This window comes from Mammaliicoccus sp. Q-M61 (assembly GCF_022386055.1).
Classification (GTDB): Bacteria; Bacillota; Bacilli; order Staphylococcales; family Staphylococcaceae; genus Mammaliicoccus; species Mammaliicoccus sciuri_A.
This window is the reverse complement of sequence record NZ_JAJNJL010000003.1, coordinates 1-57,671: the sequence shown is the minus strand read 5'-3', so window position 1 is coordinate 57,671 and position 57,671 is coordinate 1. Positions and strand designations below refer to the sequence as shown.

Below are 57,671 nucleotides of genomic sequence, written 5' to 3'. Positions count from 1 at the left end.
ACAGCTGAGTCAATATTTTTTGCGATTCCTTTTTTATACTCACCGTATAAAGAGGCATTTACATCTGTTGTAAATGCTACAGGTACGTCGAAATGTTCTTGAACTGCTCCTATAAAATCAAAATTTTGCCACGCAATTTTTGGTGTCGAAGTGATATATCCATATGTATCAGAATCTTTATTGATATCTATCGGTCCAAATGATCCTATACCTATACTACTAATTTGATATTGTTTAAAAAATTCTATAACTTTAGGTAATGTTTCTGACGGCTCAGTTGTTGGTATAGAGATGCGTTCAATTACATTTAAATCTTCATCACCAACTGCACATACAAATTTCGTTCCACCCGCTTCAATCGCACCTAGAAGTTTCACTTATATCACACTCTTTCCCATTTTATTTATTTTCACAAATCATACTCTAAATCATAACGCATACGTTCATTAGAACCATCTCTTCTTCTTGAAGACGATTAACATAATAATTGCTATAACGGCCATAATAACAAGAACAATATAATACCCATCATGCCATTCGAGTTCTGGCATATTCGTAAAGTTCATCCCGTAAATACCTGCAATTAAAGTTAAAGGCATAAACACAACAGAATAAATGGTTAATATTTTCATTATATTGTTCATCTTGAATGAGTTCAAAGAAATATAATTATCTCGTATATCACTCGTCATTTCTCGTGACGAATCTACCATTTCCATTTGTTTCATAAGGTGGTCATTAATATGCGTAATATATAGAAATTGTTGTTCATTAAGATGCAACACTTTACCTTCACGCATTCTATATACTAAATCCTTCATAGGTTGAACAGTTCTTTTAATAATCAACAATTCTTGTCTTAAATCAAATGTGTCATCGATTAACGTCTTAGTTGTAATATCTAAATTATGACGATCTTCGAAATTAAACACCTTGTCTTCAATGTCATAAATAAACGGAAAATAGTTGTCTACTATATCATCTAGAATATGTAATAGTATATCTTTAGGTTCATTTATTTCGATTGTTTCATTAAATAACTTTCTTTTGATCGTATCGATTTCTTCATAACGTTCTCTATGGAATGTCACAATAAAATCATCACCAATAAATATATCCACTTCTTCAGATTCTAAAGTCTTTAGATCCAATGCATGGAATACAATAAATTGATAATCATCATATTGTTTAAACTTCGGTCTTTGTTGTACTTGCGTTGCGTCTTCTACTGATAAAGGATGAAAATTAAAATAATCAACTAATATTTCAGATTCTTCTTTAGTTGGTTCATTTAAATCAACCCATATCCATTTTTTCTCTTCTGAAATATCTTTAGGTGAATTGGTTTCTTTTATTTCATCTTTTAAATTGACATAATAAGTTTTAATCATCTTTTTCACACCATTTTTCGCTTTACTTTATTTCATATTATACAACTAAAAAAGCAGTGAGCAAATATACTCACTACTAAAAATAAATTATGAAAATACTACTGTCTTATTACCATTTACGATAACTTTATGTTCACAATGCCATTGCACCGCTCTCGCTAATACTTGAGATTCAACATGCCTACCTGTATGTTTCATATCTTGTGCAGTATATCTATGATTAACTCTTACAACATCCTGCTCAATAATTGGTCCTGCATCTAAGTCTTCAGTCACATAATGACTCGTCGCCCCAATTAATTTAACACCTCTTGTATAGGCTTGTTTATAAGGGTTCGCACCAATAAATGACGGTAAGAATGAATGGTGAATGTTAATAATTTTCAAGTGATGTCTTTCAACAAATACTGGTGATAATATTTGCATGTATTTCGCAAGTACTAGTAAATCAACATTGTAGCTTTCACAAATGCTTGTAATTTCATCTTCACTTTCACGCTTTGTTTCTTTTGTTACGCTAACATGATGAAAAGGAATGCCCATATCTTCAACAAATTTGCGATTATTCTCGTGATTACTAATGACGCAACTGATTTCAATCGGAAATTCTTGTCGATTCGCACGTAACATAATTTCACTTAACGCATGGTCTTCTTTAGACACAAGTAACGCTGTTTTCACTTTTTCTTCAGCATCAAAGATTTGAAAATTAATCTTTCTATTTGTCAGTTCATTCTCTAAAAGTGATTTAACTTCATCGTTTTTATCAAATTCTATACGTAAATATAAATGATTTTCTTCTTCTTGAATGTCTGTATAGTGATCTAAATGAAATATATTTGAATTTGTATCTTTTATAATAGTGGATATTAATGATGTAATGCCAATTTCATCTTTACAATCAGCCAATAAAATATAATGCTTACTCATGTGCCTCATCCTTTGATTAATTTTGGAAATATTCTTACAATATCAACTATTATAAAATTTAATTTAAAAGAAAACAATAAATTACATCATCAGTTTCAAATGTAAACGTATTCATTTATTATTTTTCCCAATACATGAATTGGTCTAGTTGTAATGATGCTAACGTCTCACGAATTAATCTTTTGCGATCATAGTAATTAAGACCATGTGATTTGAGTTTTGTAATCTTTCCTTCTTGAACATATTCACCTTTATACAAATTTTTATTCTTCGATACTTTAATGGTCGACTTAGCACCTTCTTTAGGAGAAATAAATAATGGATCAAATATTTTATAAACTAAGTTCCCAAATGTTTGATTATATTTTGTTTTTCCTAAATTAGTTGAAACAGCACCTGGATGCACTGCCGTAACATGTAAGCCATCTTTTGAAAATTTTTCATGTAATTCTTGCATAAAATATAAAGTCGCAAGCTTAGATCTTCCATAAGACTTAATCGGATTAAATCTTAATGGATACTTAAAGTTTCGTCTTCCAAGATGTGCAAATAAATATGCGCCAGATGATACGATAATAATTTGTTTGTCATGACTATTCATAATTGAACCAAATAATATATGCGTTAGCATAAAGTGTCCTAAATAGTTCGTACCAAACATTAATTCGTAACCATCTACAGTTTTTTGTCTTGTTAATGACATGACGCCTGCATTATTGATGAGACAGTCGACATAAGGATATCGTTCTAAAACAAGTGTCGCAGCTTTCATAACATTTGCTAAATCTGATAAATTACACTTAATAACATCTACTGTAATATGTTGATGTTCCGCTTCTAAAAGCTTTTTTAAGTCATTACCTTTTTCAACATTTCTACATAACAAAATAATAATGTCATAATCGTGTGCTAATTCAATAACGGTTGATTTTCCTATTCCTGAAGTTGGTCCAGTGATTGCTAGAATTCTATTCGACATTGTTTATCTCCTTATTTTTATTGCTTTTTCACATAATTTTGATGTACATAAATCAGTTCTTTAGCCATTTCTTTAATGACTTCAGTAGAAATAAGTTGATCTTCAGCATGGGACAATAACAAATTTAAAGGAACCGGCTCACCTGAAGCTTCTGCTTGAATCAGATCCTTATGCACTTTATGTCCTTCAACTAAAAATTGATTGCCTTCAGAAACTAAGTTCTCAGCTGTTTCAAAATTGCCTTCTTTTGCTTCTTGAATTGCTTGCATATAATTACTTTTTGCCATTCCTACATTTGTAATAATTTGAAAGGCAATTTGTTCATATTTTTCCATATTCTCACCTTATTCCATTAATCTTTCAGCATGTTTCAATACGCCTTCTCCATCCATCATGCCATATTGTTGCATATCAATTACATCTACTGGTACTTTTCCATTTGCTACTTTTTCTACTTGTGCTTTTTGAAATCTTACTTGTGGTCCTAGTAGAATAACATCTACTTCATCAACTTTTGTTTCTGCTTCTGATAAGGCTAATGCCTCTACTTCGTATTCTTTACCTTCTTTATTTGCAGTATCTTGCATTTTTTTAACTAACATACTTGTAGACATACCCGCTGAGCAAACTAATAATATTTTTTTCATGTTAATCTTTCTCCTTTATATTAAATTTAAAATGTGCCCAAGGTTTTAAATAGTTGAGCAGTGGTAAATCATGTGGCTCAATTCTGCCAATAACATTGACTTTTCCAGTATTGAGCATCGGCTTTAATGCAATTTGTAATTCACCTTTATATTGACCATATTCTTCATTGTCTATTAATATGTCACCACGTTTAATGGCAACTGTATGATGTGCTGGAAATGATTCATTTTTATACTTCACACGACTTTGTGTTGAACGAATCATATACTCACTCACATCACCTCTATAAAAATGTGGCTCTTCGATTGCAATTTTCTTCTCTAAGTCAGATATTTCATCAAATAATTTTGCATCAAATGTAATAGGTTCATTTATCAAACGACTCAAAATCTCTAATTCTGCTTCTGAAGGGTAACAATTGCTGATGATGACATCATCTATCAACCCAGTAGCCCATAAATGTTGTGCTTGGGTTGTAACTGGTAAACCTCTATGATCTTCTAAAGTAGGCAAACCTTCTGTAACTGGCCATGGTCCAAAGTCAGCTACTTTACTTGAAACAAATGCTGCTGTTCTTAACCCATATTTTTTGAATTTTTTACTACCTTCTAAAAAGAATGCCTCGGATATCCCTGCATATCGATGCGGATAAAAATTATGGCATCCTACTAAACAAGCGCGATTCGGCTCAAAATCCATCACATTATCAATATAATGATTCATCACACTCATATTCAGTTCAATCTTTATGCCATAAGGATTATAAGTCATATCACTTGTTTCTTTCGCACCTATCCCTTCATCAAGTCTTATACCGTCTACACCTAAATCATTGAAAAAAGATAAATCATTTGGTTCGATGCCGAGTACTTTGAATGTGCGAGGTGCCACATCTATAAAAATTTCAAAGTTTAAATTTTTAGCATAACGAATCGTTTTTTCAATGACTGGTAACAATGTCGCTTTATTTTCATCGGTAAGTTGCAATAAATTTGTAAATATTCTCGTAAAACCGTATTGATGGGCTTTTTCGATATATTGAATATCTTCATTTTCATTTGATTTTCCTGGATATAAAGAAATTCCTAACCGTTTCATCAAACTTCACTTCCATTCACAATATATTTCTTTTTTTATAATTTTGAATATTTTATCTATTTAGTTTATACTATAACAAAATTGAAGCGCTTACAAACGAAGGGGGATTTTTTTATGAATAACTTTGCGACATGGATAGAAGGCAAACTTTCAGGTCCAATGACCAAGCTTTCTAACCAGCGTCATTTACTCGCCATTCGTGACGGGGTTATTTCAGCACTTCCATTTATTATATTCGGCTCATTCTTCCTAATATTTGCGACACCACCGTTACCAGAGTCGTGGGCAATTACTCAGTGGGCAACAGAACACGCTGAGCAAATTTTAATTCCATATAGAATGACGATGTTTATCATGAGTTTGTATATTGTGTTTGGTATAGGTTACAATCTCGCCAAATCCTATGACTTAGATCCATTGTCAGCAGCACAACTTTCCACTGCTGCATTCTTATTAACAATCGCACCAACTATGGATAAAAAATTAGGTTTCGTATTACCAATGACCAATTTAGGGGGTCACGGACTATTTGTTGCAATGTTTGTTGCGATATTCTCAGTAGAAATATATCGATTATGTAAAAATAAAAATATTACGATCAAGATGCCACCTCAAGTACCGCCATCAGTAAGTCGCTCATTTGAATCTTTAATCCCAGTAGTTTTTGTACTCGGTGCAATGAGTATCATTACAGTAGTATTCCAACTTGATTTACATACACTCGTTGATAAAATCGTAGGTCCGCTTGTCTTTGCAGGTGATACATTGCCTGGTGTACTAGTACCTGTATTCTTAACAACTTTCTTCTGGGCATTTGGTATTCATGGTATGTCAATTGTCGGGACAATCGAGCGTCCTCTATGGGAAGTTTATTTAGCTAAAAATGCAGAAGCACATGCTGCCGGTGAACCATTACCGCATATAGCACCAGAAACATTTTTCCAATGGTTTGTTTGGATAGGTGGCGCAGGTGCTACATTAGGACTTGTCATTTGTATATTATTGTTTGCAAAATCTCAGTTCTTAAAGAAATTCGGTAAAGCTGTATCAATACCATCATTATTTAATATTAATGAACCAGTAATATTTGGATTACCAATTGTATTAAATCCAATCATGGTTATACCATTTATTATCATTCCATTAGTATTAACCGTCATAACCTACTTAGCAACATTATTTGGACTCGTAAATGCCACAAGCGTAATGGCACCATGGACATTACCAGCTCCAATCGGTGCATATTTAGCAACAGGTGGCGATTGGCGAGCAATCGTACTCGTACTATTTAATATCGCCGTTTCAGTCATTATCTATTTCCCATTCTTCAAAATGTACGACCGTAAAATGGTCTTAGAAGAAAGCGGCGAATCAAAAGAACAAATCGAACAAGATATGAAAGAAGGCAAATAGTAAGAAAAGAGGAACCCTCAGGGACACAGTTTCATTTGTCCCTGAGGGTTTTTATTTTTGGTATGTAGGGAATGTCTTGGCTTAAGTTAGGTATTAAGCCATGACTTGGGCTATCTCTTGGCTTAAGTTAGACATTAAACTAAGACTTGGGACATCTCTTGGCTTAAGTTAGACATTAAGCTACGACTTGGACTATCTCTTGGCTTTATTCAGTAGTTAAGCTATGACTTGGATGATCTCTTGGCTTAAGTTAGACATTAAGCCATGACTTGGTTGTTCTCTTGGCTTAAGTTAGTAGTTAAGCTAAGACTTGATTGATCTCTTGGCTTTATTCAGTAGTTAAGCTATGACTTCGGCTATCTCTTGGCTTTATTTGGACATTAAGCTAAGACTTGGACGATCTCTTGGCTTAAGTTAGTAGTTAAGCTATGACTTGGGCTATCTCTTGGCTTAAGTTAGACGTTAAGCCATGACTTGATTGATCTCTTGGCTTAAGTTGGACATTAAGCTAAGACTTGGGACATCTCTTGGCTTTATTCAGTAGTTAAGCTACGACTTGGGACATCTCTTGGCTTTATTCAATAGTTAAGCTAAGACTTGGACGATCTCTTGGCTTAAGTTAGGCGTTAAGCCATGACTTGGGCTATCTCTTGGCTTAAGTTGGTAGTTAAGCTATGACTTGGGGCATCTCTTGGCTTTATTCAGTAGTTAAGCTATGACTTGGGTGATTTCTTGGCTTAAGTTAGACATTAAGCCATGACTTAGGGGATTTCTTGGCTTAAGTTAGTAGTTAAGCTAAGACTTGGACGATCTCTTGGCTTAATTTAGTAGTTAAGCTATGACTTGGACTATCTCTTGGCTTTATTCAGTAGTTAAGCTATGACTTAGGCTATCTCTTGGCTTTATTCAGTAGTTAAGCTATGACTTCGGCTATCTCTTGGCTTTATTCAGTAGTTAAGCTATGACTTAGGCTATCTCTTGGCTTTATTCAGTAGTTAATCTAAGACTTAGGACATCTCTGTTAGCATTCCTAATTTTCATTCAATACAATGTTATGTATTATACTAGTTTAAGAATTTTTATGATAAATCAAATATTCATCAAGATAAGGCACTTCAATAACTTTCGACCAATTTAATATGGACCCAATAAAATCATTAATGTCTAATCCAGGCATATCATATGTATTTTCATCATTTACTGTTCCGCATGCATCTTCAACTACATGAACTTTAAGCCCTAATTCAAAAGCTGAAATTGCTGTAAAAAGGACACAATATTCAATGTTAAATCCGACTATAACTAATTCAGTTACTTTATATTCATCTAATAAGATTTTTAAAGGAGTATTAAAAAATGCACTAGGTGTATCTTTTTTAATAAGAATATCACTTAAATTATTTATATCATTATCTAATTCTCCACAATCATCATGTTTTATTATGAAAATAGGTAAATTATCATTTTTGAATAACTCACTTATAGCTAATATTTTACTTTTAATATCACATCCATTCTCACCTTTTAAAAACTTTTTATGTACATCTATTATCAATAAGCCTTTCATATATTTCACCTCAACAGATTCAAAAATAATTTATTTTATCTATTTAGCTATTTTTAACTTATATTATCATTTGAGGAAAATAATTACAATTTACATTCTGTACATTATTAAAGTCGTGAGTTTATTCCATCTTTAACTCACATCTTTCTTAATCTCGTGGGTTTATTACTTCTTTAACTCACATGTTTTGCGATCTCGTGAGTTTACTACCTCTTTAACTCACATCTTTCCGCACCCATACCCCATACCCAACAAGCCTCCACACCTAAAACAAACTTCCACTCCCCATACTCCTCATTCCAAATAAAAAAGCCTGATACAGCTATTGAACTGTACCAGGCTTTCCCTACTATATTAAATAATAATATCAATAAAGAACCAGATAATCATGACTACCATAATCAATGCTTTTGCTATTGAACTTGTTAAGAAACCAAGTAATGATCCTACGCTTGCATTTGTTGCAGCTGCAATATCACCTTTTTGAATGATTTCTGTTACAAATACTAATACAAATGGAACGATTATAATTCCAAATGGAGGAAATACGAAACAACCGATGATGACACCGACTGCTGCCATTGTTTCTCCTAATTTAGAACCTCCAAATTTCTTAACGAAATAACTATTCATAATGATATCTGACAAGATCATAAATATTGTAAATACAATCATTACTACCCAAAATACCCAAGACAATTTGCTTGAATCAATTGCAAAGTGATAAATGAAATACCCAACCCATATAAATAATACGGATGGAATTATAGGTTTCACTAATCCTATAAATGCAATTACAAACATTAAGATAATTAATATCCAACTTATTGCTGTCATTTTTATATCTCCTAACTTACTTTAGTTTCGTTATGTGTCGTATGTTCTACTGTGAAAATAAGTAATACAAATGCTACTGCTATTGATAAACTTGAAACAAAGAATACATTTCCTAGTCCAACGAGATCACTCATAATACCACCTAATAAATTTCCACCTAACTGACCGATGACCATTGCATTGGCAAATAATGTTGATGCGTATCCTGGAAATTCTGGTAAAATATCTTGAAAATAACTAATACCTAAACCGAGTAAAATAGCTAAGAAGAATGCTAATGCGAGTTGTCCTATCAACATTGCGACGAAACTATCAAACACCCCGATGCTAAAGTAATAACCGAATCCAAAAATAGATCCAACCATTAATAATGTTTTTGTTTTGAACTTACTTGCAATAATACCAAGTATAATCATAAACGGAACTTCTAAGCCCGCACATAAACTTGCTAAATAGCCGACATGTGATTCATTATCTTTAAGATATTCTGTTACATATAATGGCATATTCAGCGTGTACATCCACTGACCGACATGTAACAAAATGAATGCTAGAAATGGTATTAATAATGTCGGTTCTTTCATTAAGTTTGGTGCTTTCTTTTCAGTAAAATTACCGATAGCATTTTTAATAACTTTCTTCGGTTCTTTATAAAATATAATTAATAATACTAAAACTGTTAAAAATAGTGCCACCGTTCCACCAAACAATCCATCATATCCAAAAGCACTTAACAATACAGTCCCAATTAAAGGACCAAATAAAAATCCTAATGAAAATGTAGAACGTAGAACTGTATTAGCAAATATACTTCTATCTTTATAAGCTGATTCATTAATTGATTCACGTGCTGAGGCATACATTTGAGGCATTGCTGGTGCAGCTAGACCTTGGAACATTGCGTAAAGTGCGATGAACACCCAAATAGTATGTATGTAGAAATAAATGGAGAAACATAATGCACCCATAATAAGTGCGGTAATGATAAGATATTTACGATTAATTTTGCCACTATCTGAAAATCTAGCAACAATAGAGTTTACTGTAAATGATGCCCCTGCTGCAAGCGCCATTAACAACCCATATTGTCCTTTCGTCATGCCTAAATGTTGCGTCGCATACAACACTAGGAATGGAACAGTAATCGCAACTGCCATACCAAGTAAACCCATATTTGCGGTAAAGAGTTTATAATTTTTTATTTGAAATAATTTCAAAAACATGAATTCACAACTTCCTATATTTTATTATATGCTTGTACTTTAAAGCTTATCCTCTGTTACGTCAATGCTTTATTGCTATAATTCACATTAACCGGTAAAATCATTATTAAATATTGTAAAAAGGAGTCATTCTAGTGGATTACAAAGTAGATTATATATCAGTCGGAAAAATTGCCAATATCACATTTAGCGATCAAAAATCAAAAAAGACTGCCATTTTCAAAGAACCTTTTAAAGATAAGATGTACTTAACACATACAGGCTTTGTTGAAGACGAACAGCAATACAAAGGACACGGTGGCCCTGAAAAAGCACTCTGCTTTTACAGCAAAGATAATTACGCATATTGGGAAGACATTATTGATTTGTTACCGAAGTATGCAATTTTCGGAGAGAATATAACCGTTTCAGGTTTGACAGAAGAAGATTTAAACATTGGTGATACATACGAACTTGGTGAAGCGATCATTCAAGTTTCATGTCCAAGACAACCTTGCGCTACAATCGCACAACGTTATGGCATTAAAGATTTAGTTAAACGCATGGCTGATAGTTATCGAACAGGCTGTTACTTCAGAGTATTAAAAGAAGGATATGTTTCACAGAATGACAATATGAGATTAATTGAACAAACTGAGCCAAAATTATCGATTTATGAATTGAACGAAACACGATTTAAAGATAGTAAAAATCTACAGCGTATCGACAATATTTTAAATCATGACGCGATTAATGATGAAACCCGCGAAATATTTATGAAGTTGAGAAAACGTCTGTCATAAAAATCAATATAACGAAAGCAGAAAAGAAATCCGTAAAGATTTCTTTTCTGCTTATTTTTTACCTATTTCAAGCTGATTAATATAGTTCTTTAAGACTTCTATGAATGATTTCACTTGTGGTAATTGTAATACGTTATGTTCATAACATATATATGTAGACCTTGTCAGTGGTTTACGCATGACATTCAATTTCTTGATTTCAAATTTATCTGTATCGATATCACCTATAACGAGTTCAGGTAAGACCGTTACACCTACTCCATTTAATAGCAATGCTTTACATGTAGCAATTTGATCGACTTTAATGAGTGCATGATATTCTTGTTGTAAATAATCTGAATACCACTCTTCTATTTGTTTTAAGTAAATTGGTTCTGCTTGAAACTCGATCATTGGTAAAAGGTGTAGATCTTGTTTTCTATTTTTAGGATATATAAAGTAATGCTGCTCATTAAGTAGAAGATCATTTTGAACATTCATGACTTCGTTTCCTCTTACAACCATGATGTGAAAGTCATTCTGATATTGTTTAATGTGTTCACTTGAACCGATTTGTAATTGTATATCCACATTAGGATATAAGTGCGTGTATTCTCCTAATACTTGCGGGAGAATAGTCTGTCCGATTAATGAAGATACACCTATTGAAATGCTACCATTTACTTCGCCTATTTTAGAACTGATTTTATCTAATAATAAACGTTCTTCTTTTAACATTTTTCGAGCGTGTTCAATTACAAGTGAACCTTCATTTGTTGTTATCAATTGCTTCTTTGTTCTTATAAAAATATCTATACCGAAAAAGTTTTCAATTGTTTTCAACCTTTGACTCACTGCCGGCTGAGATATATAGAGAATGTCTGCTGCTTTCCTTAATGTCTTTACGTCTTCTAATGTTACCAGTAACTTATAATCGTCTACTTTCAATTGACACACACTCCTTACTTTCATTATATTATAACACGATTTGCCTACACGACCACGCCTACAACTTTAGACCGAAATATAAATTTTTTTATTTCATAAATTGAAAGTCGATTCATAATTCGTTATAGTTGAGCATGTACATTAAATAGGAAGGATCATATCATGCTTATTATAGAAATTATTAAATATGTTTTTCTTGGGTTACTTCAAGGTATAACTGAACCAATTCCGGTTTCTTCAAGTGGACACCTTGTGATGGCACAAGAATTTTTAGGATTACATACGGACGGTTTAACATTTGAAATTGTTGTGAATACCGCTTCATTAATTGCCGTGCTTATCTTATTTAGAAAAGATATTATCACGCTTATTGTTGATACACTTAAATATATTAAAGGTGACCGTACCGAATCGATTAAGAAAAATTTCCAACTTGCGATGTACTTAGTCATTGCAACGATTCCTGCAGGTGTTCTAGGTATAATCTTTAAAGATATTATTGGGGATACTAAAAGTGTGATTATGGTAGGTATCATGCTTATCGTCACTGGTATCGCATTGTGGTTTATTAAGAATAAACGTGGTCAAAAACTTGAAAAAGATTTGTCTCTTAAAGATGCTATTATCGTCGGTCTATTTCAAGCAGTTGCTTTAGTACCTGGACTAAGTAGAAGTGGTGCAACGATTGTTGGTGCATTAGGTGTAGGTATGAACCAAAAAACAGCATTTAAATTCTCATTCTTACTATATATTCCTGTAAGTTTGGGTACAGCTTTACTTGGTATTAAAGATATTGTTGAAACTCCACCCGATACATCATTGATGATTTCATATGTATTTGCATTTATTGCATCTCTTGTAGCAAGTTATTTCTCACTTAAATGGTTACAAGGCATTATGGAACGTGGTCAATTAGGTATCTTTAGTAAATATTGTTTCATCGTAGGTCCATTAGCAATCATACTTGCGCTAATCTTCCTATAATAAAAAAACGGGGAATTCCATCTTTAAAGGGATTCCTCGTTTTTATATAGAAATATGCCATAACATTGTAGTTCAATCACTTCGCATTCATAATTTCGTGAAAACAATATCTGATTTTCTTTTCAATTCCTTTGAAATCCGTCTCTAATTTAAACATAATTTCATGAGCTGTAACATATGCCTTATGGAATTGGGCTTTGGATATTTTCTTCTCTTTGAGCATTCTTTCTAAATCATCTTCATCAACAAGTTCATATTCACCCGACTTCGGTATCACTAATACATCAAGACATAAATCTAATGTTCTAGCATTGCCAAGTTGTGTGATATTCCTCAAATTCACATCAAAATAGTATTGTACTGGTTTATTCTGTTTATCGTACATTACAGTGATACTATATGGCTTCTTTTCAGGTAAGATTTGCATCCACTTATATCCATTATCCGCAACTGTAATTTCCCTGCCGACCACATTTACTTGTAAAGGCTCTTTTACTTGTACCATTGTTACTAATCCAACTAGCCCTTTAAAATGATTGGTGTCCAATACAACTTCTTTATATTCGCGATTAAGGAGACGTCGCCAATGACGTTTGTCAATATACTTAACTTTCATAAGTTACCAACTCCTTTTTTACATTATATAAAAAACCATGTCTAATTCAAAGCATTCAATATAGAATTTCATAAATTAAATTACTATTCTAAAAAAACACTACAAGAAACTTCACTGTTTCTTGTAGTGTTTAAACAATTAAACATTAATATATAATTTAAAAATACAAAATGAAATTATATTTTTATATCTAGGAGTTCTTACTATTCTTTTGATAAATAATGAGATTTACCTTTCAAGAATAAACTTAAAATTAAAGCAATCACACTGAATAATGTTGCAATCCAGAATGCATCGTTAATACCTTGAACTGTTGCAAGTTTATTGAAGTAAGTAAATAGTGCAGTTGTACCTGCTTCTTGACCGCCAACAGAATCTGATAAAGCTTTAATTTGTTCTTGGATCATAGGATTTGTTGAATCCATATTATCTGACATATTTGCTAAATGTGATGTCGTATTTTGAGTCATTACTGTAACAAGAATGGCTGTACCGATTGACCCTGCTAATTGTCTTACCGTATTACTAATTGCATTACCATGCGGAATTAATCGTTGTGGTAATGAATTCATACCTGCTGTCATAATTGGCATCATGATGAAACTCATACCAAATGAACGGACAATATAAATAACAAGTATTGTTGTATATGGCGTATCCATATTTAACTGTGTCAATTCCCAAGTAGCAAATGTCATAATTGTTAAACCAATTAAAGCGAGTGGTTTAATACCAAATGAGTCTAACATTTTACCAGCTATAGGACCCATGAAGCCCATTATAAGTGAACCTGGTAATAGTAATAACCCTGAATCTAGTGGTGTGAAACCACGTAAATTCTGTAGATAGATTGGTAATAAGATCATACCACCGAATAAACTCATTGTTACGATAACGTTAATGATCGTAGTCAATGTAAAGCCTGAATATTTTAATGCTGACATATCAAGCATTGGATTTTTCATTCTGACTTCACGAATAACAAATAATGCTGTGAAGATTACACCGATAATCAATGATAATAAAACTGTTAATGAAGTCCAACCATCGTTACCCGCTTCACTAAATCCATAAAGCAATAATCCAAATCCTAAAGTACTATAGATAATACCTTGAACGTCTGGTTTTGGATTAGAAGTTTTTTGATAAATTCTAAACCAGAAGAAACTAATAAATATTGCAACTAAACCAATTGCAAACATACCATAGAACATGACATTCCAATGATAGTTTTGTACGATCCAACCTGATAATGTCGGTCCGATTGCTGGTGCAAGAATAAATGCAATACCTAAAGTACCCATTGCCGCACCACGTTTTTCTGGTGGGAATATTGTCATAAATACATTTGAACCTAATGGCATTAACACACCTGCACCAACTGCTTGGATAACACGACCTGTCATCATCATTGGGAAGTTAAATGATAAAGCACATATAATTGATCCAACTGTAAACAACGTCATTGCTATAAGAAATAGTCTTCTGTATGAATATTTACTTATTAGAAATGCACTTATTGGTATTAAGATACCATTCACTAACATAAATCCTGTCATTAACCATTGTCCTGTAGACGCTGAAATACTGAACTCATTGTTAATAACCGGTAAAGCAACATTTAATAATGTTTGGTTTAAAATAGCTATAAACATACCAAACATCATCGCAACTAAAATTTTGTTTCTTGAAATACCTTTGCCATATACGAAATTGACATGATTTTTCTTAATTTGTTCATTAATTGGTTCGTCTTCGTTTAATTCCATACCACGATCAGATAATTCAGTATGCTCATGTGATTCACCTGATTCTTTATCATGCTCTTCAGAAGACATTTTGTTAGAAGTCGTTTCGTTCATCTCTGAGTCAGATGACTTATGTTCAGCTTCCATTTTTTCAATATGTGAACGTTCTGGTTGATGATTGATATTATCATCTTTTGATTTCAATTGTGTTTCTTTGTTCTCTGTTGTTTCATCAGTTACTTGCTTAGAAACTGATTTACTTTTTTTGCGTTTTAAAACAAATGCATTAATTCCAATCCATAATAGGATTGCTACAATTATATAAGCCACCGTAAAGGTTGATGTCATAATACACCCTCCTTAATTCTTGTGGATTCGAACTTCAACATTCATTCCTGGAACAACATTTGTTGATGGCTTAGAATCAAATGTGATTTTCACTGGAACAACTTGTGTCACCTTTGTATAGTTTCCATTACTATTTGATGAAGGCATCAATGAGAAACTTGATGCAGTTGCTAATCCAACTTGAGACACTTTACCTTTAACACTAGCTTCTTGTCCGTCGATATACACGTCAACAGCTTGTCCTTTTTCAACATCTTCTACATCTGTATCGTCAATGTTTGCTGTTACATATAAATCATCAAAGTTATATGCATATGCGATTGGTGATCCAGCTTGAACTAAACTGTTTTCTGTTGCAGAAGTTTTTACGATTGTACTTTTAGATGGTGCTTTAATGTCCATTTCTTGAGACTGTCCATCTTCACCTTTACCAGCTACTTCTCCGATTTTGTCGCCTTTGTCATAAGTTTTACCTTCTTTAGCGTCGAAGCTTGTTAAGTTACCTGATACTGGGCTAGCAATTTTGATTTGCTCACCGTCAACTTTTGCATTTTCTGTTTTTACATAATCTGTTGCTTCACTATAATAATGGAATCCTACTAGGCCGATAGCCACTAAAATTATTATAGTGATAACATTTACAAGCACTATTTTTTTCATTACTTTATTTCCTCCAAATTTCAATGATTTATTCATTATACGGCTCTGGAATCATGATTTAAACCAACAAATTAAATAAGTTTGTCGGGTTAAGATGGCGGAAAAATCAGATAATTATTCATAATATCTACATATTTAAATGGTATATGAATGTATCTTTGAACGGCTTTTTGTTAAAATATTAGGTATGTATTTATTCGAGGTGACCTATGAAAAAACATGCGAGACAACTAATCATAAGTAATATGGTTTACTTATTAGAACATTATCATTTTGATGAAATCACAATAAAAATGTTATGTGCAGAATGTGGTATCAATCGTTCAACATTTTACGCACATTTTAAAGATAAATATGAAACGTATGAAGAAATCAAACAATTTCATATGACGAACTATGAAACATTAATGGATAATATAGAACAATCTATCCTTGAAAACCCTGATAAAAGAAGAAAGTATGTTAAACAGTACTTTACAAATGTCTTTTATTACATATCAAGACATCAGAGATTTTTCACAAGTGTCTTCGTTGTCCATCCAGAAAAAGAACTCATCATCAGCTTTATCAAACTCATTAAACTAAGATTTGAAAAATTGATTACACGAATAGGTACACTTCAAGACGTCAATTTCTTCCTTGACTATACAGTCGGCGGACAAATCGCTACCATTTATAGTTGGCTAAAAAACGGATGTGTAGAAAAACCAGAAAAAATGGCAGATATTATGTATCGGAATATTATTAAGATTAATAGATAATGGCACGATATCTCTCTGTCTTCGTGCGGTACACCATTATTTTGTACCCTAGCGCACGATATCTCCGAGTCTTCGTGCGGTATACCCTTATTTTATGCCCTAGCGCACGATATCTCTCAGTCTTCGTGCGTTATACCCTTATTTTGTGCCCTAGCGCACGATATCTCCGAGTCTTCGTGCGTTACGCCCTTATTTTGTACCCTAGCGCACGATATCTCCGAGTCTTCGTGCGTTACTCCCTAATATTCAGTCTCATCCAAAAAAAGACATTCACCTTCACGATGAATGTCTTTTTTATATACTGTTAAAAACTTGATAAACCTGTACTTTCTTGAATTCTGTATAATACTTTTTTCCATAGTGCTTCGTCTTTGAATTCATCATATTGTGCAGTCATATCGTGTTCACTATTATTCCAAGATTGTTTAAAGTTATTGGATAATTTTTTAAAGGCTGCATCATTTTGTTTACCTTTAATGATAATATCTGATTCTAAATTATAGTCTCCAATATTTCTTCTTGTTAAATTGGATGAACCTAATATCATCGTGGCACGATTGTTTTCATTTTGCTCAAACAACATATATTTAGAATGATATTGTTCGCCATTTGAACGAGCCCATCTTACTTTAATGCTTCCTTTTGAGCGATTGATCAATTCACTTGCAACCGGCTTATTCGGTACGCCTGGCTTTTCTTTACCAAATGCTTCTTTATTAATATCAAGTATAAGTTTGATATCCACATTTCTTTTAGAAGCTTTAATCAATTCGTCAATCACATCTCTGTCTGAAAGATAAAACATACCTATTGAAATATGGTCTTTAGATTGTGCTTTTTTAATATTTTGAATGACTTGATCTTTAATTTTACCTTCAGTCGCTAATTGCACACTATACTTGGCGTTATCATTCCAGCTATTGTTTTTAATTTTGAAATCACTTGGTGAGTATCGACCCCCACTCATATTCGCAACTGCAATTTCTGATTTAATAATTGCATTTTGGATTGGACCTGATACTCTGACACCAACATTTTGATGATAGCCACTTGGATCATGTGGATTACTAGATAAGATCATGCCATGTTTTTCTGTAACTAAAGTCTTTCTATGATTTGCTTTCATATTTAAAATATTCAAATAGCCTCTAACTGTAACGTCTGGTGCTTCAGGGCTTAATGGATTACTTAACTTACCATTTTCACTATTACCAAACCATTGGAAAAATGTACGATACATACCTGAATAAATCGGATTAGAATCTCTTAATTCATTAAGATTTGTGTAGTAGACGTCTATATTATTGGCTTTTAGAGCCTTAATATTGTCTGGCGTGTATGAACCGTAGAATGAATTAATTGGATCTGTAATCACAATAATTCTCATATCTGGGTTTTCTTTTTTCTTATCAATTAATGATTGTGTAAGACGTTGAGATATTTTTGGATAAGTCTTGTCTCCCGTTTGATAATGATTAAATAAGAACATATCCATAATAATAAAATCATCCGCTTCTTTAATCGTCTCATTTACTTTATCAAATATTTCTTGATTGTACTGCATCTTATTCCCGTTTTTATAAGTGACATCTGTTAATAGTTCCACATGGTCTGTCATCGTTTCTGAACTCACTTTTGAAACGCCATGTGGTAAAGGTTTAAACACATGATAAATACTCATAGCTATCACAATTCCAATAATCAATAAAAGGAATCCATAAATATATTTCTTTTTATTTTTACGCTTTGATTTATCATTTTTCTTTTTTCTTTTTACAGACTGACTTTTCTTTTTGATATTTTTCTTTTTATTAGCCAAGTGTTTAATCCCCTCCTTTTTATTTATTATATCAAAACTAAATTGACATCGATGTATTACTTTGGTATTTTTAATTAATATTGAATTTTTCAGAATTTTTAGAGTATATAAACAGGAGTGAAGCAAATTGACAGAACAATTAAGACCTTTCCGTGCTGACCATGTAGGTAGTTTACTAAGAACTGAGCCTTTAAAGAAAGCTCGTCAACAATTTTCAGAAGGTACGATTACACAAGAAGATTTAAAGAAAGTTGAAGATCAAGAAATCGATAAGATTATTGAAAAACAATTAGAAGTCGGATTGAAAAGTATTACAGACGGTGAATTCAGACGTTCTTATTGGCACTTTGATTTCTTAGAAAATTTAACAGGCGTAGAAGATTATGAACCAGAAATTGGTTTAACATTTAATGGCGTAGAGACTAAAAAACATGACGTAAGAGTTGTAGGAAAAGTCCAATACAACCCAGATCACCCTCACTTCGCACATTTTGATTATTTACATAAGCAAGTAAACGGAAGAGCTGTAAGTAAAGTATCTATACCGAGCCCAAACCAGTTATTCCATCCAAACATATTAAACCATGCAATCTATCCAGATATTTATGAATATGCGAAAGATGTTTCAGAAGCTTATCGTCAATCTATTCTTAAATTTTATGAATTAGGTTGTCGCTATTTACAAATTGACGATGTATATTGGGCTGGATTAGCAGCAACAAAACAATTAATTAAAAATAGAGAGCGTTCTGAAGAAGAAAAAGCAGAAGCTATCAAACTAGCAGCAAAAGTTGTCAATGATGCATTAGCTGATTTACCAGAAGACTTATTGATTACAACTCATATTTGTCGTGGTAACTATCAATCATCATGGGCAATTACGGGTGGTTATGAACCAATTGCGAAAGAACTATTCACTGAAAAGCTACAAGGCTTCTTCTTAGAATACGATGACAATCGTTCAGGAGACTTTGAGCCATTAAGACACTTTGATAGAAACGATGCATATATTGTATTAGGTTTATTCACATCAAAAACTGGTGAACTTGAAGACAAACAAAATATTCTTGATCGTTTAGACGAAGCAACAAAATACGTTTCAAAAGATCAATTATGCTTAAGCCCTCAATGTGGTTTCGCTTCAACAGAAGAAGGTAACATCTTATCTGAAGATGAGCAATGGCGTAAATTATCTTATGTCATCGAAACTGCTAAAGAAGTATACGGAGAACTATAATTCCACAAAAAAATCCCAATCCGACTCATTCGGATTGGGATTTTTTTATATTAAACTTTAAATTGTTTCGAAAGCATATTTTTCAATTACTTCTTGATGCTGTGGATACTGTTCAATTAATTGAGCCTGTGTAAACAGTTCAAATTTTTCAAACTGGAATCCTGGTGCACACATACATCCTACAAGTGCATAGTCATTGTCACCTTCAACAGTTGAAGCAAATATCACGCCTTTTGGTACGAGCGCTTGTAATACATCTCCCTCTTCAACATTTGGACCGACTTTAACTTTTTCATAATGTCCATCCGGATAAATCATATGCACAGTCAATGTTTGTCCTGCATGATAATACCATACCTCATCAGATTCTATTCTATGAAAATGCGAAATATTATTTTTTTCTAATAGAAAATAAATACTTGTATATAACGCGTTGCCATCATTTAAAGCATGTTCTGATTTAATCGTTTCATGATAGAAACCACCTTCAGGATGTGGTATTAAATTGAGTGCGCTTATCCATTTCTCTTTATTCATCTAAACACTCCATTACAAGTCAACATTGTGGAATACTTGTTGCACGTCTTCTAAATCCTCAATTGCATCGACTAATTTTTCAAACGTTTGTAAATCTTCTTCTGATAATGTTACTTCTGATTGAGCTAACATTGAAAGTTCAGCAACGTCAAAATCTTCTACGCCATTTGCTTTAAGCACATTTTGAACTTGTGCAAATTGATCTGGTTCTGCGTATACAATTGTTAAATCTTCTTCTTCGATAACATCTCTCACATCTAAATCTTCTTCTAATAATAGTTCGAAAACTTCATCAGCAGATTTACCTTTAAATGCGAATACAGCTGTATGGTTAAACATGTAAGCAACTGAGCCTGATACACCCATATTACCGCCATTTTTACCGAATGCTGCACGTACATCACTTGCTGTACGGTTTACGTTATTTGTTAATGCATCAACTATTAGCATTGAACCACTTGGACCGAAACCTTCATATCTTAATTCATCAAAGTTTTCTTCTGATCCGCCTTTAGCTTTTTCAATTGCTCTATCTATAATATGTTTAGGAACAGAATAAGTTTTAGCTTTTTCTAATACAAATTTAAGATTTTGGTTTGATTCTGGATCAGGTTCACCTGATTTAGCAGCTACATATATTTCTCTACCAAATTTAGCATAGATTCTACTTGTATTTTTGTCTTTTTGGGCTTTTTTATCCTTAATATTATTCCATTTACGTCCCATATTTCCATCTCTCTTTCAAGTGAGTTATTTAACATACTTATTATACAATAATGATTACATCTGGCAAAGTTTACAAATCAAAAAATGTCTGAGACACGATGATTGCCTCAGACTTGTTATGTTTAATCTTTTAAAATACTTGCGAGTCTTAAAATGTGCATGATGATGTTGAGTAAATTAATAAACAAATTAAAGCCCATCTCTCTAGGAGAGAAGTTCCCTAGTTTCATACGGTTAAAATCATACACAGTATAAAGTAGAAACAGTCCAATACCTATTACAGATAACACTGTATGGAAAATAGGATTATGGATGAATATACCTAATAAGCTTGCGAAGATTAATGCGATTAATGTTACAAATAAATATTTTCCTAAACCTGAGGCATCATCAATCATAAAGTAACCGAGTATACCAAAAGCAGCAAATGCACCAATTGCTAAGGCAATATTGCCATAAAACGCTTGTGTACCTAATGTACCTAAATAATACATAAAGGCCGTATATGAAATCACGCCGATAAAGAATGCATATATATTTGAAATTAAACCGCCAAATTTTCTAGACGATTTTACAAATAATGAAATCATAATGAGTACAAACAATCCAATTGTAATTGGTAAATGTAATGCAGGTGGTACGAATTGACCTACATATGTCCCAACTCCAAAGATTACCCAATAATATAAGAAGTATAGCCATGTTTTTCTAATGGCTGAACCATGAGTATCTGTATGTTGATAAGATGCATATTGGTTATCATAATTCATCTTTAATCATTCCTTTTTATAACGTAATACCAACATTTTACATGCTATTTCTCTATATATCAAACGTCATGTCTTCTATAATTTGTAACATTCATCATACATACATAAATTACCATATTCCATATAGATACGCTCACAACGGTTTTAGCACACTTCAATTAATGTAAAAAAGTAAAAATTAATTATTGTGTTTTTATTACAAAGTGATTACATCAGGTACATACAATATTATTTTTGTTACCATTACGTGTATAGAAGAAAGTTCATTTTAGTATTCTGTTTTTATATATTATATATACCTAAGGAGGATAAGCCTTTGAAAAAATTTGCATTCGCAGTAACAGCTGTTTCTGGTGTTGCAGCTATAGCAGCTCATAACGACGCCGAAGCTTCAACTCAACATACTGTAAAAAATGGTGAATCTTTATGGATGATTGCAGACCAATATGGTGTATCTGTTAATCAACTGAAATCAAGTAACAATATTTCAGGAAATATGATTTTCCCAGGGCAAGTCATTACTGTAAACGGAAGTAGTTCAACGGGAGGAAGCGGTTCTCAAGAAACAGCAACTTCAGGATCTACATACACAGTTAAAAGCGGTGACTCATTAGCAGTAATCGCACAACAAAACGGTGTTACAGTTGACCAACTAATGAAATCAAATAATTTACAAGGTTATATTATCTATCCTGGTCAAACTTTAAAAATTGCTGGTGGAAGCGGTAGTGATACTACAACTACTCCTTCAAATAACACACAACCTACTCAAACAGGTGGCAATAAATCATTCAATGACCAAAACTTATATGACTGGGGTCAATGTACATATTACGTATTTGATCGCAGAGCACAAGCTGGTAGTTCAATCAGCACATACTGGGGAGATGCTAAATATTGGGCAGGCGCAGCACAAGCTGACGGTTTCCGAGTAGACGGTACTCCTGAAGTAGGTTCAATTATGCAAACTACAGCTGGACAATATGGTCACGTATCATATGTAGAATCTATTAACGCAGACGGAAGTCTATTAATTTCAGAAATGAACTATAATACGCCTCCAGGTGTTAAAGATTACAGAACAGTCCCAGCATCACAAGTATATAACTATTCATATATTCATTAATAAAAAAACCAGTTCAGAAGACGAACTGGTTTTTTCTATGCAGAAAATTAGTGTGTGGTAGTTTTTATTATCTGGGCGCTAACTATCATTATTCTGAATTGTGGTAATTAGAATGCTCTAACTTCCATTATTCTGAATTCTGGTAATTAGAATGCGCTAACTTCCATTATTTCGAATTGTGGTAATTAGAGTCGGCTAACGTCCATTATTCCTAATTCTGGTAATTAGAGTGCTGTAACTTCCATTATTTCGAATTGTGGTAATTAGAATGCTGTAACTTCCATTATTCCGAATTATGGTAGTTAGAATGCTCTAACTTCCATTATTTCGAATTCTGGTAATTAGAATCCGCTAACTTCCATTATTTCGAATTCTGGTAATTATACGGGCAATTCTTACGGACATTTCTCGGAATTCTGTCCCTAACGACACCTCTTACGGACATTTCTCAGAATTATGTCCTTAACAACACCTCTTACGGACATTTCTCAGAATTCTGTCCCTAACTCAGAACATCTCCCCACAAAAAATTCACCTATCACTAAATTTCTCCTCCTCCTTCTCATTTTTCCCATACAAAAAAACATCCAACGTTACTGAGTTGGATGTTTTGATGATTGATTATACGAATAAAGCACAAATATGATAAATGATGAAAGAAAGGATAATTGATACTGGTAAAGTTATAATCCAAGTAATAATCATTCTTTGTGCTGTTGTCCATTTAACACCTTTAACACGTTGTGATGAACCTACACCTAAAATAGATGAAGATACTACGTGTGTTGTTGATACTGGTAAGTGAATGAATGTAGCACCGAAAATAACGAATGCTGATGATAAGTCAGCTGCTACACCGTTAGCTGGACGGATTTTCATAATGTTTCCACCAACTGTTTTGATAATTTTCCATCCACCTACTGCAGTTCCAAGTCCCATTGCAGTAGCACAACTTATTTTAACCCATAATTCAATATCTGTTGTAGATTGCATATTAGCTGAAATAAGTGCCATTGTAATGATACCCATTGCTTTTTGAGCATCGTTTGTACCGTGTGAGAATGCTTGTAAAGCTGCTGTACCAATTTGGATAAATCTAAAGTTTCTATTTGTTCTTGTTAAATTATTATTTTTAAATACGACTTTGAAAATAGAATATACAATGAAACCAACGATAAACGCTAAAATTGGAGATGCAATTAAAGCTAATATAATTTTTGAAAATCCTTGGTAATGTAATATTCCAAATCCTGCAGAAGCAATAGCTGCACCTGCAATTGACCCTATTAATGCATGTGAAGATGAACTTGGAATCCCGAAATACCAAGTAATAAGATTCCACGCTATAGCAGAAATCAATGCTGCTAAAATAACGACTGAACCATTTTCTAACTTAAACGGATCGACAATATCTTTAGCAATTGTTTGTGCTACACCTGTTGCCATTAATGCCCCGACAAAGTTCATAACCGCTGCTAAAATAATTGCATGTCGTGGTTTAAGTGCTTTTGTAGATACTGCTGTAGCGATTGCATTGGCTGTATCATGGAAACCATTAATAAAGTCAAAAAGTAACGCACACACAACAATAGCTACGGTAATAATGAGTAAACTATCCATTTTTTAAAACTCCTTAGCTATTTTTCATAATAATTTGTTCTAATTTGTTTGCTACTAATTGACATTTATCTGCTACATCTTCAAGAGATTCATAAATATCTTTAATTTTTATTAATGTTACTGGATCTGTTTCACTGTTGAAAATATATTTAATTGATTGTCTTAAAATACCATCACAATTCGTTTCATATTCTTTAATGTTGATAGAATGTACACGAATGTGTGAGAATTTCTTCTCAGCTACTAACGTTACAGCGATTTCAATTTCTTTAATTGCTGCTTGTATATTTTTCACGAATTCTGCCATGTATTCATCTGAATAACTGATAGAGTACATTTCAAACATTGCTGAAGTTTCTTCCATTTCATCTAATACATCATCTAATGCATCACATAATTCTAAAATGTCTTCTCTTTCAATCGGTGTAATGAAAGTTTGATTTAAATCAGTAATCATTTGGTGCATAAGATCATCACCATTAGACTCATAGGCTTTAATTTTATCTGAATAAGCTTTTAAGTCGAAATCTGAATCAAAATCCATTTCTCCAAATTCAACTGATGCGCGACTTAAATTCTCAGCTATAGCTTCTAACTGAATACCAAACTTATCCTTTTTCTTATTAAACATTAGTAATCCTCCCAAAATTTACATCATAATTTATGTAATTACTCTTTCATTGTACTCTTTCAAAATGAATTCGACCACAGTTTATTAATTTATTTTTGAAAATTTATCTTGTCTGTAAACTTTTCGTAAACACAAAGTTCACATTGGTATTTTATAACACAAAAAAAGGCTAATGACAAGCACTAGCCTTTATTTTAAATATTTAATTTTTAAAGTACTCTTTGAATCACACGTTTAGAGTGGATGTATGCTAAGAAGGCAAACAGAATATAGATTAATGAATAAAGTGACATAACGATCAGCACTGGTGTATAGAATGATTGTCCCATAAAGAACCAAGCTGATTTAGCCGCGAAATATCCGTGACATAATCCAATGATTAATGGTAATGCAAAGTTAAAGCCAATTTTTAGTGCAATACCTTTAGACATATCTTTAGATGTATAGCCTAACTTTCTTAAGATATTGTAGTTTGATGTTTCATCTTCCGTTTCATCAATTTGCTTAATGTAAATGATACATCCAGTAGATAGTAAGAATGCGATACCTAAGAATCCAAGAATAAACAGCATAACACCTAGGCTACTTTTAGAGTCATTGTAAATTTCATGATATGACATAGATGACTCGGTTTTACTTTGTACTTTTCCAAAGATTTGCTCTGCTTTCTTAACATCTTTATCATTTGTTAAGTTCACACCAAATTGCTGATTCATGTCGTCATTTCTAGCTTCATGTTTTTTCATTTGGTCGAATGTATGATCTGACACAACATAAACAGGTGCATTATAAGAAACCATTGAAGATAAATAATTTTCTTTACTAATAGATTTCACTTTAAGATGATGTGTTTGATTACCCATTTTGTAAGACATTTTTTCTTCATCATTTACATTAGTGACTCTATCAAGAAGATCATTGAATCCTACAACTGCTACTTCATCGTCTTTCAATTTTATACCTTTAAATTCAGATGCTTTAGCAACTGTTGATGGTGAATTCGGTTCTACTCCTCTAGTTTCATTAGCACCTTCAAGCACTTTTCTATCATCAATAATATAACGTGTCACGTTGTAATTACGTTCTTTATATTGAATGTGCTCAGCATCTAATGCTTTTTTAAATTGTTGATTTGCATCTTTATTTACAAAAATATAATCATCTGGTGATGTACTTCTTGCTGTTTCTTCGGCATTGTAATATTGAACGTAACTCAATGCTAGTAGGCCGACTGACATAGCTGACACTATTGCGATAATTGTCAGCGATAAAGCATTTGTTTTCATTTTGTGCATAATAGATGAAGTTGAAACAACATCTGTTACACTCAGCATGCCTTTTTTATATTTACGAATGGTATTAAATATTAACGAGATTGAACATCTAAAGAGCAAGTATGCACCCACTATTGTTAAGAATAAAATGGTAAGCATTCTTATATATAACGTTGCCATTCCTGCATTACTGAGATTATCGAACATGACACTTGATAAATAATAACCACTTATAATCATGACGATGCCAATTGCACCAAAAATCAATTCATATAGTTTAATTTTCTTAATTTTAGTATCTGTAGCATTGTATTCATGCATAAGTGCTAAAATTGTCTTTCTATTTATAAATATTGCATTTTGAAAAGCGATAATGATATAAATCGCAATCATAAGTACAATCGTTTGAACAAAAGCTTCTATACTAAAATTCAAATGTGCTTCTTGTTGGACGCCGATGATTTTATATAAAATCATCAATAATATTTTAGAAGAGAAAAATCCTAGAATAGATCCAATCACTGCTGTTAATGTGAATAATACAAAATTTTCTAAAGCAAATATTTTAAAGACTTCACGCTTTGTCATACCAATTAATTGGTATAATCCCATTTCTCTCGATCTTCTCTTAATAAAAAGTTTGTTGGCATAAAGTAGAAATATAACGATGATAATCGTCAGTATTGTTACGCCTACTTTAATAGCTGCGCCAACTCTAATACCTGATTGAACACTATTTAAATCTTCAGAGAACCTTAACGTGACAAATCCGAAAAAGAGCATGACACTCATCGTTATTGAAAAGACATACATACTATAATGTCGAATGTTTCGTCTTAAATTCTTAATAACAATTTGATTAAAGCTCATTTACAACACCACCTAACACACTTTGTGTTTTGATGATTTCTTTGTAAAATGTCTCTCTATCATCGTCTCCTTTATAAAGTTCAGAGTAGATCTTTCCATCTTTCAAGAAGATGACTCTGTTTGAATAACTTGCTGCTGATGAATCGTGTGTAACCATAACAATTGTTGATTGTGTCATTTGATTCATTTGATTTAATTTATTCAGTAAATCTGAAGCAGATTTAGAATCTAATGCACCTGTTGGTTCATCAGCAAATATAATAGATGGTTGTGCTATAAACGCTCTTGCAGCTGATGTTCTTTGCTTTTGACCACCAGAGATTTCACTAGGATATTTATTTTGTATATCTAAAATACCTAACGCCTTACTAATTTCTTCAAATCTTACTTGCGCTTCTTTTTTAGAAATTTTTTGAATGGTTAAAGGTAACATGATATTTTCTTGCACGGTAAGCGTATTAAGCAAATTATACTCTTGGAATATAAAGCCCAGCTCTTTTTTTCTGAAATTAGACATTTGTCTATTGTTCATGTTCTGTAGTTGATGACCATTAATTTCAATTTGCCTTGTTGTCGCATAATCAATGGAACTTAATACATTTAACAGTGTCGTCTTTCCTGATCCAGATGGCCCCATAATACTAATGAATTCACCTTTTTCAACAGTCATATCTATTTGTTTCAACACTTCTTGTTGATTTTTTTTAGAACCATAAACTTTAACGAGTTGTTCAGTTTTTAATATACTCATATTCAAAACTCCTTTGTAATTTGTTTATGATTCCATCTTATAGCCTTTTTTACAATTCTTCCTTTGATTCATCGTACATTTTTAAGTTTGAAGTGACATTTTTGTCACTTGATTGTTCTACCGTTGTTAAATCATTTGGTTGTGGGAAAATAAGCAATACTGTCGTTCCTTCACCATAAGTAGATTTCACATTGACTTTAATACTTAGTCCTTCAGTAATTTCTTTAACTAAATAAAGCCCCATTCCTGTGGCTGTTGACTCACGTCTATTTGTCGTTGAAGTAAAGCCTCTTTCAAAAATACGTGGTAAGTCTCGCGCTTTTATACCTCTCCCAAAATCTTGAATTTTCAAGTATGTTTGACCATGCTGTTCATAAGTTGAAATGATAATATCTTTATTCTCCGTATATTTCAGAGCATTACTTATAAGTTGTCTAATGACTGTACGACACCATTTCTCATCTGTATAAACTTTTTCATCTTCAATTTGTATATCATACCCTATGCCTTTAGCCATGCTAATATTACGTGCATGTTGAATTTCTTTTATAACCATCTCTTTTAAAGCATAATGTCCAAAATAAAAATCATTACTTTTAGAGCTTAAACGTCTAATATAAAGTTGCTGATCCAGTAAGTAGTCGATTCTGCTCCACTCATATAATAAATTCTTTTTTAAATCTTGTTCTTCAATTTGGTCTAATAATAATTTCATTGCTGTGATGGGTGTTTTAACTTCATGTATCCAATCTAGCAAATCATTTTTAGTCGCTTGTATTTCTTTATTTTGGTTATGAATGGTACGTCTCGTACGTTCATCATAAAGTTGAATATAATCAAAAACGATCTTTTCATATGTTGATTGATTCAATTCTTTATGTTCAATTTCTTTAATCGGTATATCATTTTTTAATGCACTATAAAATCTTGTTTCTCGCGTGTAAATCAACCATATAAACACGATAAAAATAATCAAATTTATACCTATTAAGTACAAAGCGCTTTTAAAAGAAAAGGCAACATCTAACCAGCTCGTAAGCAGTATAGTAACTTGCATGATTATAAACAGTAATATCCAAATCCATCTTTCTTTCAGAAACGATTTGATCATTTTATCCCTCCGGCTCGTGCGCAATATAGCCTTTACCTACTTTCGTTTCAATTAAATCATTGAAGCCAATTTCAGTAAGTTTCTTTCTTAGGCGATTAACATTAACAGTTAATGTATTGTCACTCACAAATTGTTCATCATCCCATAAAGCAGTAATAATCGTATCTCTACTCACGATTTCATTCTTATGATTCAACAGAATTTCTAAAATAAACATTTCATTTTTAGTTAACGAAATTTCAATATCGTTCTTTTCAATAATATGTTTACCATAATCAACGCGTGCTTTATGCCATAACTTAATTCTAGGCTCATCTTTATTATATTGATAAACCCTTCTATAAATTGCTTGAAGTTTGGCAACTAGCACTTCTGTGTGAAATGGTTTCTGTATAAAGTCATCCGCACCTAGTTCCATACTCATGACTTGGTCCATCGGGTGGTCCCTTGATGATAAGAATACGATCGGTATATTAGACTGTTTTCTAATCGCACGACACCAATAGAATCCATCATATTGAGGTAACTGTATATCTATAATGACCATGTCTGGTTGCAATGCTTTATATTCTTCAAACACTGCACCAAAATCATTTATGCCATGTACTGACCAATCCCATTTCTCTAGTTGTTGCTTCATAGCATTAAATAAAGTTTCATCATCTTCAATTATTAGTAATTCCATACTATCCCTCTACTTTGTATATTTTTTAACTTCGCCTGCTATACTGCGTAGTTGAAAATCTTTAATTCTACAATCAACTTCAAACCCCTTCATCGTTACATTATGAATAGGAGCTTGTGATAAATAATATATACTCCAAGGTAATCTCGGTACGTAATTAAATAAATGAACCATAAATTCATTTGTTAATCTTAACTTTCTAAATTCTAACATGCCATTATCTTCATATAAATCTACAGTAAGTGAACCGCCGATAACTTTGAACTGTATAATATCTTCGTCAATATTTGGATGTACTCTTTTTAATTTTAATAATGGTTTACTGCGATGTTGAAAATAAACATAATAAATATCTCCAATTAATTCTGTTCTCACTAACGTGCCACTTGTTTCTTGTAACCATTGGAAATAGTATTTCACAACATCTTCTAAATCCCATTTATAAGGAATGGGCATTCTATCAACACTTCTAACATCATCTATTTTAGACTTCTGTAATTCTATCGATACAGCTGGTCGCTTAATAGATTGTTCTGTCACTTGAACTTCAATTCCCGTTGAACTTAATATTTCCATCGTTTCTATATCAAAAGGCGAACCTTTAATGTATATAATTTTTTTAACATTATTGACTTTACATGCTTTTGCCATATTATGACTCGCGATAATATTTAAATTACGTGCAGTACTTTGAGTTAACTTCGCTGATTTCTTGTTTGGATCTAAATAATAAATTGCAATATCAATACCTTTTAAAGCTTCAATCATATCTTTAAGTACAAAAATATCGCATTTTCTCCATGTAACTTCATCATCTATCATCATATCTGATTTATACTTTGTAATCGTATATAGATTGCCGACATCTTTTAATGTACTGATTAAATGCTTGCCTATATACCCTGATCCACCTGAGATGAGTACATTCGCTTTCATTTTAAGCACTCCTTTATATTCGGACTTTACATATGTGTTATACTATTTATAACTTATTGTTTAATTACCATAAATATACCACTGATTGTAATTTATAAATAGAAATAGGAGACATTTTATGAAAGAAATCATACGCGAAATTCGAATAAATGATGTTGAAAACTTTAATAAATTGTTAGATAGTGTGATTAATCAATCCGAATATTTACTCTTTAATCCAGGAGAACATCAAATATCTATACAAAACCAAACTTTATTTCTAGAAGAAATGATTACGACAAGTAACTCTACAATCATTGTTGCAGAATTAAATGATACATTAATTGGTTATGTAACGATCCAAGGTGGCAAAACGAATCGAAATCGTCATGCCGCAAAAATTGCTATGGGTCTACTTCCGACATTTAGAAATAAAGGAATTGGATTTAAACTACTTCAAGAAACCGAAGCTTGGGCAGTGAGAAGACAACTGCATAGACTAGAGTTAACAGTCGTTACGGAGAACGAACCAGCATACCGATTATACGAGAAATTCGGTTTTAAAGTAGAAGGAAAGAAAGAACAAACATTGTATTTTAATGATAAATATTACGATGAATTTATGATGGCAAAATTATTATAAAAAAAGGCAAACTCATCACGTATTTCGCGTAGTTTGCCTTTTTTATTATTTATCTTTTTTAATCACTGTTTCAGAATCTTGATTCGCATTGTTTTCATATGGAGACTGTTTCGTATTAGCCCCTAGAAACATCATGACGTTATTATAATTCTTCTTAGATTCTTTCAAGTTCATATGGAATTGATATTGATGACGTAAGCCGTGCGTACCATCAAAGAATGTTGTAGTCGTTTGAACACCTTGCTTTTTAAGGACTTCATCAAACTCTCTATTTTGTGGATCAAATGGGTCAGCATCTCCCACTGTTAAAAATGTAGGTGGATACTCTTTTGTCACTTGATCAACGGTAGATAGTTGATTAATTCTCGCAAAGTTCTTTTCCCATTCTTTAGTACCCGTATAACTTGTCATAAATAAATCAATTCTTGGAAATTCTGTAGATCTCACTGTTTGCATATTATATAACCCACCAAAAAGAATGGCAGCTTTTAAATAATCTTTTTTAATACTTGGCTTCATACGCATTTGCTGTTGCAATTTATCATTTGTTTGTAAAGCCACATATTGACTGGCAATTTGTGCACCTGCAGAATCTCCGCCATATATAATTTGTTTATAGTCGATATTAAATTTATTTCTATGTTTTAATGTATATTTAGTTGCTTGATCTAATTGCTGTATTGGTGTCGGATATTGGTAATCAGGTGCTAAAGCATAATTTACATTTACGATGATATATCCTTTTTCAGCAATTTGTGCTAAGTATGGATTCTTATGTCTTTTGTCTCCCGCTATAAAACCACCACCATGCGTCCAAAATATGACTGGCAGTTTCTCACCTTTTTTCATTCTTGAAGGCATAATAATATCCATTTGACTATTTGGTGCACTATGACCATAAGATACATCACGTATCAATTTTACTTTCTTATTGTTTAGTAATAATTGATTGGCTCTTTGAGCTTGTAATTGTGCTTCCCTTTCTTTATGTTCCTGATATTTGTTATAACCGTAAAATCCACTTACAACAACGATAATCGCTACAATCAAAATAAACAATCGTCGTTTTTTTCTTTTCATATGTTCACTTCCTCATGTAAGAAGATAGTTTAACATATTCAATTATTTTATGCGATATGTTTTTTGTTATCACTTTTACGACTAACATATTTAACAACAATGGCAGCACAAATCACTAAACCTATTACACCCATAGCTGGATATAATTTATCAATCAGTGATGAGAAACCTACAAAGCTTAAGCCATAAGCGATTACCATAGATATCGTCAGTAATACAACGTATTTTTTAGAAAATGGTACAGTAAACCTTGCTGTAAATGAGTACATAAGTCCTAAAATCGTGTTGTACATAACCATAAGCATAATTACTGATAATGCAAATCCAATAATAGGTGAAATTGTTCTAGCGAGTTCTAACGTTGGTATCTCAATATCTTTAATATTAGGATATTCAACTAATAATCCAGCATTGATAAGTGCTAATAATATTAAATATATCACACCGCCGATAATGCCACCTAATCCTGAAATACGACGTTTATCAGCATCGCCACCAATGGCAACTAATGTACTAAATCCTACTGAGAACGCTAAACCACCATAAATAAATCCTTGAACAATTCCCCAGAAAAGACTTGGTGATTCAACCGTATCGTTAATTTCAGAAATTCCTACTTGACCATTTACAAAAAAGTAACCTGCTATTATTAATATGACAATGATTAAAAATGGTGTGACGACACCTAGTGCTTTTACTATTTTATCGAAGTCTAATAAAAGCGTGATATAAATAAAAATACACATAATTAAAGCACCTAACCAAGTTGGCACCCCAAAACTTTCATTAAATGCTGATCCAGCACCAGCTATCATCGTTACTGATATACCAAATAAGAAAAATATTAATACATAATCTATAACGATACCTGCTTTACCAAATAAATAGTTAATCGTTGAGCTATGATCATCTGCATCGAGTGCCGTACCAATCTTAGCTACTTGTCTACCAAAAAACGCCAACATTATACCAGATATAATAACTCCTATATACCCGTATAAACCATAGTGGGTAAAGAATTTCATTACCTCTTGCCCTGTCGAGAACCCTGCACCTACAACGACCCCCACATAAGCAAACCCTATTTTTGTTGCTTCTTTCAAATTTGACACAAACTTTCCTCCTCATAATTTTGTTCAACATAATGATGTATACCCACTATTCACGAAAGTATTCCAAAAATTAAGAGCAAGACTATAAAAGTCCTGCTCTTTTTCATATATATTTATGAATTTTCTTTAATTGATTGACTATAATTCGCTCTTGTAACTGTCAATCCGACAATGATTACTAAAGCGAGTAATACAATACCAAACCAGTATGACTGATGAATACCTTGCGTCATAGCATGATTGATTTGATCAACTGTAGGATTCTTAATACCTTCTAATGCGGCTCTTTGTCCACCGTTCATAATACTTACAAAAATCGCAATCCCTAATGCGCCACCTATTGGCTGTAACATATTGGATACAGCTGTACCATGTGGATACATTTCTTTTGGTAAAGCGTTTAATGCGTTTGTATTAGCCGGCATCAATACTGCAGAAATACTAATCATTAAAATAATATATACAATAACAAATATCCAAACTGAAATACCCGGATGAATGGTTGAATAAAATATTGAAACACATAACAGCACAATTAACCCTGGTACAACTAGTTTTCTTGGACCAACTTTATCAAATATGGCACCCATAAATGGTGATAAGAAACCATTTAATAAAGCACCTGGTAATAAGATCAATCCAGCAACTTTAGCACTGAATCCCATTGGACCTTGCAAGTACATAGGCATCACAATTTCAGAAGCAAACATTGTCATAATTACAACAACGAAAATAATAACACCCTTTGTATAGTTATGGTATTTAAATACTTTCAAATCTAATAAAGGTTCTTCTAATTTAAGTTGTCTAAAGACAAATAGTATCATCGCAATAACACCAATGATAAGCGTGATGTAAATTGAAGGGCTTGAGAAGCCACCTTCAGTAGTACTTACCGATGAAACACTATATATAATAGTTGCAATACCAATTGTTGATAAAATGATTGAGAAGACATCAATTTTCGGTCTCGTAATTTCACCAACATTTTGTAAATATCTATATGCGAATATAAATGTAAATAGCATGAATGGGATAACGATTAAAAATAACCATCTCCATCCTAAATAATCAACAATAACACCTGATAACGTTGGTCCTAATGCAGGTGCAAACATAATGACTAATCCGAATTGACCCATAATTTTCCCGCGTTCGCTCTCATTGTATAGCATGAGCATTGCATTCATGACAGTTGGAATCATAAGTCCCGTTCCAGCTGCTTGAATCATTCTACCTACTAATAACATTGGGAAGTTAACGGCTAACCCGGCAGTTAAAGTCCCGATAGAAAATATTGTTACTAACCCTAAAAATAACCGTCTCGTTGTAAACCATTGATTTACCACTGCTGACAATGGTGTTAGTACACCCATTACTAACATGAAACCAGTTGCCATCCATTGGACAGTTGGTGCATCTACATCAAATACTGACATTAATTCTTTTAATGCAATATTTAAGAGCGTTTCATTTAAAATCATGAAAAATGTACCAACTAAAAAGACAATCATAATTATTTTTCTTTTAAACTGATTCTCCATTTTTTTCTCCTAAATTTTATTTTGTAACTTGTCTATAATGACATAAAAAATAAACCTAGTCAAAAGACTAGGTTTATGCATTTTGAGATTTGGATAGTTGTGAAAAATCTACCACAACTTGGTCCATTCTCTTAGCTGTTTCTTTCATTATATTTCTAGCAACTTTATTTTCAGGGTCTATCTTAAGTATTTGCTTACTTATATCAAAAGCTTGTTTGTCAGAAAGTAAAGGTTCCGGTATAGCATGTAATAGAAGCATTTGTAATAAACTCTTAACTTCTTTATGATCTGTTAAAATCATTGATCTTTCAGCATGATAATAAGCTGAATGAAATGCGCCATCATGTTCACTATATGGATAAACGTGTAACAAGAATGCTAAGTCATGAAGTTCACTCGTTTCTTCCTTCTTAATACAGTCTAATATAAATGTATAAAACATCGTACTTTCTTCTTCGTGAGCTGCTGAAATAAAGTGTTCTTCAAATTCTAAGAAATCCACTTCGGACATCAATCTATATGCAGTATCAAATTCGCCACTTAATATATGACCTTTAATCAAATCCTTCATTCAATGTCCTCCTTTTCTCTCTATGCAACATTCACATTCATTTCAATGTTAAATTTTTAAAGTCAAAAATATTATAACATGTTTTGTAATAAATTACCTTTAAAATAGAAAACCAACTTAAATTTTAAAATATAAATGATGATGATACTTGCATCGGTGATTAAAGCGAGCATCACAATTTGGGCATACCTCTTTTAACATATAATCATTGATGGACATCGTTTCTTTACAAACGCCACATAGTATCGCGTGTTCATCAAATTCAGATTGATCCCATCTCTTAATGTCATGCTTTTCACATTCATTATGGCACTTGTAACAAGGATAGAATTTATCACAACATTTAAATTTAATCGCGATGATATCTAGCGGCGTTTGATAATGTTCACATCTAGATTCATTATCTACAGTTAAGCCATGTATTTTCACCATAGTATCCTCCAAAAAATTTACTTTAAGTGAACATCTCACAATTATAGCTATTTTGTCAATTTATAATGATTTGACAGATACCATAAATTTTAATAAGATTAACATATGAACATATATTCATATGTTAGGAGAATAATATGACTACAAATACTATTTTAGATGATGAAACATTATTACTTGTATCACAAACTTTTAAAGCATTAAGCGATCCAACTCGCGTAAAGATATTACATTTATTATGTACCGGTCGACATTCTGTAGGTTGTATAGCTGAAACACTTTCACTAAGTCAATCTTCCGTATCGCACCAATTAAGATTTTTAAAGAATCTTAGGCTTGTTAAATTTGAACGTGAAGGTAAAAGTATTTATTACTCAATCGATGATGATCACGTTATCTTATTATTAAAACAAGCTATCGAGCATGCCAAACATTAACAATTTAGGAGGTGTTTTCATGGGACATGAACATCATGGACATGACCACAACCATGTTCATACAAACAATAAAAAGATACTACTCATTTCATTTATTATCATTGCTGTATTTATGATAGTTGAAGTGATTGGTGGATATATTACAAATAGTTTAGCTTTACTATCAGATGCTGGACATATGCTAAGCGATGCCATTTCACTCTTTATTGCATTAATGGCATTTAAATTTGGTGAACGTGTTGCCAATAAGAATAAGACATATGGCTACAAGAGATTTGAAATTTTAGCAGCTTTAATTAATGGTGTCTTGTTAATTGCTATTAGTATATATATCTTTTATGAAGCTATTTCTAGATTTATAGATCCACCAGAAGTCGCTTCCACAGGCATGTTAATCATAAGTACAATCGGTTTACTTGTGAATATTTTCATAGCTTGGTTAATGTTTAAAGGGTCTGATACGAAAGACAACTTAAATATGCGTGGTGCTTTCATTCATGTACTCGGAGATTTATTAGGTTCAGTTGGCGCAATCGTAGCAGCACTCATTATGATTGCATTCGGTTGGAAATTAGCTGACCCGATAGCAAGTGTTATTGTGGCACTATTAATTATTAGAAGCGGATATGGTGTTACGAAGTCTGCATTAAATGTACTGATGGAAGGCACACCATCAAATATCGATGTTCATGAAATCTCAGAAACAATCAAGTCACATCCAGATATTATAGAAGTACATGATTTGCATATATGGTCCATTACAAGTGATTTAACAGCCTTAAGTTGCCATGCAGTCGTAGATAAAGATAAGACTGTGGAGGAATGTGACAGTATAATAGAAGAAATCAATCATAAACTAATTCATAAATCTATACATCACGCAACAATACAATTAGAAACACCAGATCATCAGCATGACAGTTCCCTACTCTGTTGCATGGAACAAACAGAACACGTACATTAGAAAAACTAGAACATTTAGGTATATATACCTAATTTGTTCTAGTTTTTTTACTTTATATAATTTGGTATAGGAATCTCTCTCAGTCTTCGTGCGATACACCTTGATTTTGTACCCTAGCGCACGATATCTCTCAGTCTTCGTGCGATACACCTTGATTTTGTACCCAAGCGCACGATATCTCTCAGTCTTCGTGCGCCACACCCCGATTTTGTACCCTAGCGCACGATATCTTTCAGTCTTCGTGCGATACACCCTTATTTTGTACCTTAGCGCACGATATCTTTCAGTCTTCGTGCGCCACACCCTTATTTTGTACCCTAGCGCACGATATCTCTCAGTCTTCGTGCGCCATACCTGGATTCAGTACCCCATCACACTATTCAAACTCAAATTTATGATATGCATTAACTTACTTATAATATACTTTAGTATTTCCTTGTGTAATCATTTTAAAATGTCCTTTCATAATATATGAAAGTGTATTTCTATGTACATCATTACACCACTTCCTTGCTTCTTTCATATTGAATGGTGCTCCTTTCAAATACATTAATTCGTCTAAAGTTTTTAAAATAAGTTCTTTTCTAGGTATCTCATTAAAACAGTTAGAACAAGTGATTATTTTCTTTTTATTTTTCAGTGGTGTATCTATTATATTGTTACATTGTGTACATCTTATACCAGGTTTTAATTTGTTGAATTCATAATTCGGATATTGATGATAATCATCTTCAAAAGGTGTATGGAGATTTTGTAATGTGGTTTTTATTATAGAATTATTTGGAGAGTTATTGTTTTTAAGGAGATGTCTTACTTTATTTAACTGGTTTGGTAAAATAATTGTTTCTTCATCTATTTTACCTTTCATACTAAAATTTCCGTTAATAAATATTATATAGCTTTTTATAGTTCTTTCTATATCTAATTTATCAAGTACTTTATTTAGAATATAGTCATTTCTATCTAATTGAGCTAACGGATATTTAATTACAAAGCCGTTATCACAAATCAAATTACCATTATTAAATTCATATTTACCAAAATAATTTTTGATTTCGAATTGATAGATAATCTTATCAGTAATAACTATAAAATCAAATTGATAATTTTGAGTACTCTGAAGTTGTAAATCATATATAAACTCTAATTGATCAATAGAGTTTAATATTTCCAAAAACTTCCTTTCACCTTCTTTTCCTTTTTTATATGTTTCATATTTTTGAATATCTTGAGGACTTATGTATGTTCTACCTATAAGAGATTCAATCACTGAATAATAGTTCTTTTTCAATGGTTCACCTTCTTTATAAGTTTATTCATTTCCATTTTAATCCATCTCAGTAAAAAAATCAGCCACAACATCAATGTTGTGGCTGTTTTCTTCTATATGAATGACTCAAATATTAATTGTTTGCCTGGTACTTTCTTATCATCGAATCCTTCTAAGAATGGTTGATTATCATAAGGTACTTTGACTCTTTCTACGTTTATGGCACCATCTTTAACTTCTACTATGCCATACACTGCGTATGCACCGTTATTTAACCCTACTGACCCCGGATTAAAATATATTGTTTCTATATCATCAAAGTGATGTAACACGTGATTATGTCCGAATGTAACAAAATCTGCATCTACGCCGTTAAATAGTCCGTGTACATGTTCTAACGAAGGATCTACGATTGGTTCAAATGGATCTTCACTAATATGCTTATCCATATTTTCATCGAGTATTCGATAATGTGTGAAATAAAATTTTAAACCGTCTATTTCTTTTGTAACTTCACGTTTAAGGTCATTTAAAAAGGTATAATATTTACTGTCTAAATGTTCTACTATCCATTGATGATGTTCATAGAACTTACTTTTCAAACTTTCTGGATATGGTTCGTTGTTAACGACTGACATAATCGCTTCGTCATGATTACCTGCAATGTATGTCATATCTTTTCTGCTTGTAACTGCTTCAAGAACTTCGTTTGTACAATGGCCAACACCAATATTATCACCTAAGTTATAAATGTGATCTATATCCGTTCGATTATCGATATCTGAAAGTACCGCGTTTAATGCATCGATATTTCCATGTATATCTGTCAAAATTGCGAATTTAACCATCATAAGACTCCTTCATGATTATTGATTAAATTGATCAACCGCTTCTTTAATTTCAACATCTCCTGAAACGACTTGGAATTCTTGACCAATTTTCTCATCATTGTTTAATACTTCAACCAAGACAGTCGCTACATCTTTACGAGGTATTTTACCACGTTCTACTTCTTCAGCTAATGTAACTGTTCCTATAGCATCATCATTTGTTAATGCACCAGGGTGAACGATTGTATATGGTATATTAGCATTTCTTAAATGTTCATCTGCATAGTGTTTAGCTATTGTGTAAGGTTTTAAATCTCCTTCAAAAGCTGATCTTCTTGTATCAAATGAAGACACGAGTACAAAATGTTTCGTACCTGCTATTTTACTTGCTTCAATAGATTTAACTGCGCCGTCTAAGTCAATAATAATTGTTTGGTCTGCACCGGTATGTCCACCTGAACCTGCTGTAAACACAACTTTATCTGCATCTTTTATTTTTTCAGAAATGTCATTGATATCGTCATATTCAAGATCTAGTGGTGCTGTTGTTGCACCTAAGTCTTCAAAGAAACTTGCTTGACTGTTTTTTCTAATACCTGCAACAACTTCATTGCCTTCTGCTACTAAATCTTTAACTAAATGTCTTCCTATTTGTCCATTAGCACCTATTACGAAAATCTTCATTATAAAACACTCCTTTAAATTTTTTCATGTATAAAACGATAGTTGTGTAATCTATCTGGCGTGATTAACCTTGAAGTCACTTCATATGGCTTTTTATAGTTCATATCAGAAACAACAATTGAACCATCATTTTTTACTTCTTCAACTATTGCGACGTGTCCTAGTTCACCATAATCTGTTTGTAAGATAGAGCCTTCACTAGGTTGTCCGTTCACTTTATAGCCTTCTTCTTTTGCACGGTCATCCCAATGTTTAGCGTCACCCCATGATGAACTAATTTTTTTATCAATTTTCAATCTTTTTTCAAATACATAAAATGTACATTGACCTTCTTGATAGTAATTACCAAGTGAACGGTCATCTGTTTTATCATTTTTTTTAATTTGTTCCGTACGAATCGCTACTTCTTTTTCTTTCATCTGCTTCTTTACGTCTTCAACATAATGATTCAATAAATCGAATCCACCTTGGCTTTTAAAAAGCATAACCATGGTAATAATAGCGACCCACGTTGCAAGGTAAACGATGAAGCGGAATAACTTTTTCATAGCTCACTCCTATAACTAATGTACCTCAAATATATGAGTTAAAACGTAGGATATCAAATAAAGTGCTTATAACTTTTTTGAAAAATTCGCAAATGCAAGAAAGTTTTTGACAATTAAATGACATTTACATAGTTTTTTATGGTACCCTAATGATACAAAAAGACAAGAGGTGAATCATATGTTCAAGTTCCAATTAGATTACTTTAGAAATGGACAGGGATTCCATTTAAAAACTATTCTATTTTCTATTTTAGCATCAATCGTTATGGTTCTTATAATGTTAATACCGGGTGTATTATTCTTAATTGGTGGTGTCTCACTCGCTTCATCACAAGACTTTTCAGGTGAACCTTCTGGCGGAGGACTAGCGATATTCTTTGTCACTATGGTACTCGGCTTTTTATTAACACTTGGTTTATATATCTTTGTTTTAATTCCTTTAGCTTATGGCATGATTAAATACTATAAAGATACAGACTTAGGTATTGGACCAAACTTTAGTGATTTATTTATGTTCTTACGAAAAGGAAACTACGTTAAAACATTAAAACTTACAGTTATTATAGGTGTGATTAGTGTTGCAATGTACATAGCGATTTATATTGTCGTATTAGTTGTTGAACTAATATTCGTTGCAATATTCGGAACATCTATGGCTATTATGCAACCAAGCGGTTCAAGTGAAGCTTTCGGCGCAATGTCTATATCATTTGTAATTATCATGTTATTTATGATTTTAGTTCTATTCGCAGTGTTTATTCCATTATATTATATAGTGATATTTATTATGAACACAGTACTTGTTCATATTGATCAAAGATCGTTACCAACTTTCACTAAATTCTCAATTGGTTGGAATATTACAAGTAAAGGTCCTAATAATGCTTGGAAATTATTATTCAGCAACTTACTCTATGTTGTTGTTGCATATATTGTTTTAGCTATTATTGGTATCGTAGTTGCAGTTGTTGTTTCATTTATGCCAGCAGTATTACAAGTTATATTCGCGGTACTTGGATATATTGTGTACTTTATCTTTATGTTTGCTGTTTCATACTTCATTTACGGAAGTGTGATGAACTTCTATCACAAAAATAAAAATGCACTTTACCCTCCAAATAACCAGTAATCCTAATTGATAACATATTAAGCGCTCAATCTACATTCAAAAGATTGAGCGCTTTTTTTATAATAAATCTTTAATACTATATAAGGATTGTAATTCAAAGTCGGGTTTTACCTCTATATATTCAAAATCACTAAAATTACGATTAATCCATGCCGTTTGAAATCCAAACTTTTGTGCACCAACAATATCCCATTTATTTGATGATACAAATAGTACTTCATCTTTATTATATGGAATATTTTCTTCTAGCAAAGCATATCCATTAGAATCTGGTTTATACACCCCAAACGCTTCAAGAGACAAGATAAACTTAAAGTAACTCGTGATATTTGAATAATCTAATACTTGTTCTATCATGTCTTTATTACCATTACTAAATATGATTTGATCAACTTCGGATAGTTCTTTTAATGTATGCGTAACTTCTGGAAATGGCGTTAACTGATTATATGCTGCCATACATTCGTTAATTTCTTTCAATGAGTAATCAAAATCATTTCTACTGAGTACGTACTCTAGTGAATCACGAATCACGAATCACTTTACTAAATGGTTTATATTCATCCACTAATTGTCTCACATGTGTGTACTCAATTAGTTTATATCGCCATGCTTTAGCAATTCTATCTCCATTTCCCGGAAATAACTTTTCGCATTTTTCTCTCACACTATCTATATCAAAAAGCGTGCCATATAAGTCATATACTACTGTTTTAATCATTTCATCACCCCTAAAAACATCATTCATTATATTATATCCAAATGTATATAAACCAATCACACAAAATATATTGCTAACAACCTTATTGTTCATAAAATAAAACCATGTCACCTTATATCGGACATGGTTTCATATATTGATTTAATTAATTAAAAACTTTTGGCTTAAGAAGTCAGCGACGCCATTTTCTACATTCGTACGTCTCGTAACTTCACTACCTAACGCTTTAATATGATCAGGTGCATTTTTCATAACAATTGGATTATCTACAAATTCGAGCATTTGTCTATCGTTATCACTATCACCAATCGCAAAAGTTTCAGTATCCGCTGCGATACCTAAATACTCTAAAGTCGCTTGAATAGCTGCTGCTTTATTAACACCCGTTGGCATTGTTTCTAAATTACAAGTTGTTGAATGAGAGATTGAAATATCTAATTCTTCTTTCATAGGTACGATAAGTTCTTCCCATTTTTTAATTTCTGACTCGTATTTTTTGAAGAAATAAAATTTAGAATAAGCATCTTCAGGTATTTCATCAACCCAATTGATTTTTTCACTTAAAGCTTCTTGTCGAGATTTCCATTCATTACGTTCTACATCTCCCAATTCATCTGTTTGGATTTCAGAAAGTAATAACGTTTTATCACGTTTTAAGGCGATACGATTTTTATAGTATGGAAATAACTCGTAATAAATTTGATGTTGTTCTGCTAAATCAACAAGTTTACGCACTGTTTCCATAGGTAGTTGGTGTTTAAATATTTCTTCTCCATTAATATATCCTACTGCACCATTTGAAGATAAAATACCATCAACTTCAAAATTCTCAGGTACTAAATATGGAATTTCATCATATGCTCTTCCTGTCGCAATAAATACTTTAATGCCTTTTTGTCTAACTTCTTGAATAACATCATTTGTATGATTCGTTACTCTGTTGTCTTCATTTAAAATTGTCCCGTCCATATCTAAAAAAACTGCTTGAGTCGTCATGTTGAATCCTCCATATCATTTATCAATGTCTATTATTTCATGCTCACAACATAAAGGCAATTTTTTAAAATTTATATTACTTTTTAGATAAAATTGGTCTATTATTTTTAAATGTTACATCCACATCAATGCCAAATAAGTTACTCATATTATCACTATTTAATAGCGAATGAATATCACCTGATTGGAATACTTCTCCATTTTTCAATAAAAGTATGTTTTTAAAGATTGGTAAGACTTCTTCTAAATGATGTGTCACATAAATAATCGTTGGTCCATTACTATCTTGACCGATATACTCAATTCTTTCTAACAGATCTTCACGCGCTACAAAGTCTAATCCATTTGTTGGTTCATCAAGAATAAGCAACCTCGGTTCTGACATTAACGCTCTACCTATTAATACGCGCGTTTGTTCTCCTTGAGATAGCGTTTCAAACCTTCTATTTATATAATGTGTAATACCTAGCGTTTCACAAATATGTTTCGCTTTTTCTTTAATTTCTTCAGTAGGTTCTTCATAAACACCTATTGACGCATAAGCACCACTAATAACAGTTGTATAAGCATTGTCCTGTTGTCTCATTTTCTTAAATAAAGATGACGAAACGTAACCTATTTGCCTTCTAATAGCATCAGCAGAATAACCTGGTCTTCCTTGTTTCATATCTAGTATTTCAAATTCACCAGATGATGGAGCTGTATATGCGTTAATAATATCGAGAATAGTAGATTTACCAGCACCATTTAATCCGTACAAGACCCAATGTTCTCCATCTACTATTTCCCAAGAAATATCTTTTAATATGTATTTGCCTTCTCTAATCCAATTAATATGTTTCAAATCAAGAAGCATACTTACATCCCCTTTAATATAAGAATTTAGAATATTCACTTATTGTACATGAAACAACTCTTATATTAAAGACGATAGGATAGGAAGGCTTAATTTTATGATGATTATTCTGGATTAATATCGAATCTTAATCCATCTGGTGAAATCAATACTTCAGATGCTCTGTTCGGAATTTGCATATCGATATTAGCAAGTCCGTAACTATTGTCTAAATCTTCACGTTTTTTATTTGATTGCCAAGTATTAATCGCAATATGGTGATGATAATCTTTTGTTGACATGAATAATGCATTAGGGAAATTACCTACAACAATTTTTAATCCTAATGTATCAATATAAAAATCTTTGCTTTCATTGATGTTGCTTGTTTTTAAATGTAAGTGGCCAATCTTAGCACCTTCAGACATACCATTCCAACCTTCAGTTGAAGCATGTTGGACTAATGCTTCTGCGTCTACTTCAAGTGTATCCATATTAACGTTACCATCATTCCATACCCAAGTTTCTGGATCTCTATCTCTATAAATTTCTAGACCATTGCCTTCTGGATCATTTAAATACAATGCTTCTGACACGATATGATCCCCAGCACCCAGTCTTACATTTAATCTTGAAGCATGTAATAAAAAGTCAGCTAAATCAGCAGTAGTTGGTAATAATATTGCTAGATGGAATAATCCAGCTTCTCTCATACTTGGTTCTCTACCATCTACTAATAAATTTAATGTAATAGTATGACCTGAGTTACCAATCTCAAATACTGTTTGTTTGTCATCTTTACTTTTTATATTTAATCCTAGAATACTGTCATAAAATACTGTCATTTTTTCTAAATCTTTAACATTTAATGTAATGCCTTTTACTAAATTTGCATCTTTACCATGAAACATAACTTGCACCTCTTCTTATTTATTAATTAACTATAGTATACTTTATATACTATAAAAAGTATACTACTTTGTTTCGAAAAGTAAAAAAACCTATACGGTACAATTTAAAATTGAATCCGTATAGGCTATATTATTACAATTCCAGCTCTAATCTCACCATATCTTTGCATTGAATACCATTCTCAAAGATAGGTTCTTCGTAATACTTTACAAAATAATCAATATCTATTGATTTCATTCTAAATCCAGCTTGTTGATAAAGTTTCAATTGCCCAATACCTGAGTTACCTGTTCCAACAGTTACTGTGTGACAATGTAAGTTTCTCGCTTCATTAATCATATGGTCAATTAATAATCGTCCTATACCTTGATTTTGAAATTGAGGATCAACTGCTAAATTAACTAACTCATATGTATTGGGTCTCGTTAATAACCCAACTGCAATTCCGATATCTTGATGATCTTGCTGATAAACATACACTTGTCCTCTAGCAGCATAATCATTAACTGCATGTTGATTGTCATCTGCTAAAGCTAATAATTCATAATGTCTATCATTTAACTGCTCACATAAAGTTATCATTGTATCACCTTCATTGTTTAAATTATGAAACTTTCTTCTTCCTAATAAACCAAATGACAAATACAATTATACCAATTGCAATAACTGCGTACATAAAGTGAGAATAAACATCCATATAATTAACGATTTGATGCCAATTATCTCCTACTTTAGCACCTACCAGTACTAATACTAAATTCCATATCAATGTACCGATTGTCGTTAATACTAAAAATAACCATTGATTCATACCGCTCATACCAGCTGGAACGGATATTAAACTCCGAATAAGTGGAATAAATCTACAGAAGAATACAGTCCATGGTCCATATTTATCGAACCAAGCATCTGCTTTTCTTACATCTTCTTTCGTTAACCTAAGATATTTACCCCATTTCTCGATAATTCTTTCGATTCTTTCAACATTTAGAATACGACCAATCCAATATAATATGACAGCACCGCCTACAGAACCTATTGTAGATGCAACGACTACACCTAAGACTGTTAAATCTGACTTCGTTGTCATGAAACCTCCAAATGTTAAAATAACCTCTGATGGTATGGGTGGGAAAACATTTTCCAATAATATCAATAAGGCAATACCAAAATAGCCAAATTGTTCCATTACACTTGTAATCCAACTCTCCATTAATTTACTCCTTTAAGTTGATATCTTTCTCATTTTATTACTTTGTAAATAAAAACTCTCAATAATAATAAATAAAACATAATGATGAAACTTAATTATATAATATATAACGCTGAATAAGTGTAAGACTTAAGTATGAACATGACAATTTTTATTTATATGCATTGTCATTACTTTTTATTTTACCTTAAAATGATTCATAAAAAAATTCACACCCATTTATATATGAGTGTGAATGAGTATTTATAATTTAACTTTTTTTAATCTTAATGCATTTGTTACGACACTTACAGAGCTTAATGCCATTGCTGCACCTGCAACCCAAGGCGCTAAGATACCTATTGCTGCAATTGGTATACCTGCCGTATTATAACCGAATGCCCAGAATAAGTTTTGTTTAATATTTTTAATTGTTGCATGACTTATTTTAATTGCTTTAGGGATGAGTAATAATTCTCCACCAAGAATTGTTACATCTGCCGCTTCAATCGCAACTTCAGTACCAGTTCCAATTGCGATACCAATATCTGATATTGCCAATGCTGGTGCATCATTAACACCATCGCCAACCATTGCAACCTTTTTGCCAGTACTTTGAATTTCTTTAATTTTATCAGCTTTTTCATTTGGTAATACTTCAGAAATGACTTTTTGAATACCTACTTGATTTGCGATAGCTTGAGCTGTTCTTTCGTTATCACCAGTAAGCATCACGACTTCTAAGCCTTCATCTTGAAGCATTTTAATCGCTTCTGGTGCACTTTCTTTAATCGTATCCGCAACTGCAACAATACCTTTAAATGTACGATCAACAGCAACTAACATAGCTGTTTTACCTTCTTGTTCTAAATTAGACATGTCTTGTTCAAATGATGTCGTTTCAATGCCATGTCTTGCCATTAATTTTCGATTACCCACTAATATTTCTTTATTCTGTATAGTTGCTTGAATACCATATCCAGGTATTGCATTAAAATCGTCTACATCATTTAATGCGACTTCTTGTTCTGTAGCGTATGCAACAATTGCTTCAGCAAGTGGGTGTTCTGAACCTTTTTCTGCACTTGCTAATAGACTGAGTGTTTCTTGGTCGCCAGTATAATCCGTAACTTCAGGTTTACCTTTTGTAATTGTACCAGTCTTGTCTAGCACGATTGTATCTAATTGGTCTGTACGTTCTAAATGTTCGCCGCCTTTGAATAATATGCCGTTCTCGGCAGCTTTACCCGTACCAACCATAATGGATGTTGGTGTAGCTAATCCAAGCGCACATGGACAAGCAATGACAATCACAGCAATTGCTGCAACTAATGCACGTTCAAACTGACCTGGATCCACTAATGTTATCCATACAATAAATGTTAAGATTGATATCCCAACAACAATCGGAACGAAATACCCAGAAATAACATCAGCCAATCTTTGTATAGGAGCTTTAGATCCTTGCGCTTCTTCTACAATTTTAACAATAGAAGCAAGTGCTGTATCTTTTCCTACTTTAGTTGCTTTTACATGAATTAAACCATTCTTATTAATCGTTGAACCAATGACTTCTTCATTTATTGTTTTTTCAACAGGAATAGATTCACCTGTAATCATAGATTCATCTATTGATGTACGTCCTTTTTCAATAATACCGTCCACCGGTATCTTCTCACCTGGTTTGATGTATAAAATATCTCCGACAACGACATCATCAATAGGTATCATAAGCTCTTTATGATCACGAATAACTCTTGCTTCTTTAGCTTGTAAATTTAATAAAGATGATAAAGAATTCGTTGTTTGACTTTTAGCGCGTTTCTCTAAATATTTACCAAACAAGATTAAAGTAATTAACACTGCACTTGTTTCAAAATATAAATGTGGCATATAAGATGGATTACCAATTGTTTTGATAGCTTCATATAAACTATAAAAATATGCTGCACTTGTTCCTAATGCCACTAATACATCCATATTAGCGCCACCATTTTTCAAGTTCTTATAAGCGCCAACATAGAACTGCCAGCCAATGATAAATTGAACAGGTGTTGCTAATATAAATTGAAACCAAGGATTCATTAAGATATGTGGCATAGGCATATTAAATAAATGCACAAACATCGTTAATAAAAGTGGTAACGATAAAATAGCAGAAATAATCAGTTTAGTTTTCATTTTCTGTACTTCTTGTTCTTTATGCGTTGTTTGATTTTGAACATCACTTTTAGTAGCTGCGTCATATCCTAAATTTTTAATTTTATTAATGATACTTTTAACATCTATTATTTCAGGATTGAATTCGACATTAGCCTGTTCAGTCGTTAAATTAACTGTTGCTTGTGTAATGCCTTCTTGTCGATTGAGTACTTTCTCGATACGATTAGAACATGCTGCACACGTCATACCATAGACATCTAATTCAGCCTTTTCTGTTAAGACACCATAACCGAGATTTTCAATTTTATTTGTAACATCCGATAAATTTGTAGCGTCATTATTGAAAGTGATGGATGCTTTCTCAGTCGATAAATTCACTTGAGCATCAACGCCATCCATTCTATTTAACACTTTTTCAATACGATTGGAACATGCTGCACATGTCATACCCGTTACACCAACAGTAACGTGTTTAGATTCACTCATTTCGTTAACCTCCTTACTTAGAAAATTGTTTAAGCACACTCATTAATTCATCAATTGTTTCTTCGCCTTCGCCATTTTGAATAGCATCCGTCACACAATGTTTAATATGTCTTTCCGTTACCGCAAATCCAACATTTTTTAAAGCAGACTGTATCGCACTAATTTGTACTAATATATCCACACAATATCTATCTTCCTCAACCATACTTTGAATACCACGCACTTGACCCTCAATACGTTTAAGTCTATTGATCACTTTATCTTTTTCCTCTTTCGTTCTAGGTGTTACAGTATGTTCATGTAAATATTCACTCATACAATCACGTCCTCTCTTTAATTTATACTATACCCCCCTATAGTATATTTTTCAATATAAAAGCTCAGAAAAATTATAATGAGATGTTGAATAGAGAAAGTAAGAATAATCAAGAGTATTGTCGTGAGTTACATTTTCTTAGTCATTTGTAAATATGAGCGGCCTTAATTACAATTCCTTGGACTTTTGTTACTATGAGCGGCCTTAATTACAATTCCTTGGACTTTTGTTACTATGGGCGCCCTTAGTTACAATTCTCCGGACTTTTGTTACTATGGGCGTCCTTAGTTACAATTCTCTCGACTTTTGTTACTATGGCCTGCCTTAGTTACACTTTCCCAGACTTTTGTTACTATGGACCTCCTTAGTTACAATTCTCTCGACTTTTGTTACTATGGCCTGCCTTAGTTACAATTCCTCGGACTTTTGTTACTACAGACCTCCTTAGTTACAATTCTCCGGACTTTTGTTACTATGGAACGCCTTAGTTACATTTCCCCAAACTTTTGTTACTACATCCATCATACACACCTATCCATATATAATATATTCAAAATTTACATAAAAAAACACCTGAGCGAGTAGCTCAGGTGTTTAATACCATTCTATTCAACTGTAACTGATTTAGCTAAGTTACGTGGTTTATCTACGTCACAACCTCTGTGTAATGCAGCGTAGTAAGCGATTAATTGTAATGTGATTACTGATACAAGTGGTGATAACATTTCATGAACGTGTGGTATTACATACGTATCTTGATCGTGTTCTAAACCTTCCATTGAAATAATACATGGATTAGCACCACGTGCTACAACTTCTTTAACGTTACCACGAATTGATAAGTTAACTTTTTCTTGTGTAGCTAATGCAATGATTGGTGTACCTTCTTCAATTAATGCAATTGTACCGTGTTTTAATTCTCCTCCAGCAAATCCTTCTGCTTGGATATAAGAAATTTCTTTAAGTTTCAATGCACCTTCAAGACCTACGTAGTAATCCATTGTACGTCCAATAAAGAATGCGTTACGTGTTGTTTCTAAGAAATCTTTAGCGATTTGTTCCATTTTAGGCGCATCGTCAACAATTGCAGTGATTGCAGTTGTTACTTTCGCTAATTCAGGAATAATATCTACACCAGTATTTTTGTTATGTGCATTCGCAACTACTTGAGAAAGAATTGCTAATACTGCGATTTGTGCTGTGTATGCTTTTGTTGATGCAACAGCGATTTCAGGTCCAGCGTGTAAAATTAATGTATGATCCGCTTCACGAGATAAAGTTGATCCTGGTACATTTGTAATTGTTAATGCTTTGTGACCTAAACGTTTTGCTTCTACTAATACTGCACGGCTATCTGCTGTTTCACCTGATTGTGAAATAAAGATGAATAAAGGTTTTTCAGATAATAAAGGCATGTTGTAAACGAACTCTGAAGCTACATGTACTTCAGTAGGAACGCCTGCCCATTTTTCAATGTATTCTTTACCTACTAAACCAGCATGGTAACTTGTACCACATGCAACGATATAAATTCTATCTGCTTGTGCAACATCTTCAATAATTTCTTTATCGATTTTAAGGTTACCCTCTTCATCTTGGTAGTTTTGAATAATGTTACGCATAACACCTGGTTGTTCGTGAATTTCTTTTAACATGTAGTGATCGTAAGTACCTTTTTCAACGTCTGAAGCATCGATTTCAGCTTTATAGCTATCTCTTTCGATTACGTTACCTTCTTGGTCTTTGATGATTACTTCATCGCGTTTTACGATAACAATTTCATTGTCGACTAATTCTTTATAAGTATCTGTTACAGCTAACATAGCAATTGCATCTGAAGCAATTACATTAAATCCATCACCGATACCAACTAATAATGGTGATTTGTTTTTAGCCACATAGATTGTGTCAGCATCTTGTTCATCTAATAAACCTAATGCATATGAACCATGTAATAATGATAATACTTTATTGAAAGCATCTTCTGTAGTTAACCCTTCGTTTGAGAAGTGTTCAATTAATTCAACAATAACTTCAGTATCAGTATCTGATTTAAAAGTGATACCTGATAAAAATTCATTTTTAAGTTGTTCATAGTTTTCAATAACACCGTTGTGTACTAATGTGAAACGACCTGATGTTGATTGATGAGGGTGAGCGTTCTCATAGTTTGGCACACCGTGAGTTGCCCAACGTGTATGTCCAATACCAATATTTCCATCAAAGTCATCAGAAGCTGCTTTACGTAATTCAGCAATTCTTCCTTTTTCTTTAAATACTTTAATTTCTTCTTCATTTCTTACAGCAATACCAGCTGAATCATAACCTCTATATTCTAATTTTTCTAATCCTCTAAGTAATAATTCTTTAGCATTTGCTGTACCTATATATCCTACTATTCCACACATAATCAAAATTCCTCCAATTTTAAATAAGCGGTCAGACTTTTAAAATTTTAGTCTAGTCGCTTTCAATACTCTGTTCAATTTATGGCTATTTCAACGTCTTTGGACATACAGTCACCTATATGCTTTAAACATTGAACTTCGAATGGGCCACATCCGGGATAGCATCCGCCGAAAATTCGATAACTATCCTCCTCGTCAACAAAGGTCATAACACTCATTCAGCATGTATCTGATTATACATGCCTCTACAATCGTGTATGCGCTTTGTTCAGGCGCTATAAGTTTCCTTATTTCGATAAACCTCACAATCCTCCTTAAGCAAGCTCTCTTCATTCTACAATGAAATAGTATGTTGTGCAATTATTATACTATATTCCGTGCAATTATCATTATTTTCTATATAATTACACTTGTTAAATTTTAAAATAAAAAATCTGAGACAGCAGTTGTCTCAGATTTATAATATTATTATTCAATTCCCATTTCTTGTTCTACTACTTCTGCAATACTGTTAACAAATCTTTCAGCATCTTCTTCTGTTTTAGCTTCAACCATTACACGAACTAGTGGTTCAGTTCCTGATGGTCTTACTAATATACGACCTTCGCCATTCATTTCAACTTCAACTTTAGTCATGATTTCAGAAACTTTAGCATTTTCTTCAACACCATATTTATCAGAAACTCTTACATTTACTAATTTTTGTGGATATTTTTTCATATTGCTTGTTAAGTCACTTAAACTTTTACCTGATCTTTTAACGATACTTGCAAGGTGCGCACCAGTAAGTAAACCATCACCAGTCGTATTATAATCCATCATCACGATATGACCTGATTGTTCTCCACCAAGGCTGTAAGAACCACGACGCATTTCTTCTACAACATATCTATCTCCAACTTTTGTTTTGTTAGATTTAATACCTTTTTCTTCTAGTGCTTTATAGAAACCTAAATTACTCATCACAGTTGAAACAACCATGTTATCTTTTAATTCACCATTTTGTGCCATATCTTCAGCTAACACATACATGATTTGGTCACCATCAACAATTTGCCCTTTATCATCTACAGCAATGATTCTATCCCCATCACCATCAAAAGCTAAACCAAGGTCTGCACCATGTTCAATAACAGCTTTTGCTAATTCTTCTGGGTGTGTAGAACCCACATTTAAGTTAATGTTATAACCATCTGGCTTACAACCTATTGTTTCGCTCGTTGCTTCTAAATCACCGAATAAATACGGTGCAAGAGAATAAGTAGCACCATGTGCACCATCTAGGACAATTTTCAATCCATCTAAATCTCCATCAACAGTTGATTTAATATAGCTTATATATTTTTGAGCACCTTCAAAGTAATCCGAAATATGATTTAATTGGTTACCTGTAGGTCTTGGTAAATTGTCTTCTGTAGAATCTAATAACTTTTCAATTTCTAATTCTTCATCATCTGTTAATTTGAAACCATCTGGACCAAAGAATTTAATACCATTGTCAGCTACTGGATTGTGTGACGCACTGATCATAACACCTAAATCTGCATCTACTTCTCTCGTTAAATAAGCTACACCTGGTGTTGAAATAACACCTAACCTCATCACTTCTGCACCAATTGATGAAAGACCTGCGATTAAAGCTGCTTCTAACATTTCCCCAGAAACACGCGTATCTCTACCTACTAATACTTTAGGATTTTCACTACCATGTTTCTTCGATAATACATAGCCGCCAAATCTACCTAATCTAAATGCGATTTCTGGTGTTAATTCAGAATTTGCTACACCTCTAACACCATCTGTACCAAAATATTTGCCCATTATAATTCTCCTTTAATTCCGTTAGTTTTTAGAAGTTTCTATTTTTGCTTCAACATCTTTGAATTCTGCTTCGTCCACACCATCAGGCAAGCTAAGATCAACTTTTTTAGTTGTATTTCCATCAACATTAGAAACATCGACAGGTACATCTATTGATCCTATACCATCAAGTACATTTCTTGAACCATATATTTTAACTTCGGATTTATCTAAAGTAATATCATCAATATTTATATTTTTTGATACACTCCCTTTTTTCACAGGATTTAATGTCACAGTTTTACTAGATCTTGCAACTTTAATATTGACGTTAACAGTATCTGGTCTAATCTGTACGTCTAGTTTATTTAAATTGCTATCAAGTACACTAATACCCGCTTTTTCAGTCGTATCATCTGTTAATTGCTTCGTTTCATCTAAAGTAGCTTTAACATAAGCAATTTTATTAAGTTCTTCTTGTCCACCTGTAATCGTTACTTGAGATGGATTAACAGTTTCTCCAACTAGCTCATATCCAGAAGCAATTCTATTTTGATTAATCTCAGCTTCAATTGGATATTTTTTAGAAACTTTGTCTTGTAACGTTACATTTGCGCTTTTAGGCACAACTGTCGCTTTAAGTTCATCACTAAGTCCTTTGATTTTAAAGTTTTCTTTATATTGCCCTACAGATTTGTTTTTCAAATCCAATTCCACTTTAAAATTCAATAATTTTTCAGCCTGTAATATTGTTGATTGTGGACCAGAAACTTTTACATCCACAGTTTTAGGTGCGCCAGATAAATATAATTCTTTTGTATTATAGATTGTATCTACCGGCACATCTTCTATTACATGATCTGAACTTTTCAAAGCATTTTCTGAAAACAAGCTACCGAACACATTATTCACAGATAAGAACATGAGTAGCGCTAAAATTAAAGCTACAAAACGTAAACCCCATTTAGATTCTAGCATCTACTTCACATCCTTTCTGTTTTGAACAGAACCAAACCAATGCTCAACTAGTAATTCTCTAAAGGCTTCACTTGATATTTCTTTTCTTAATCGACCATCAATTGTTACAGATATTGAACCTGTTTCTTCTGATACTACAACTGTAAATGCATCTGATACTTCTGAAATCCCTACAGCTGCTCTATGACGCGTTCCTAAACTTTTAGAAATTTTTTGACTGTCAGATAACGGCAAATAACTTGCTGCTGTAGCAATTTTTTGTTCACGTATAATCATCGCACCATCATGTAATGGTGTATTTGGAATAAAAATATTTGTGAGTAATTCTTGAGAAATATCAGCATTAATAGGTATCCCTGTTTCTATGTAGTCTTGAAGACCAGTTTCTTTCTCGAATACAATTAATGCACCTATTCTTCTTTTGGCCATATACTGAACAGCTTTATCAACACTATCAGTTAACCTTTCTTGTTCTGCTGATGTCGCTACATTTACTCGTTTAAATAGACTTCCTCGCCCTAATTGTTCCAACGCTCTTCTAAACTCTGGTTGGAATATTACAATGATTGCTAAAAATCCCCATTGCAATACAAAATCAAATAAAAGCGTAGTAGTCGTCAAATTCAAAAAATTACTTACTGTTCTACCAATTATGATGAAAAATATACCTTTTAATAGTTGTATCGCTTTTGTACCTTTAACGACCGTTATAATTAAGTACAATACATACCATACAATAATTAAATCAAGTATACCTGTTATAACTTTTAAGGCACTTAATTCACCAAAAATGTCAGGTAACTGCATAGTATCTCCTCCGTGTTTCATTTACCTAGTGATTATTATAACAATTTTTGAGATATATTGTTAATTTAATTATATATAAAACAAAAAAAGCCTCTATTAAAGAGACTTCTTTATTAAAGTATATTTTATCCATGATTGTCAATTATAATAATTTCTCTCCAAAGAATGAGCCCATTAATCCAATTGCTTGATGCGCCGTTTTATTATATTCATCGATAAGAGGATTTACTTCAACTAAATCAGCAGATACGATTAAATTTGACTCATGGAGTAACTCCATAGCTAAATGACTTTCTCTATATGTCGCGCCTCCTGGTACTGTTGTGCCCGTACCCGGCGTTTCGACTGGATCTAATGCATCAACATCCAATGAAAGATGTACACCATCCGTTTTATCCTTTAAGTAGTCTATCGTTTCAGATATAACTTGATTCATGCCAAGTTTATCTATATCTGCCATTGTATATGTACGTATACCTGACTTTTTAATATATTCTTTTTCACCATCATCTAAATCTCTCATACCAATTAGAACGACATTTTCAGGTTTTACTTTATTTTTATATCCACCGATATTCATTAATTCTTCATTACCTTCACCTAATAAGACTCTTAATGGCATTCCATGAATATTCCCACTCGGTGAAGAATCTAATGTATTTAAATCTCCATGTGCATCATACCAAATAACACCAAGATTATTATAATGTTTACTGATACCAGCGATTGATCCTATTGATAACGAATGATCTCCACCTAGAATTAAAGGAAAGTTACCATTATTCATCGTTTCATTTACGGATTCATACAAGTTATTTGAAAATGAAATTACTTCATCTAAATTTCTTAAACCTTCTTGTTCGCTTTTATATTTTTTCATATCAATATTAGGTGATTCTACATTACCTTTATCTATGACATGGTGACCTATATTTTCTATTCTTTCAATCAAACCAGCATATCTCAAAGCATCTGGTCCGAAATTAACGCCTAATTTTCTTTGACCAAAAGCAGTTGGTGCACCGATTATTTCAACGCTCTTTTTCATAATTTCAAATCCCCCTTAATTTGCATTACTATTATATTCTAGTATATGTAAGCACTTACATCAAGCTATATAAGGGTTTGTGGATAATATTAATATATTCCAAATATTTATACGTATATACATCGATTTATGCATATTTTCTTCAATAAAAAAAGAGACATTAGATTAACTAATGTCTCTTACTTATGAGCCATAGAGGATTCGAACCTCTGACCCTCTGATTAAAAGTCAGATGCTCTACCAACTGAGCTAATGGCTCTTAATGGCTGGGCTAGCTGGATTCGAACCAGCGAGTGACGGAGTCAAAGTCCGTTGCCTTACCGCTTGGCTATAGCCCAAAAATGGTGGAGGGGGGCAGATTCGAACTGCCGAACCCGAAGGAGCGGATTTACAGTCCGCCGCGTTTAGCCACTTCGCTACCCCTCCAGCTTATTAAATTAAATGGTGGAGAATGACGGGTTCGAACCGCCGACCCTCTGCTTGTAAGGCAGATGCTCTCCCAGCTGAGCTAATTCTCCATAAAAATGACCCCTACGGGATTCGAACCCGTGTTACCGCCGTGAAAGGGCGGTGTCTTAACCGCTTGACCAAGGGGCCATGGCTCCACAGGTAGGACTCGAACCTACGACCGATCGGTTAACAGCCGATAGCTCTACCACTGAGCTACTGTGGAATAATAAAATTAAATATTTGCCCGGCAACGTCCTACTCTCGCGGAACGTAAGCCCAACTACCATCGGCGCTAAAGAGCTTAACTTCTGTGTTCGGCATGGGAACAGGT

58 protein-coding genes, 6 tRNA genes and 1 rRNA gene (1 of these 65 running past the window's edge) are annotated in these 57,671 nt (G+C 32.7%); 10 read left to right on the top strand and 55 right to left on the bottom strand.

Annotation, left to right across the window (positions count from 1 at the left end):
• The 7 genes from LQ677_RS05650 to LQ677_RS05620 form a co-directional block, all read right to left on the bottom strand.
• On the bottom strand, positions 1-377 hold the beginning of the coding sequence (locus tag LQ677_RS05650) for an ROK family protein (protein WP_191835709.1). 493 nt of this gene lie to the left of the window's left edge; the window shows 377 of its 870 coding nt (coding positions 1-377); its start codon is at positions 375-377; its stop codon lies off the left edge, out of view.
• 69 nt (positions 378-446) lie between these two features.
• Positions 447-1,391 (bottom strand): magnesium/cobalt transporter CorA, encoded by a 945-nt coding sequence (corA, locus tag LQ677_RS05645; RefSeq protein WP_191835708.1) that lies wholly within the window; start codon positions 1,389-1,391, stop codon positions 447-449.
• A gap of 87 nt (positions 1,392-1,478) precedes the next feature.
• Complete coding sequence (purU, locus tag LQ677_RS05640) at positions 1,479-2,321, bottom strand: formyltetrahydrofolate deformylase (protein WP_037589969.1); 843 nt, start codon at positions 2,319-2,321, stop codon at positions 1,479-1,481.
• Positions 2,322-2,439: 118 nt separating this feature from the next.
• On the bottom strand, positions 2,440-3,300 hold the full coding sequence (locus LQ677_RS05635; RefSeq protein ID WP_191835707.1) for an SDR family NAD(P)-dependent oxidoreductase: 861 nt from the start codon (positions 3,298-3,300) through the stop codon (positions 2,440-2,442).
• Between the two features lie 17 nt (positions 3,301-3,317).
• Positions 3,318-3,635: a PTS sugar transporter subunit IIA gene (locus tag LQ677_RS05630; RefSeq protein ID WP_025904329.1), complete on the bottom strand. Its 318-nt coding sequence runs from the start codon at positions 3,633-3,635 to the stop codon at positions 3,318-3,320.
• A 9-nt stretch (positions 3,636-3,644) separates the two neighbouring features.
• Positions 3,645-3,947, bottom strand: a complete 303-nt coding sequence (locus LQ677_RS05625; protein WP_191835706.1) for a PTS sugar transporter subunit IIB — start codon at positions 3,945-3,947, stop codon at positions 3,645-3,647.
• Position 3,948: 1 nt separating this feature from the next.
• Complete coding sequence (locus LQ677_RS05620) at positions 3,949-5,046, bottom strand: DUF871 domain-containing protein (protein ID WP_191835705.1); 1,098 nt, start codon at positions 5,044-5,046, stop codon at positions 3,949-3,951.
• Between the two features lie 114 nt (positions 5,047-5,160).
• Here LQ677_RS05620 and LQ677_RS05615 point away from each other — a divergent pair, with 114 nt between their 5' ends.
• Positions 5,161-6,459, top strand: coding sequence for a PTS sugar transporter subunit IIC (locus LQ677_RS05615; RefSeq protein ID WP_037589976.1), 1,299 nt, complete (start codon positions 5,161-5,163; stop codon positions 6,457-6,459).
• Positions 6,460-7,528: 1,069 nt separating this feature from the next.
• Here LQ677_RS05615 and LQ677_RS05610 read toward each other — a convergent pair.
• From LQ677_RS05610 to LQ677_RS05600, 3 genes are all read right to left on the bottom strand, one after another.
• A complete protein-coding gene (locus LQ677_RS05610) occupies positions 7,529-8,026 on the bottom strand; it encodes a cysteine hydrolase family protein (protein WP_239705359.1) in 498 nt (165 codons plus the stop codon).
• A 354-nt stretch (positions 8,027-8,380) separates the two neighbouring features.
• Complete coding sequence (locus LQ677_RS05605) at positions 8,381-8,863, bottom strand: DUF456 domain-containing protein (protein WP_025907349.1); 483 nt, start codon at positions 8,861-8,863, stop codon at positions 8,381-8,383.
• An 11-nt stretch (positions 8,864-8,874) separates the two neighbouring features.
• Positions 8,875-10,086 (bottom strand): sugar efflux transporter, encoded by a 1,212-nt coding sequence (locus tag LQ677_RS05600; RefSeq protein WP_025907351.1) that lies wholly within the window; start codon positions 10,084-10,086, stop codon positions 8,875-8,877.
• 134 nt (positions 10,087-10,220) lie between these two features.
• Between LQ677_RS05600 and LQ677_RS05595 the strand changes: the two genes are divergently transcribed.
• Positions 10,221-10,868 (top strand): MOSC domain-containing protein, encoded by a 648-nt coding sequence (locus LQ677_RS05595; RefSeq protein WP_191836096.1) that lies wholly within the window; start codon positions 10,221-10,223, stop codon positions 10,866-10,868.
• A 51-nt stretch (positions 10,869-10,919) separates the two neighbouring features.
• Here the strand turns inward: LQ677_RS05595 and LQ677_RS05590 are convergent, their stop codons facing one another.
• Positions 10,920-11,795 (bottom strand): LysR family transcriptional regulator, encoded by an 876-nt coding sequence (locus LQ677_RS05590; RefSeq protein ID WP_025907355.1) that lies wholly within the window; start codon positions 11,793-11,795, stop codon positions 10,920-10,922.
• 162 nt (positions 11,796-11,957) lie between these two features.
• Between LQ677_RS05590 and LQ677_RS05585 the strand changes: the two genes are divergently transcribed.
• Positions 11,958-12,779 carry an undecaprenyl-diphosphate phosphatase gene (locus tag LQ677_RS05585; RefSeq protein WP_037589984.1) on the top strand — a complete coding sequence of 274 codons (822 nt, stop codon included), beginning with the start codon at positions 11,958-11,960 and terminating at the stop codon, positions 12,777-12,779.
• Positions 12,780-12,855: 76 nt separating this feature from the next.
• Here the strand turns inward: LQ677_RS05585 and LQ677_RS05580 are convergent, their stop codons facing one another.
• The 3 genes from LQ677_RS05580 to LQ677_RS05570 form a co-directional block, all read right to left on the bottom strand.
• Complete coding sequence (locus LQ677_RS05580) at positions 12,856-13,395, bottom strand: ribonuclease FAU-1 family protein (protein ID WP_025907360.1); 540 nt, start codon at positions 13,393-13,395, stop codon at positions 12,856-12,858.
• Positions 13,396-13,598: 203 nt separating this feature from the next.
• Positions 13,599-15,491: a DHA2 family efflux MFS transporter permease subunit gene (locus tag LQ677_RS05575; RefSeq protein ID WP_191836095.1), complete on the bottom strand. Its 1,893-nt coding sequence runs from the start codon at positions 15,489-15,491 to the stop codon at positions 13,599-13,601.
• A 12-nt stretch (positions 15,492-15,503) separates the two neighbouring features.
• Positions 15,504-16,151, bottom strand: coding sequence for an HlyD family secretion protein (locus LQ677_RS05570; RefSeq protein WP_037589989.1), 648 nt, complete (start codon positions 16,149-16,151; stop codon positions 15,504-15,506).
• Between the two features lie 209 nt (positions 16,152-16,360).
• Here LQ677_RS05570 and LQ677_RS05565 point away from each other — a divergent pair, with 209 nt between their 5' ends.
• Complete coding sequence (locus tag LQ677_RS05565; protein ID WP_025907366.1) at positions 16,361-16,912, top strand: TetR/AcrR family transcriptional regulator; 552 nt, start codon at positions 16,361-16,363, stop codon at positions 16,910-16,912.
• A 304-nt stretch (positions 16,913-17,216) separates the two neighbouring features.
• Here the strand turns inward: LQ677_RS05565 and LQ677_RS05560 are convergent, their stop codons facing one another.
• The gene (locus tag LQ677_RS05560; RefSeq protein ID WP_239748160.1) at positions 17,217-18,731 is read right to left on the bottom strand and encodes a phospholipase D family protein; all 1,515 of its coding nucleotides are present in this window, start codon (positions 18,729-18,731) and stop codon (positions 17,217-17,219) included.
• 127 nt (positions 18,732-18,858) lie between these two features.
• Between LQ677_RS05560 and LQ677_RS05555 the strand changes: the two genes are divergently transcribed.
• Positions 18,859-19,968, top strand: a complete 1,110-nt coding sequence (locus tag LQ677_RS05555) for a 5-methyltetrahydropteroyltriglutamate--homocysteine S-methyltransferase (protein ID WP_239748159.1) — start codon at positions 18,859-18,861, stop codon at positions 19,966-19,968.
• A gap of 57 nt (positions 19,969-20,025) precedes the next feature.
• Here the strand turns inward: LQ677_RS05555 and LQ677_RS05550 are convergent, their stop codons facing one another.
• From LQ677_RS05550 to LQ677_RS05540, 3 genes are all read right to left on the bottom strand, one after another.
• Positions 20,026-20,505 (bottom strand): cupin domain-containing protein, encoded by a 480-nt coding sequence (locus LQ677_RS05550; protein ID WP_025907371.1) that lies wholly within the window; start codon positions 20,503-20,505, stop codon positions 20,026-20,028.
• Positions 20,506-20,517: 12 nt separating this feature from the next.
• Positions 20,518-21,231: a YebC/PmpR family DNA-binding transcriptional regulator gene (locus LQ677_RS05545; protein WP_048541255.1), complete on the bottom strand. Its 714-nt coding sequence runs from the start codon at positions 21,229-21,231 to the stop codon at positions 20,518-20,520.
• A gap of 122 nt (positions 21,232-21,353) precedes the next feature.
• The gene (locus tag LQ677_RS05540; protein ID WP_037589997.1) at positions 21,354-22,001 is read right to left on the bottom strand and encodes a Bax inhibitor-1/YccA family protein; all 648 of its coding nucleotides are present in this window, start codon (positions 21,999-22,001) and stop codon (positions 21,354-21,356) included.
• Positions 22,002-22,317: 316 nt separating this feature from the next.
• Here LQ677_RS05540 and LQ677_RS05535 point away from each other — a divergent pair, with 316 nt between their 5' ends.
• Positions 22,318-23,127, top strand: a complete 810-nt coding sequence (locus LQ677_RS05535) for a LysM peptidoglycan-binding domain-containing protein (protein WP_204256948.1) — start codon at positions 22,318-22,320, stop codon at positions 23,125-23,127.
• 621 nt (positions 23,128-23,748) lie between these two features.
• Here LQ677_RS05535 and LQ677_RS05530 read toward each other — a convergent pair.
• The 7 genes from LQ677_RS05530 to LQ677_RS05500 all read right to left on the bottom strand — a co-directional run bounded on the left by LQ677_RS05530 (position 23,749) and on the right by LQ677_RS05500 (position 31,005).
• On the bottom strand, positions 23,749-24,747 hold the full coding sequence (locus tag LQ677_RS05530) for an inorganic phosphate transporter (RefSeq protein ID WP_037590001.1): 999 nt from the start codon (positions 24,745-24,747) through the stop codon (positions 23,749-23,751).
• A 13-nt stretch (positions 24,748-24,760) separates the two neighbouring features.
• Positions 24,761-25,378 (bottom strand): DUF47 domain-containing protein, encoded by a 618-nt coding sequence (locus LQ677_RS05525; protein WP_037590003.1) that lies wholly within the window; start codon positions 25,376-25,378, stop codon positions 24,761-24,763.
• Positions 25,379-25,587: 209 nt separating this feature from the next.
• The gene (locus tag LQ677_RS05520) at positions 25,588-27,522 is read right to left on the bottom strand and encodes an ABC transporter permease (protein ID WP_159316329.1); all 1,935 of its coding nucleotides are present in this window, start codon (positions 27,520-27,522) and stop codon (positions 25,588-25,590) included.
• The gene (locus tag LQ677_RS05515; RefSeq protein ID WP_239748158.1) at positions 27,512-28,273 is read right to left on the bottom strand and encodes an ABC transporter ATP-binding protein; all 762 of its coding nucleotides are present in this window, start codon (positions 28,271-28,273) and stop codon (positions 27,512-27,514) included. The genes LQ677_RS05520 and LQ677_RS05515 overlap by 11 nt, the downstream gene beginning before the upstream one ends.
• Before the next feature lie 49 nt (positions 28,274-28,322).
• Positions 28,323-29,384: a sensor histidine kinase gene (locus LQ677_RS05510; protein WP_239748157.1), complete on the bottom strand. Its 1,062-nt coding sequence runs from the start codon at positions 29,382-29,384 to the stop codon at positions 28,323-28,325.
• Position 29,385: 1 nt separating this feature from the next.
• Positions 29,386-30,069, bottom strand: a complete 684-nt coding sequence (locus LQ677_RS05505) for a response regulator transcription factor (protein ID WP_037590008.1) — start codon at positions 30,067-30,069, stop codon at positions 29,386-29,388.
• A 9-nt stretch (positions 30,070-30,078) separates the two neighbouring features.
• Positions 30,079-31,005, bottom strand: a complete 927-nt coding sequence (locus tag LQ677_RS05500) for an NAD-dependent epimerase/dehydratase family protein (RefSeq protein WP_191836090.1) — start codon at positions 31,003-31,005, stop codon at positions 30,079-30,081.
• A 118-nt stretch (positions 31,006-31,123) separates the two neighbouring features.
• Between LQ677_RS05500 and LQ677_RS05495 the strand changes: the two genes are divergently transcribed.
• Entirely contained in the window at positions 31,124-31,627 is a 504-nt protein-coding gene (locus LQ677_RS05495) for a GNAT family N-acetyltransferase (protein ID WP_025907393.1), read from the top strand.
• A gap of 45 nt (positions 31,628-31,672) precedes the next feature.
• Here LQ677_RS05495 and LQ677_RS05490 read toward each other — a convergent pair whose 3' ends face one another.
• The 5 genes from LQ677_RS05490 to LQ677_RS05470 all read right to left on the bottom strand — a co-directional run bounded on the left by LQ677_RS05490 (position 31,673) and on the right by LQ677_RS05470 (position 36,366).
• The gene (locus tag LQ677_RS05490; RefSeq protein ID WP_103362107.1) at positions 31,673-32,707 is read right to left on the bottom strand and encodes an alpha/beta hydrolase; all 1,035 of its coding nucleotides are present in this window, start codon (positions 32,705-32,707) and stop codon (positions 31,673-31,675) included.
• A 47-nt stretch (positions 32,708-32,754) separates the two neighbouring features.
• Complete coding sequence (locus tag LQ677_RS05485; RefSeq protein WP_239748156.1) at positions 32,755-33,819, bottom strand: YkvI family membrane protein; 1,065 nt, start codon at positions 33,817-33,819, stop codon at positions 32,755-32,757.
• A gap of 113 nt (positions 33,820-33,932) precedes the next feature.
• The gene (locus tag LQ677_RS05480) at positions 33,933-35,363 is read right to left on the bottom strand and encodes an MDR family MFS transporter (protein ID WP_037590016.1); all 1,431 of its coding nucleotides are present in this window, start codon (positions 35,361-35,363) and stop codon (positions 33,933-33,935) included.
• A 73-nt stretch (positions 35,364-35,436) separates the two neighbouring features.
• Positions 35,437-35,934, bottom strand: coding sequence for a hypothetical protein (locus LQ677_RS05475; protein ID WP_037590018.1), 498 nt, complete (start codon positions 35,932-35,934; stop codon positions 35,437-35,439).
• Between the two features lie 117 nt (positions 35,935-36,051).
• Positions 36,052-36,366 (bottom strand): CHY zinc finger protein, encoded by a 315-nt coding sequence (locus tag LQ677_RS05470; RefSeq protein WP_025907402.1) that lies wholly within the window; start codon positions 36,364-36,366, stop codon positions 36,052-36,054.
• Between the two features lie 137 nt (positions 36,367-36,503).
• Between LQ677_RS05470 and LQ677_RS05465 the strand changes: the two genes are divergently transcribed.
• Together LQ677_RS05465 and LQ677_RS05460 are read left to right on the top strand one after the other, a co-directional pair.
• A complete protein-coding gene (locus LQ677_RS05465; RefSeq protein ID WP_025907403.1) occupies positions 36,504-36,803 on the top strand; it encodes an ArsR/SmtB family transcription factor in 300 nt (99 codons plus the stop codon).
• A 19-nt stretch (positions 36,804-36,822) separates the two neighbouring features.
• Complete coding sequence (locus LQ677_RS05460) at positions 36,823-37,767, top strand: cation diffusion facilitator family transporter (RefSeq protein ID WP_191836087.1); 945 nt, start codon at positions 36,823-36,825, stop codon at positions 37,765-37,767.
• A gap of 409 nt (positions 37,768-38,176) precedes the next feature.
• On the opposite strand, the gene LQ677_RS05455 is transcribed toward LQ677_RS05460, so the two are convergent.
• From LQ677_RS05455 to LQ677_RS05440, 4 genes are all read right to left on the bottom strand, one after another.
• Positions 38,177-39,058 (bottom strand): nuclease-related domain-containing protein, encoded by an 882-nt coding sequence (locus LQ677_RS05455; RefSeq protein WP_239748155.1) that lies wholly within the window; start codon positions 39,056-39,058, stop codon positions 38,177-38,179.
• 92 nt (positions 39,059-39,150) lie between these two features.
• Positions 39,151-39,885 carry a metallophosphoesterase family protein gene (locus LQ677_RS05450; RefSeq protein WP_159316325.1) on the bottom strand — a complete coding sequence of 245 codons (735 nt, stop codon included), beginning with the start codon at positions 39,883-39,885 and terminating at the stop codon, positions 39,151-39,153.
• Positions 39,886-39,903: 18 nt separating this feature from the next.
• A complete protein-coding gene (locus LQ677_RS05445; RefSeq protein ID WP_037590026.1) occupies positions 39,904-40,551 on the bottom strand; it encodes an SDR family oxidoreductase in 648 nt (215 codons plus the stop codon).
• Between the two features lie 14 nt (positions 40,552-40,565).
• Positions 40,566-41,099 carry a CHAP domain-containing protein gene (locus LQ677_RS05440; RefSeq protein WP_037590028.1) on the bottom strand — a complete coding sequence of 178 codons (534 nt, stop codon included), beginning with the start codon at positions 41,097-41,099 and terminating at the stop codon, positions 40,566-40,568.
• A gap of 178 nt (positions 41,100-41,277) precedes the next feature.
• On the opposite strand from LQ677_RS05440, the gene LQ677_RS05435 reads away from it, so the two are divergent.
• The gene (locus LQ677_RS05435; RefSeq protein WP_037590029.1) at positions 41,278-42,228 is read left to right on the top strand and encodes a hypothetical protein; all 951 of its coding nucleotides are present in this window, start codon (positions 41,278-41,280) and stop codon (positions 42,226-42,228) included.
• 57 nt (positions 42,229-42,285) lie between these two features.
• Here the strand turns inward: LQ677_RS05435 and LQ677_RS05430 are convergent, their stop codons facing one another.
• The 21 genes from LQ677_RS05430 to rrf form a co-directional block, all read right to left on the bottom strand.
• Positions 42,286-42,687, bottom strand: coding sequence for an HAD-IA family hydrolase (locus tag LQ677_RS05430; RefSeq protein ID WP_239748154.1), 402 nt, complete (start codon positions 42,685-42,687; stop codon positions 42,286-42,288).
• A 64-nt stretch (positions 42,688-42,751) separates the two neighbouring features.
• Positions 42,752-42,949 carry an HAD family hydrolase gene (locus LQ677_RS05425; protein ID WP_239748153.1) on the bottom strand — a complete coding sequence of 66 codons (198 nt, stop codon included), beginning with the start codon at positions 42,947-42,949 and terminating at the stop codon, positions 42,752-42,754.
• Between the two features lie 141 nt (positions 42,950-43,090).
• Positions 43,091-43,945: a Cof-type HAD-IIB family hydrolase gene (locus LQ677_RS05420; protein WP_239748152.1), complete on the bottom strand. Its 855-nt coding sequence runs from the start codon at positions 43,943-43,945 to the stop codon at positions 43,091-43,093.
• 76 nt (positions 43,946-44,021) lie between these two features.
• Entirely contained in the window at positions 44,022-44,801 is a 780-nt protein-coding gene (locus LQ677_RS05415) for an ABC transporter ATP-binding protein (protein ID WP_159316322.1), read from the bottom strand.
• A 104-nt stretch (positions 44,802-44,905) separates the two neighbouring features.
• Complete coding sequence (locus LQ677_RS05410; RefSeq protein WP_239748151.1) at positions 44,906-45,691, bottom strand: VOC family protein; 786 nt, start codon at positions 45,689-45,691, stop codon at positions 44,906-44,908.
• 133 nt (positions 45,692-45,824) lie between these two features.
• Complete coding sequence (locus tag LQ677_RS05405; RefSeq protein ID WP_126477693.1) at positions 45,825-46,274, bottom strand: GNAT family N-acetyltransferase; 450 nt, start codon at positions 46,272-46,274, stop codon at positions 45,825-45,827.
• 22 nt (positions 46,275-46,296) lie between these two features.
• Positions 46,297-46,905, bottom strand: a complete 609-nt coding sequence (locus LQ677_RS05400) for a DedA family protein (RefSeq protein WP_126477692.1) — start codon at positions 46,903-46,905, stop codon at positions 46,297-46,299.
• 243 nt (positions 46,906-47,148) lie between these two features.
• Entirely contained in the window at positions 47,149-49,533 is a 2,385-nt protein-coding gene (locus LQ677_RS05395) for a heavy metal translocating P-type ATPase (RefSeq protein ID WP_239748150.1), read from the bottom strand.
• A 13-nt stretch (positions 49,534-49,546) separates the two neighbouring features.
• Positions 49,547-49,849, bottom strand: a complete 303-nt coding sequence (locus LQ677_RS05390) for a metal-sensing transcriptional repressor (protein ID WP_025907429.1) — start codon at positions 49,847-49,849, stop codon at positions 49,547-49,549.
• Positions 49,850-50,454: 605 nt separating this feature from the next.
• Positions 50,455-52,257, bottom strand: a complete 1,803-nt coding sequence (glmS, locus tag LQ677_RS05385; protein ID WP_191836079.1) for a glutamine--fructose-6-phosphate transaminase (isomerizing) — start codon at positions 52,255-52,257, stop codon at positions 50,455-50,457.
• A 468-nt stretch (positions 52,258-52,725) separates the two neighbouring features.
• Entirely contained in the window at positions 52,726-54,078 is a 1,353-nt protein-coding gene (glmM, locus tag LQ677_RS05380) for a phosphoglucosamine mutase (RefSeq protein WP_037590045.1), read from the bottom strand.
• Positions 54,079-54,099: 21 nt separating this feature from the next.
• The gene (locus LQ677_RS05375; RefSeq protein ID WP_037590047.1) at positions 54,100-55,035 is read right to left on the bottom strand and encodes a CdaR family protein; all 936 of its coding nucleotides are present in this window, start codon (positions 55,033-55,035) and stop codon (positions 54,100-54,102) included.
• Positions 55,036-55,842: a diadenylate cyclase CdaA gene (cdaA, locus tag LQ677_RS05370; protein WP_025907437.1), complete on the bottom strand. Its 807-nt coding sequence runs from the start codon at positions 55,840-55,842 to the stop codon at positions 55,036-55,038.
• 142 nt (positions 55,843-55,984) lie between these two features.
• Positions 55,985-56,890 (bottom strand): arginase, encoded by a 906-nt coding sequence (rocF, locus tag LQ677_RS05365; RefSeq protein ID WP_191836078.1) that lies wholly within the window; start codon positions 56,888-56,890, stop codon positions 55,985-55,987.
• 186 nt (positions 56,891-57,076) lie between these two features.
• Positions 57,077-57,149, bottom strand: a tRNA-Lys gene (locus tag LQ677_RS05360).
• A gap of 4 nt (positions 57,150-57,153) precedes the next feature.
• Positions 57,154-57,228: transfer RNA gene (locus LQ677_RS05355), tRNA-Gln, on the bottom strand.
• A 4-nt stretch (positions 57,229-57,232) separates the two neighbouring features.
• A tRNA-Tyr gene (locus tag LQ677_RS05350) sits at positions 57,233-57,316 on the bottom strand.
• A 16-nt stretch (positions 57,317-57,332) separates the two neighbouring features.
• Positions 57,333-57,408 (bottom strand) — tRNA-Val (locus LQ677_RS05345).
• 7 nt (positions 57,409-57,415) lie between these two features.
• Positions 57,416-57,487 (bottom strand) — tRNA-Glu (locus tag LQ677_RS05340).
• Between the two features lies 1 nt (position 57,488).
• Positions 57,489-57,563 (bottom strand) — tRNA-Asn (locus tag LQ677_RS05335).
• 19 nt (positions 57,564-57,582) lie between these two features.
• Positions 57,583-57,671 (bottom strand): 5S ribosomal RNA (gene rrf, locus LQ677_RS05330); the annotation flags it as partial.

Bases quoted from the DNA above. Each gene is read 5' to 3' on its own strand.
- LQ677_RS05465 (WP_025907403.1), top strand. From the start codon at position 36,504: ATGACTACAAATACTATTTTAGATGATGAAACATTATTACTTGTATCA.
- purU (WP_037589969.1), bottom strand. From the start codon at position 2,321: ATGAGTAAGCATTATATTTTATTGGCTGATTGTAAAGATGAAATTGGC.
- LQ677_RS05495 (WP_025907393.1), top strand. From the start codon at position 31,124: ATGAAAGAAATCATACGCGAAATTCGAATAAATGATGTTGAAAACTTT.
- LQ677_RS05530 (WP_037590001.1), bottom strand. From the start codon at position 24,747: ATGGATAGTTTACTCATTATTACCGTAGCTATTGTTGTGTGTGCGTTA.
- LQ677_RS05390 (WP_025907429.1), bottom strand. From the start codon at position 49,849: ATGAGTGAATATTTACATGAACATACTGTAACACCTAGAACGAAAGAG.
- LQ677_RS05575 (WP_191836095.1), bottom strand. From the start codon at position 15,491: ATGACATCAACCTTTACGGTGGCTTATATAATTGTAGCAATCCTATTA.
- LQ677_RS05430 (WP_239748154.1), bottom strand. From the start codon at position 42,687: ATGGCAGCATATAATCAGTTAACGCCATTTCCAGAAGTTACGCATACA.
- LQ677_RS05620 (WP_191835705.1), bottom strand. From the start codon at position 5,046: ATGAAACGGTTAGGAATTTCTTTATATCCAGGAAAATCAAATGAAAAT.
- LQ677_RS05410 (WP_239748151.1), bottom strand. From the start codon at position 45,691: ATGTTTCATGGTAAAGATGCAAATTTAGTAAAAGGCATTACATTAAAT.
- LQ677_RS05415 (WP_159316322.1), bottom strand. From the start codon at position 44,801: ATGCTTCTTGATTTGAAACATATTAATTGGATTAGAGAAGGCAAATAC.
- LQ677_RS05505 (WP_037590008.1), bottom strand. From the start codon at position 30,069: ATGGAATTACTAATAATTGAAGATGATGAAACTTTATTTAATGCTATG.
- LQ677_RS05610 (WP_239705359.1), bottom strand. From the start codon at position 8,026: ATGAAAGGCTTATTGATAATAGATGTACATAAAAAGTTTTTAAAAGGT.
- LQ677_RS05585 (WP_037589984.1), top strand. From the start codon at position 11,958: ATGCTTATTATAGAAATTATTAAATATGTTTTTCTTGGGTTACTTCAA.
- LQ677_RS05440 (WP_037590028.1), bottom strand. From the start codon at position 41,099: ATGAAAAAGTTATTCCGCTTCATCGTTTACCTTGCAACGTGGGTCGCT.
- LQ677_RS05630 (WP_025904329.1), bottom strand. From the start codon at position 3,635: ATGGAAAAATATGAACAAATTGCCTTTCAAATTATTACAAATGTAGGA.
- LQ677_RS05565 (WP_025907366.1), top strand. From the start codon at position 16,361: ATGAAAAAACATGCGAGACAACTAATCATAAGTAATATGGTTTACTTA.
- LQ677_RS05445 (WP_037590026.1), bottom strand. From the start codon at position 40,551: ATGAAGATTTTCGTAATAGGTGCTAATGGACAAATAGGAAGACATTTA.
- LQ677_RS05600 (WP_025907351.1), bottom strand. From the start codon at position 10,086: ATGTTTTTGAAATTATTTCAAATAAAAAATTATAAACTCTTTACCGCA.
- rocF (WP_191836078.1), bottom strand. From the start codon at position 56,890: ATGAAAAAGAGCGTTGAAATAATCGGTGCACCAACTGCTTTTGGTCAA.
- glmS (WP_191836079.1), bottom strand. From the start codon at position 52,257: ATGTGTGGAATAGTAGGATATATAGGTACAGCAAATGCTAAAGAATTA.
- LQ677_RS05635 (WP_191835707.1), bottom strand. From the start codon at position 3,300: ATGTCGAATAGAATTCTAGCAATCACTGGACCAACTTCAGGAATAGGA.
- LQ677_RS05550 (WP_025907371.1), bottom strand. From the start codon at position 20,505: ATGAATAAAGAGAAATGGATAAGCGCACTCAATTTAATACCACATCCT.
- LQ677_RS05400 (WP_126477692.1), bottom strand. From the start codon at position 46,905: ATGGAGAGTTGGATTACAAGTGTAATGGAACAATTTGGCTATTTTGGT.
- LQ677_RS05490 (WP_103362107.1), bottom strand. From the start codon at position 32,707: ATGAAAAGAAAAAAACGACGATTGTTTATTTTGATTGTAGCGATTATC.
- LQ677_RS05470 (WP_025907402.1), bottom strand. From the start codon at position 36,366: ATGGTGAAAATACATGGCTTAACTGTAGATAATGAATCTAGATGTGAA.
- LQ677_RS05570 (WP_037589989.1), bottom strand. From the start codon at position 16,151: ATGAAAAAAATAGTGCTTGTAAATGTTATCACTATAATAATTTTAGTG.
- LQ677_RS05615 (WP_037589976.1), top strand. From the start codon at position 5,161: ATGAATAACTTTGCGACATGGATAGAAGGCAAACTTTCAGGTCCAATG.
- LQ677_RS05475 (WP_037590018.1), bottom strand. From the start codon at position 35,934: ATGAAGGATTTGATTAAAGGTCATATATTAAGTGGCGAATTTGATACT.
- cdaA (WP_025907437.1), bottom strand. From the start codon at position 55,842: ATGCAGTTACCTGACATTTTTGGTGAATTAAGTGCCTTAAAAGTTATA.
- LQ677_RS05420 (WP_239748152.1), bottom strand. From the start codon at position 43,945: ATGACGACTCAAGCAGTTTTTTTAGATATGGACGGGACAATTTTAAAT.
- LQ677_RS05605 (WP_025907349.1), bottom strand. From the start codon at position 8,863: ATGACAGCAATAAGTTGGATATTAATTATCTTAATGTTTGTAATTGCA.
- LQ677_RS05515 (WP_239748158.1), bottom strand. From the start codon at position 28,273: ATGAGTATATTAAAAACTGAACAACTCGTTAAAGTTTATGGTTCTAAA.
- LQ677_RS05525 (WP_037590003.1), bottom strand. From the start codon at position 25,378: ATGTTTAATAAGAAAAAGGATAAGTTTGGTATTCAGTTAGAAGCTATA.
- LQ677_RS05435 (WP_037590029.1), top strand. From the start codon at position 41,278: ATGTTCAAGTTCCAATTAGATTACTTTAGAAATGGACAGGGATTCCAT.
- LQ677_RS05395 (WP_239748150.1), bottom strand. From the start codon at position 49,533: ATGAGTGAATCTAAACACGTTACTGTTGGTGTAACGGGTATGACATGT.
- LQ677_RS05375 (WP_037590047.1), bottom strand. From the start codon at position 55,035: ATGCTAGAATCTAAATGGGGTTTACGTTTTGTAGCTTTAATTTTAGCG.
- LQ677_RS05480 (WP_037590016.1), bottom strand. From the start codon at position 35,363: ATGGAGAATCAGTTTAAAAGAAAAATAATTATGATTGTCTTTTTAGTT.
- LQ677_RS05545 (WP_048541255.1), bottom strand. From the start codon at position 21,231: ATGGGACGTAAATGGAATAATATTAAGGATAAAAAAGCCCAAAAAGAC.
- LQ677_RS05425 (WP_239748153.1), bottom strand. From the start codon at position 42,949: ATGATTAAAACAGTAGTATATGACTTATATGGCACGCTTTTTGATATA.
- LQ677_RS05540 (WP_037589997.1), bottom strand. From the start codon at position 22,001: ATGAATTATGATAACCAATATGCATCTTATCAACATACAGATACTCAT.
- LQ677_RS05460 (WP_191836087.1), top strand. From the start codon at position 36,823: ATGGGACATGAACATCATGGACATGACCACAACCATGTTCATACAAAC.
- LQ677_RS05520 (WP_159316329.1), bottom strand. From the start codon at position 27,522: ATGAGCTTTAATCAAATTGTTATTAAGAATTTAAGACGAAACATTCGA.
- corA (WP_191835708.1), bottom strand. From the start codon at position 1,391: ATGATTAAAACTTATTATGTCAATTTAAAAGATGAAATAAAAGAAACC.
- glmM (WP_037590045.1), bottom strand. From the start codon at position 54,078: ATGGGCAAATATTTTGGTACAGATGGTGTTAGAGGTGTAGCAAATTCT.
- LQ677_RS05510 (WP_239748157.1), bottom strand. From the start codon at position 29,384: ATGATCAAATCGTTTCTGAAAGAAAGATGGATTTGGATATTACTGTTT.
- LQ677_RS05625 (WP_191835706.1), bottom strand. From the start codon at position 3,947: ATGAAAAAAATATTATTAGTTTGCTCAGCGGGTATGTCTACAAGTATG.
- LQ677_RS05500 (WP_191836090.1), bottom strand. From the start codon at position 31,005: ATGAAAGCGAATGTACTCATCTCAGGTGGATCAGGGTATATAGGCAAG.
- LQ677_RS05580 (WP_025907360.1), bottom strand. From the start codon at position 13,395: ATGAAAGTTAAGTATATTGACAAACGTCATTGGCGACGTCTCCTTAAT.
- LQ677_RS05450 (WP_159316325.1), bottom strand. From the start codon at position 39,885: ATGGTTAAATTCGCAATTTTGACAGATATACATGGAAATATCGATGCA.
- LQ677_RS05405 (WP_126477693.1), bottom strand. From the start codon at position 46,274: ATGATAACTTTATGTGAGCAGTTAAATGATAGACATTATGAATTATTA.